The following is a 57,671-nucleotide window of genomic DNA, read 5'->3' on the forward strand; positions in this document are numbered from 1 at the left end:
AAGGCAAATTTAACAGCCTCCGTCGAGGAAATGACAAAAGGAGAGGAAAAAATTCAGGTTAACTATCAAGAGTATCTATGAAAGTATAATTCGCGCAGAGACGCGGAGACGCAGAGGTTTTCTTTTGATTGCCCCAAATGGGCACTTGCCCAAGGATTATTGACGCACACCTCCAAGACTAACCAACTACAACCCTGTTGCCGCAAATGCTAAGCTCATTTGCCGAAGATATTGAGTTGGGTTCAACATCGCGTCGTCCTGGCTCGTCGCATATTCCATTACCGAAAATACCTTTTTTATATTCAATGCTTCATGAGCGCTTGGGGGTAATACGTTCATACCCACAAAAAGGTAAAGCGGCTTTTGATGAGCTGCACATAATTTGGCGACACCATCGATGACCTTTCCTTGCAGCGATTGTTCGTCTAGTTTGCCCTCTCCGCTAATGACGATGTCTGCGGCGGCTATCTTTTCCGGCAGTTTGGTCAGGGTACTTAATGCCGCGAAGCCGCCTTTAATTTCGCCGCCCAATAGACCAACAATTCCAGCGGCTGTTGCTCCTGCGGCTCCCCCACCCTGCAAGCTATCCAATACTATTCCGAATTGATCGCTAATTAGTGCGCATAAATGTTTAGCACCAGCATCTAAATCCTCAATTTGTTGTGCTGTTCCTCCCTTTTGCCGGGCATAAACATAAGCAGCACCATTTTCTCCGTAAGGGGGATTGTTAACGTCGCAAAGGACATGAAACTTCGTCTTCTGATATGTTGCTGAAGGAGGAATAATCTTGGCTATTTTGATCAAATTTTCACCGATAGGTGCTAAAGCCTCTCCTTCTTCATCCTCTAATATTCCGCCAAGGGCAGTAATGACACCAAGACCAAAATCATTGGTAGCACTACCTCCCAGCAGTAAATAAATGTCTGTTACCCCTTGATTTATAGCGTGCTTCACCATCAAGCCTGTACCAAAGGTTGAAGTAAGCATTGGGTCGCGTTCTTCTTCCTTTAGTAACACCAAGCCACTTGCACTGGCCAATTCTATAAACGCCTGCTTTTGATTGTGGAGATAGCTCGCTTTAATGGGCCTCCCTAATGGATCGACCGTAGCTACCTCCATTTCATTAAGCCCTAGTGCTTTGACAAGTACCTCTAAAGAACCATCTCCCCCATCCGCCATAGGGTGAACCTCAATTTCTAACCCAGGAGCTATGGAAGACAAGCTGGCAGCTATGGTCTCACAAACAGCGCGAGCGGTTAGTGACCCTTTGAATTTATCAGGCGCAAGGAGTATTTTCATGACACGATTTTCATGGTTTGATGGTTTGATGGTTTGATGGTTTGTTTAGCTGAAGAAGCTTGGGAATTTGATGCTAAAGACAATAATTGCAACAAAGAACAAGAGTAATATGCCGATTTTACGCCAAGGTAGTTCTTCCATACTCCAATCAGTTGTAGCTGTTTCTTCTCCTTTCCCTGGCAATAAATAGCTGAATAACAATGCACTTCCTAAGGTAACGACTGCCCCTACTGCATTCCACCAGAACCAAAAGATAGAGGGCACAAACAGCCATAGATAAACATTGACAGCAACGCCTAGCAAAAGACCAATGTTAGCTGCTTTACCGTGGATTTTCTTGATGCCTACTGCTGCAACAAACGTGGCAAGAATAGGGCCGTAGAAAAGAGAGCCTACTTTGTTAATCGCTTCAATTACCGTCTCTGCAATATCCCCTGTGAAAAAGGCGAAGCCGATACAAAGAACACCCCAGAAGAGCACGGTATACTTTGAGTAACGCATATATTCCTTGTCACTGAGCTCTTTCTTCGAAGCAAAAAAGTCTTCCACGGAAGCCGCACTTAATGAGTTGACCGCAGAGCTTAAAGAAGACATCGCCGCTGAGAAGATAGCAACCATCAAGATTCCGATCACCCCATGCGGAAGGAAATCTCTGATGAAGACAGGAATCATTAAATCAGGCTTATTACTCGGTATTTCCTGGGCAAATTCAGGATTGAGCACCACCAATGTTCCTATTACTAAACCCATAATACAATAGACAAGCGTGATAGGGAATCGCAAAAGGCCATTCCATAACAGAGTCTTCTTGAGCGTGGGAAGGTTTGGCGCAGAGAACAATCGCTGCACCTGGCTTTGGTCTGTTCCGTAATAAGAAGCATACAAGAAAAAACCGCCAAGAAGCATTGGCCAGAAGCCAAATTCTTCTCCTTTCTGGAAACCTAACTTGTCAAAGTTCACAACTTCCAGGCGAGCTGGGTCTACTTGCTGTAAAAAGGCATCCCATCCACCTACGGCCTGTAAACCAAAAAACAGACAAATCACCATTCCCGCAAATAAAATCACCATCTGAATGACATCGCCATAAACAACGGCCTTCATCCCTCCTTGTAGTGAATAGATCAAGGTGACAATACCAATAAGCAGAATTGTCATCCACATGGGAATAGCCATCACACTGGTAAGAATAAGCGCAATGGCATAAATCATGACACTGGTACCAAAAGCTCGACTGATCTGAAACACCCCGCTCAATAACAGCCGAGTAGACCTGCCGAACCGTTTTTCCAAATAGGCATAAACACTAACTACACCAGAGGTATACAAAGTCGGAATGAGAAACACCATAAGAAATATCATCGCCAGGGGAACCGCAAATTCATACGTAAGCCAGGTCATCCCGCCGCCTTCTTTCAAGCCCACAAAAGCCGGTGCCGAAACAAAACTAATGGCTGACAACTGGGTTGCAAGCGTACTGATCGATAGGGACAACCAGCCAAATTGCTTTCCTCCAAGGAAGTAATCTTTACTATTCTGGTTGTTGCGAAACATCCGCCCAAGCAACAGTAAACCTACAAGGTAAATGGCAATGATTACTAAGTCTAATGTATTCATGGTATTTCTAATTAGGTGAAAATAAGTTTAAACCTGCCTGAGCAAGAGAAGGTTATCCGTCTTCGTGTAGTAAATCCAGCACACAAGCGGAAGTCCAGGAAAACTGACCACCGCCATATCCTTTATCAAGTTGAACAGCTACAGATTTCTGTGCTTCGAAGTATTCGTAAAAACCCAGCTTGTCAACCAATTCTAGGAAATCTCCCCGTACGATCTTGGCAGTATCCATAAAACCATAGGCTTTAAGTCCACCGTAAATCAACCAATTCATCTGTGGCCAAATTGGCCCACGCCAGTAGCGCTTAGAGTCAAACAAAGGGTCATCCACATCGAAACTAGGACACAGGTAGTAGCCTCTGTTATGCAAGTCATTCAAGTAGTCATTAAGCTTATTGGCTTGATCCTTTGTCGCGATTTCCGCAGATAGTGCTGTCAGGCCGCCAATTTCCTTGTATTCAATTTGAGCCTCTTTACGAAGATCATAGCAAGTAAAAGTGGCCAGCTTTTCATTCCATAGCTTCTCTCTAAAGCTTTTAACAGACTGTGCTTGCCATTCCTTCAACTCTCCTGTGTCTAGACCCAATCGCTCCCCTATTCGAATGAGGCTTTGATTGGATTGAATGAGAATAGCATTGGTAAGCGTATCCTGAAGAAGCACTGGGCTTTCTTCAAAAATACCTTCGCCATCATATTGGTGTTTTTTTCCCAATTCGAGCATGTATACGAAACGGTCGTACTGGTCGCTGGTGGGTCTTTCTTTTTTGTCTGCAAGCTTTGTATCCTGGCGGGTATAAGCAGGCAAGGTCGATTTGTCGATCTGAATACGAGCATTTGACTCATCCCAAAGCGGGCTGTTGTCGCGGCCTGTTTCCCAGGGGTGATACAAGAAAGCGAGGCCTTCTCTTTCCGGATCGCGATAAGTATAGAAGAACCGATGAGAATGAACCACTTTTGGGAAAATAGCTTTCACGAAAGCTAGTAATGCTGCGTCATCAGGAAATTTAGACAATAGGTTTTCCAAAATGAAGCCATGCACCGGAGGTTGGGTAATCCCTGATGTTTTAGGCTTTTGTGGTGCTCCAGCGTTAACGGTGGTATTCCAAAAATCATGATTGGGAAAATAGCTGGTCTCTGTTTCGCTATGAAAGATGATATGAGGAATCATCCCATTCTCCCATTGCCCCGATAATAGCGAATTCAACTCACGAATCGCCCATTTTGGCTCGAAATACGCATGCCCTAAACAGGTGAAACCTGAATCCCAGTTCCACTGAAAAGGATAGAGCTTGTTGGTAGGAACTGTAAAACCGTCGCGCCAGTTCAACCTCAGTATTTGTTCCGCTTCTTGAGCTAGAGCTTGATAAGACATCCTAATAATAGTTTACAAAAAACGTGATCAAACAAACCATTTTTCAAAATAAAATTTTTACCAATACAACTTCAGTACACTTGAGTACTGAAATAAAACAATATGCAAAATTATATTAGCCAACCAGCTTCTGTAAACAGTCAACTATCTTCTTTTGACACTATTCTATACTTTTTGCGCAAATATTCCTACCAAGTCGGTATTATTGTATCTATGAAACCAGGGTATGAAAAAATCATTGAACCAGCAGAGCAGTCCTTTACCGCAAGGATGGTGAATAGAAATAGCCGCCCCTTGCTAAGCCAAGCTTGGCACTTTCACCCTGAAATAGAAATTTGCTATACCCTAAAAAGTAATGGAAGAAGATTTGTTGGTAATCAGATCGACGACTACCAGAAGGGAGACCTTGTACTACTGGGTTCTAACCTGCCACATGGATTCACTACCGACCATCAATGCAGTCAGATTGTCTTGCAGATGATGCCTAACTTCATGGGCGATGCCTTTTTTCTAAAACCAGAGTTAAGACATATTCATGCTCTCTTCGAACGAGCCAAGCAAGGGATTGCTTTTTCTGACAAAGTAAAACCTAAAGCCTTACGCCTAATGCGGAAAATTTTAGCGAAGAAAGGCTTATCCAAATTCTTGCACCTCTTAGAACTGCTACAATTATTGGCAGCATGTCAGCAATATGAAGCAATCTGCTCTGAAACCTATGCTTTGGAGTTCAATGAAACTCAGCTGGGGAGAATAAAAATTGTTTACGACCATATTATGCAAAACTACACGAAGGTGGTAAATATCAAGGAAGTAGCTGATAAATTAAACATCTCGGAAGCGGCATTCTATAAGTTAATCAAGAAACAAACACAAAAAACTTATACTCAGATGATTAATGAGTTTAGGATAAACTATGCCGGCAGGCTATTAATGGATACAGATAAGTCGGTTGGGGAAATATGTCACGAATGTGGTTTCAACAACGTGTCCTATTTCAATCGAAAGTTCAAACAGTTGATGCAACGGACACCAGAGAATTTTCGACAGCAATACACCAGTACACTCCGCTAATCATCTTGTTCCGCCTTCAAATCTCTGTTGACGGCAATGGCTGCATTCAATTCAAACCCGATCAATAGAATCAAAGAATTGAGCTGTATCCACAGCATAATAATGATAAATGTTCCAATCGATCCATAGAACTTGTGGTAGGAATCGTAGCGGTTGAATTCATCAATATAGAAGGAAAAGGCCAGCGAAGACAAAATGCACAGCACCGTAGCCAAAGTTGTTCCCGGAGAAAAAACAGCCATTCGACGATGGGTTGCAGAACCATAACGATACAAAACAGCAATCCCGAAATAGAAAACCATCAAGATCGAAAGCCAACGCAGTAAACCAATGGCAAACTCACCAACCTGCGTAAGATGTACAACTTCACTGATCCAGGTAATAAAAAGACTACCCAAAATAATGAAAATAACAGAAAATATCACCAAAAAGCTAACCAATCCGGTCAACATGATAGCAACAGCCCGCTTGCGAAGGCCTCCACGCTGTTTGAAGGTATCGCGGTAGGATTTCTCAAAACTCCGCATCATGGCCAGCATCCCATTGGAAGAAAAATAGATGGCTAAGACGAAACCAAAAGACAATAACCCAATTCGAGGCGTATCGGTGATTTCATGAATAAAATCAAACACGAGGCTTCCTGCTTGCCCCGGCATAACCCGGGTAATCTCTTGTTCAAGCACATGGTTAAAGTTGGCCAACTCTGGAACAACCCCAGATAGGAAATCCAACAAAAAAGGTACCAACGTAAAAAGAGTTAATAGAGAAGGGAAAAGCGAGAGAAAAAAACTGTAGGCAATACTGTTTGCTCGGGTAAACAGATCAAATCGGCGGATTTCATTGAATACAAAAACCACTACATCATAAATCGGCACACGAAAAAAACCTGGTAACGAAGTCCTTTTCGACCAATCCAAAACTTGTTTGACGATTGGCAAATTGTAAACCCAATCTTGTATCTCCTTAGGAGTAGGCCACTTAAACTTCTTCAAAGTAAGGCTTCAGTTTTTCCAACAAATAGGATGGTGTTTCAATCGACTTATTGGTCTTGGCATCAATAAAGCAGAGCTTTACCGAACCACCATTCACCAATTTACCCTTTTCATTAAACAACTCCATGTAAAAGGTGATGGTTTTCTGCGGAAGATGCCGCAAAGTCGACCGAATGGTGATTAATTCATCATAAAGCGCCGGCCGGACGTAGCGACACTGCAAGGTCATTACAGGCATCAACACATTGTGCTCCTCCTCCATGGCTCGGTAACTCAAACCCAAAGACCGGATCATCTCCGCTCTGCCTATTTCGTAATATTGGGCATAATTCCCGTAGTAGAGGTACCCCATCTGATCGGTTTCACCGTAGCGTACGCGCTTAGTACATTCGTGTGTTAGCATTTGACAAAACTAGCACTTTGTCTACACTTTTTTGTATTTCAGACGTATTGAATTGCCAATAACGACCACATCAGAGAAGGCCATAAACAAAGCGCCCCACATCGGATTGAGGAACCCCATTGCCGCAATAGGAATGGCTACAATGTTGTAAGCAAAGGCCCAGAAGAGGTTTTGCCGGATCGTTTCTACCGTTTTCTCAGCGATCCCAAATGCCTCTGGTAGTACATCAATACGCCCTTTCAGCAAGACAACCTTGGCCGACTGAATAGCCACCTGAGAAGCGCTGCTCAAGGATATTCCCAGGTCAGCTTGTGCAAGCGCAGGCGCATCATTGATCCCATCGCCTACCATTGCAGTGGGGTGCTTTTCACTGATCTTTTTAATGATTGATAATTTTTCAGCAGGAAGCTTTTCAGCGTGATACTCTTTTACGCCAATTTTCTCAGCCAGCATTTGGGTTTTATCCGCTCTATCTCCGCTGAGAATAAAAGAATTCCGCCCTTGCCCTTCAAGAGCCTGAATGGCTTCGCTTACTCCTTTTTTCAAATCATCACCTAGCTTAAATACCGCGAGAACGTCTTTTTCCCTAAGCAAAAAAATATCCCCGTCACAGTCTGCATCGTTCTCCAAGAGGCGCTTCGAGCCGAGCCGATAACGGATGCCCGTTTCATCGACGGCGGTCATGCCGATACCTCTTTCTTCTTCTACCCTTAGTTCCGACAAGGCTTCCGCTCGGGGCATCCCCTCTAGTGCCTCCCGCAAGGAAACGGCAATGGGGTGGCTTGAATATTGCTCCATTGCCCAAACCAGGCTGTTGGCTTTTTTCATTTCTCCGGTTGGATATTCAGCTTTTTCTACCCGAAACTTCCCGGTCGTCAAAGTGCCTGTTTTGTCAAAGACAATATTCTTGATGGTCGCCAATTGCTCTACGGTACGGCCACCCTTAATCAACACCCCTAGTTTTGCTAATCGCCCTACACCTACCATCACAGCGGTAGGCGTTGCGAGGCCCATTGCGCATGGACAGGAAATAACGAGTACCGCAATGGCATTGAGCAAGGCCTGGGTTGCGGTAAGCCCAAAGGCAAAATGCCCAAGTAGAAAAGTGAGCAGAGAAATACCAACGACTGCAGGAACAAATATTGCACTGATTTTATCCGCTAATTGCTGAATAGGGGGCTTATCCTGCTGAGCAGTTTTCACCAACTCTACCATTTGCTCCAGCACCGTATTTTTTCCGCTGGCAGTTACCTTCATTTGTAGGTTTCCCTTGAGGAGAAGACTGCCGCCAATCAATTCAGCAGACAATTCCTTTGCCGCAGGCATACTTTCACCTGTGAGCATACTCTCGTCTACAAGGCCTTCTCCTTGAACGAGCGTTCCATCTGCGGGAATACGATCCCCCTCGTTGATCTGAAGGAGCATTCCGATCTTTAATTCTTTCTGAGGTATTTCTACCAGCTGACCAGAAGGGAGAATTTTTCGCGCCGAGGTGGCTTGCAACTGTGTGAGTTCACCGATAGCAGTTGTTGTTTGGGCCACTGCTCGTTTCTCCAACCAATTGCCCAACAGTACCAAGGTTATGATCGTAGCAACCGTTTCAAAAAAGTAATAATCAGGGTTTTGCAAAACAAGCCCAAACACACTATAGACAAAAGCTGCGGTACTGCCCAAAAAGATCAATACATCCATATTGGGCACTCCGCCGCGTAAGCTACTCAATGCACTACCACCAAAGTGTACCACGCCAATAATGAAAGGAGGAAGCGTAAGGCCAAGCTGTACCCAAGGGTTCATCAACCAGGCGGGTGCCCATCCCACCATCATTAACAAATGCCCCAATAATAACGGTAGCGTAAACAAAGCGCTAACGAGTAACTTCTTGTCAAAGGTCCAAAAAACAGGCTCTGGCTCTTCTTCTAAAACAGTGTAGCCTAGTTTTTCAATCCCCGACTTGATTTTATCAAGACCTAAGTCTCCACCCCCAGAAGCAAAACGGACTTCTTTGGTTTGGAAGTTTACAAAAACGTCTTCCAGGCCTTTGCGTTCAAGGTAACGGGAGATGCTCATGGCGCAATTATTGCAGTCCATGCCATCTACTTTAAGTTCTATTAATTCTTTTCCCATGGTATATTGGTGAACATCTTTAAATTAGCGGTAGTTTTATAAGGAAGTGCCCTTTGCTGCAAAGATGTGGCGAAAAAGCATGCAACTCAATTTCATAAATCAATTATAATATGAGAACATTCATTCTTTTAGCCTTTTTAGCCATTTTTTCCGTAGCCTGTGGTGGTGGAACGGAAACAACAGATTCTACGACCGAAGAAATGGAAGCACCTGCTGTCGTTGAAACGAAAGTTACAATCAGCCCTATGCCGGCTTCTCCAGATTTTCCGGATGCTGCAATCAAAACAATGGATTATAATAATGGCAATCAATTTGTCTTTACTATAGATGGTGGTAAAGATGGTTATGAACTAGGCGCACAAACCAATGATGCCGAGCAAAAAATGTGCGCGAACTCCGCAAAAGGGCAACACATTCATTTAATTCTTGACAATGAGCCCTATGTTGCTAAGTACGAAGCTCAGTTTGACTACACTATTTCGGAAGGAGAGCATTATGTCTTAGCCTTCCTCAGTCGTTCTTATCACGAAAGCATAAAACATGCTGAAGCTTCCAGAGTAACAAAAACAACCATCGACAAAACGGGCAAAACAACGTCCTGGGAGCCCGTTACCGAGCCTATGCTGTTTTACAGCCGCCCTAAAGGCACATACACCGGAAAGGATACCGAAAACTTGATGCTCGACTTTTACCTGGCCAACGTTACCCTTGGTGACGACTATAAGGTTAAAGCAGAAGTTGCTGGAGAAACGTTCATGATCGACACCTGGCAGCCTTACTTCCTCAAAGGAATGCCTATGGGCGAGCATACCGTAACATTGACCTTGGTAGATGCGGAAGGTAAAACCGTTGATACACCACTAAATCCTGTGAGTCGTACTATTACGCTGGCAGAAGATAAAGCGGAAGAATAGATTGACTGCGTTTCTGGCTTTTAGTTTTTTAAGAAAAAAACTAAAAGCCAGAAACCGCTTACTTGATGACTTCCCGATGCGTGCCTGCGATTTCCATCACCAAGTCGTCACCATACGCACCAGCAGGCGTTTGGAACCCAGGATAAGCTTCGTCATTAAGCACCTTTCTGGTAATAATTAAGCTACTGTGCGCGGTGAGCGTATAGCCTTCAGGGCCAATAAATCGTGCAGAAAGCGTATCGCCATTCTCGGCAGTAATCTGCCCCCAAACCAGGCTTCTTCCTTCTTCTCTTTCTTTGTCATTAGGACCGGCAGGCCCTGCTTTTACTCTTCGGCGAGCTATATTTCGCACCCAGGACAATCGCAGAAACCAAGCAATATAGGGCAGCCATTTAGTAGAGCGATGGGTTGCCGGAGAAACCTTTGTGTAGGTAATGATATTCGGTATTCCAGTCGTATAATAAGCAGTACTTACATCACCCCATGGAATAGACATCGCCAAGCGGGTGTAGTCCTCCCAAAAAGGGATTTTTTTGGCAACATGACCTACTGGAACTTCTATAATTCGGCCTTGTTGTCTCATTTTCCCGCTACTACCCAGGCCTTCAATCATGGTGTTGGCCGTTCCTCTGGATACACTCCCCCCCTGCATCGTGAAGGCCAGTTCCAGTTGTTCTGCTTCTGGCATTTTTTCTGCCAAAAATTTCGCCATACAATCCGTTGGCACCACATCAAAACCGACGCCGGGCATCAACATTATTTCATTTTGCTCCGCAGCAGGGCCATAACGGTGGGCCAACTCGAAAACATCAATTTCACCCGTAATGTCCAGATAGTGTGTTTTTGTCTCAAGGCAAGCTTCAATCATCGGCACTGCCGTATGGATAAATGGCCCAGCAACATGCAACACAACCGATACTTTCTGAAGCGCATGAATTAACGAATGAGTGTCTTCCAGATCAAAGGCCAGGTAATCATAGCCTGTGTTATTGGCCATCTCTTGAAGCTTGCCTTCGTTACGGCCCGCAAGAATGGGGCGCAACTTATATTGTTCTGCGTACTTCACTATTAATTGCCCGGTATACCCATAGGCGCCATAAAGTAAAAACGTATTGTCATCCATATGTGAAAGTCCTGTTATTGTACTAAGGGGTCGGCGAATAATAAGTTCCCTATTTCAGGCTAGCGATTTTGGTGCAGAGCACCGTTCTATCTATAGCAAATAATATTGTCTCATAAAAAAGGTGCAGCGCACCGTGCTATATTTCCTAACCTTTAATAAAACCATTGAAGCTAGATAATCCTGCTGAATATAATACGGTGCGCTGCACCTCCTCACAAAAACCTAAAAGACTATAGAGATAAGGGGTACGCTGTACCTTTCATGCTTAGGGCAGTATCAAATGAGGAAGTTATTCTTCGCCAGACCCTAAGTTACATAAAATGATTAGCTAGAGACCTTAATTAAATAACCATCAGGTTACACCCTCGAACATCACTGGCGTCCAACCGCCCCAGTATTTCAAAACTGCCGTCGGGATATACCTTGCCCAAGTCTTCGGTAGCGATAAAACTGATGGTATCTAAATTAGCGAGATCAATGATATTTAGCACTCCCGTTCGTTGCTCGGATTGCAATTGAAGAGGGTCGGTAATTTCACGCGTAAGTACACGCATTGTCGGGGTGGGCAAAAACAAACCTGCTCCTTTGGAATACGCCTGAGAAAAAAGCTCTGTCATGCCATATTCCGAATGAATGCTCTCTTGATGAAAGGCTAGTTTCAACCGTTGGTGTAGTTCTGTTCTGGTAATTTCTTCCCGGCGGCCCTTCATGCCTCCTGTTTCCATGATGATCACATTGCCCAAATCAATTGCATTGGCTTCCGCTAAATCCAAAAGCGCGAAACTCACACCGAGTAAAAGTACTTTTGTAGCAGGCTGTTCTTGTTGAATGTTTTGTAAATGCTGGACCAACTCCTCCTGATTATAAAGATAAAAACCTCCGAGTGATGATTGGGATTGTTCGATAAAATCTTGCGCCATGAGAATCAGACTAGAACCTTGCCTTTCCAAATAGGAAGGTAAAAGTGCCAGTATCGCAAATTCTTTTAAATCACCATAAAAATATTCAAACCCTCGGCGTGCATTTTCAAGATACCATGCAGTGTCTCGTACTAAATGCTTACTGGTAGCACTACCTGTTGTACCACTGCTGGTAAACGTTTGTTGAACCGACCACTGGCCAGACTGTAGCTCATATTTTTTAAAAAGCTCGATAGGCAAGAAGGGAATGTCTTCTATCCGTTGAATTTCAGCTTGTTTTATTCCTAATAATTTCAGAAATTCCCAATAAACTGGGTTATTTTCGGCTTGATAGCGGAAAATATCCAATGTTAAAGCTGTAAAATGCTGATCTTTAACTGTCTTAATGCGTTCTAATAGCGAAGACCTCTGCATATCCTAATTTAGATTAGAAGCGCAAAGATACGCGCCACAATTATCAAAAACGAACAAATGAAAGCTCTGCCAATTAGTCTCTTTTGCCTCCTTTGTGGAATGTTAATTATTGCATGTGTCAATCCACCTGATTATCCGGACACGCCAGTTATTGAATATTTAAGCATCAACAAACCGCAAGTGCGCCAGGGCATTGCTTCACTGCCTAATGATACGTTGAGTATTGTTTTTTCTTTCACCGATGGGGATGGTGACTTAAGTATCCAAGACTCCACCGATGTTTTTCTTTATGACAGTCGCTTTCCTAGCATTGCTACTCAATACAAACTCCCTACCATTCCTGAAGATGGCACCGGCAATGGTATTCGTGGAGAAATCACCATTAATATCCAAAGTGCGAATACCGGTATTTGTTGTATAGAGAACGGATTCCCCTGCCCCAGTAATCCGCAAAATGCCATTGATACTTTCTCTTATGAGATTCAAATCCGGGACCGTGCTGGCAACCTGAGTAACCGAATTCGTACGGAAACGATTGATATTATTTGCCGATTATAGAAAACGACAAGCTATGAGCTATTGCAAAATTACCGGTTGGGCATTAGTATGCTGGGGTTTAATGTTCTCCTGTGCACAAGCTCCTAGCTATCCAATTACTCCCGTAATTGAGTATTTAGGCGTCAATAAACTGGCGGTACTGCAAGAGCCTTTAGGAAATGACACCTTGGAGATCTATTTTTCTTTTACGGATGGAGACGGAGATATTAGTCTGGAAGATTCTACCGATGTTTTTCTGTTCGATAGCCGGATACCGACCATCACTAACCAATACAAAATCCCAACAATCTCAGAAGAAGGCACCAGTAACGGTATCCGTGGTGAAATCACCATTCGTATTAAGAATGTAAACGGTGGTATTTGCTGTGTCGAGAATCAATTTCCTTGTTTTGGCACTCCCCTAAACCCTGTAGAGAACTTCTCCTATGAAATTCAAATCCGGGATCGCGCAGGAAATCTGAGTAATCGAATTAGTACAGAGACTATTCAGGTGATTTGTCAGTAAGTCTCATCAGCCCAATCAATCCCTTTACGCAAATATTCCTGCGTAAAAGCTTCTTTACTTCCGGGTTCCACTTGGTAATTGTATTCCCAACCTGCCAGGGGAGGCAAGCTCATGAGGATGCTTTCTGTGCGTCCGTCAGTTTCTAAACCAAACTTGGTGCCACGGTCCCAAACGAGGTTGAACTCTACGTAGCGGCCACGACGAATACGCTGCCAGTGGCTTTCGTTCTCGGTAAAGGTTTCCGCTTGATGACGTTTCATCAACTCGATATAAGTTGGTGCAAAAGTATCGCCGACATTTTGTACAAACTGCCACAGCTCCTCTTTTGACAATTCGGCATCAGATCCCAAGCGGTCAAAGAAGATGCCCCCTACCCCACGCGTTTCCTTTCGGTGCTTGAGATAAAAGTAATCGTCAGCCCAAGTTTTGAAACGAGGGTAATAACCTGGATGAGCATCATCACAAACGGCCTTTAGTTGCTGATGAAACCAGGTAGCGTCTTCCGGAACAACATAATGAGGCGTGAGGTCGATCCCACCACCAAACCACCAGCGGTCGTTATCCATCTCAAAATATCGGACATTCATGTGGATAATGGGCACTCGCGGGCTGCGTGGATGTAAAACAATAGACACACCTGTAGCAAAAAATGGGCCTCCTTCGCCCAGGTGCAAGGATTTAGCCGCAGCTGTAGACAACTCTCCATGCACAGCAGAGAAGTTAACGCCGCCTTTCTCAAGGTGTTTGCCATGAATCACGCGACTGCGTCCACCACCACCGCCAGGGCGTTCCCATTGATCTTCCAGAAACCTTCCTTCTCCGTCAGCTGCTTCCAAATCACTACAAATACAATCTTGTAAAGACTGAAACCAGTGGGCTATCTGTTCTTTGGTCATAAAACCTTACGCTTTTTATGCTTTCAATGCGGCCAATGCTCCTTCTACACTTTTCTTGCTACTTCCGGTAAAGACCTGATCACCAATAACGACTACGGGCCGCTTCAGGAAGGTATATTCATCAAGAATAAGCTGGCGGTAATCTGCTTCAGAGAGCTCCTTATCGCCCAAGCCCATCGAACGATACTTCATCGCTCGGCGACTAAAGAGGCCTTCGTAGCTGCCTACAACTTCTTTCAAGGCATCCAGCTGTTCGGCGGTTACATTGTTGGTTTTAATGTCTTGTAGTTCAAAGCCTTCTCCGTTGTTGAGTGCAGCAATCACTTTTTTACAAGTCGTACACGTTGAAAGATGATATATCTTTGGCATAATTATTTGTTCGTTAGCTTATTTGCAAAAGTAGTTTTTTTGCTACCGCTGTTTGTAAACTACAGGTCAGATTTAACAATAGTTCTTTTTTTACTACATTGGCCCAAGCCACCAAATAATACCAAATGAAAGATTTCCTCCCTCCCTCCGAATTGATCGTCAACCCTGATGGTAGTATTTATCACCTAAACCTGCGTCCTGAAGATGTCGGAGATTATATCATTACTGTCGGTGATCAAAACCGTGTTGCCAGGGTAAGTCAGCATTTTGATGAGGTTACGGTACGCAAGGAAAAGCGCGAGTTCGTTACCCACACCGGGCGCCTGGGCAATAAGCGAATCACTGTCATCTCTACTGGTATCGGCCCCGATAATATTGACATTGTTCTTAATGAATTGGACGCCTTGGTCAATATAGATTTTGAGGCACGAAAGGAGAAAGCGGTCAAAAAGAAGCTCGCTATCATTCGTATTGGCACCACCGGCGGGCTACAGCCTGAAAATGATGTTGATGACATCATCTGTTCCAGCGCTGCCATGGGTTTTGATAACCTCATGAGTTTCTATGAATGGCAACCATCTTCCGTAGAGCAGCAATTAGAGAAGGATTGGCACCAATTCCTGGAAAAACAACATTACAACTCCCCTATCCTACCCTATTTTGTAGAAGGGTCGCAAAAACTACTTGATCATATTGGAGCTGACTATGCGCAGGGCATCACCATTACAGCACCAGGTTTTTACGGGCCACAGGGAAGAACTTTACGGGCCACCACCAAGCTTTCACCAGCGATCTTTGACCACCTTCATGATTTCAGGTTTGGTAGTCAAAAAATCACTAACCTTGAAATGGAAACGTCGGCCCTTTATGGTTTAAGCCGAATTCTTGGTCATGACGCACTTTCGTGCAGTGTCATTTTAGCCAATCGCTCAAAAAATACGTTTAGTGCCAACCCTAAGGCTGCTGTTGACAACCTTATTACAGAGGTATTGAAGCGCATTGCAGAGCTTGAATAAAAATGTACCTTTGCGCGATGGAAAAATATGTGAAGCTTAAGCCAAAGAAAGCCGTTTTTGTTCGTCGCCAGCATCCGTGGGTTTTCTCCGGTGCTATTGGTGAACAGGCTGATGGCCTAGAAGATGGAGATCGAGTAAGTGTACTTGATCCTCAGGGCAATTGCCTGGCCACGGGCCACTACCAAGAAGGTAGTATTCGCGTACGCTTGCTTCACCGTGGAGCAGAGGCTCCTCCTGCCGACTTTTGGGAAACATCTTTGGCAAGAGCCTACGCGAGTAGACAAGTGATTCTTGGTGCACAAGCTGATCTTACCGACGCCTACCGCCTTGTTCACGGAGCCGGTGACCTGTTGCCTGGGCTTGTTATCGACATCTACAAAGACCTCGCTGTCGTACAATGTCATAGCATGGGTATGTATAGAGAGCGCCAGGATATTTCTGATGCTTTGCAAAAGGTGTTAGGTGATCAAATTTCTTCCATTTACCTGAGGGCCCGAAAAACATTGCCTCAACGTTTTCAAGAAGAGGCCATTGATGGTTTCCTTATGGGTAATTCAGCGGAAGCTACGGTTAAAGAGCTTGGGCATTCTTTCAAAATTAATGCTGCTACTGGTCAGAAAACAGGGTTCTTTCTCGATCAACGGGACAATCGCCAGCTTTTGGCTTATTATGCCAAAGACAAAACCGTGTTGAACACTTTCTGCTATACGGGAGGTTTCAGTATTTACGCGCTCAAGGCCGGGGCTACCCAGGTCGACAGTATAGATGTGTCTGCCAAAGCCATGTTGCTTACCGAAGAAAATGTCACGCTAAACGAACTCGCAGAAGACCGGCATAACGCGATTACAAGTGATGTTTTGCAGTTTTTGCGCAAGCAGGAAACACCTTATGATATTGTCGTGGTCGACCCACCTGCTTATGCCAAGAGTTTCAATAAACGACACCGTGCAGTGCAGGGCTATAAGCGCTTGAACACCGAAGCAATGCGCTTGGTAAAACCTGGTGGACTGTTGTTCACATTCTCTTGCTCGCAGGTAGTTGACCGCCAATTGTTTCAGGATACCATCGTTGCTGCTGGCCTAGAAGCAGGGCGTTCTGCCAGAGTACTGCATCAATTGACGCAAGCAGCAGATCACCCGGTAAATCTTTTCCATCCAGAAGGATCTTACCTCAAAGGCCTGGTCGTACAATTGGACTAGAGGACTGATTCAGAAGTGCTTTCGGCATGAAGTAAACGTACTTGGTTCGGGCAAAATTCCTTCCGGACTGCTGGCTGAATCTGTTGCGCACTATCGATATTAGCTAACCGTAGCTTGGGCTTCAGCCCGAGCGTGGATTTTACGCTCGGGCTGAAGCCCAAGTTACGGTTAGTACGAACATTTAGTGCCGAAGACACTAGTTACTTAATTGCTGATCTACTTTCTCGTACCGAGCTAGTAATCGCTGAAATTGTAACTGATCTTTTAGGTAATCATACGGTGCCATCGTATAATCGATATTCACAGGATTGAAGCCCAATGCGAGTCCTTTATCTAAATAATAGTAACAGCTATCGGGTTGTCCTTTGAAAAAGTAAGTTTCGGCTAAGGTGGTATAAGGATACCCCACCATGGTGTCTATCGCAATAACTTTGTTGATGAGCGCCATAGCAGAATCATGCTCCTCTTGGTAATTAAAAATCATGGCCACTCTATTTAATGAGCTCATTCTTTGGTAGCGTTTTATCTTTTTCCAATTTGCCTTGCGGTAAATACTGATGACATGATCATCATTATTGAGCATTTCTGCAAAGCCAATATTGGAGTTAATCGCTGCTTCATTACCAGGGTCTAAGTCGAAAGCATCCTTAAAAAAGTTAAGAGCTTTAGTCGTATCCTGCTCTGCAAATGCAGTAACACCTTTAATAAGATAAGAAAAAACATTTTCACCTGGTGTCGAATAATAGTCGTCCAGAATTTTGGTTGCTGTTTCAAAATCTCCTTCCTGAAATACCATTTCTGCCCAAGTAATCGCAGCCATACTCTGTGCTTCTGGATTATCACGTTCATGCTCCATAAGTGCAGTATAGAGGCTATCTACCTTTGTCAAGCCATGATAGGTATACAACATCCAAGCCAGATTATTTTGCCTTGTAATATTTCTCGGATCTAACTCAACTGACCTTCGAAGGGCTGATATAGCCAACTCTACACTATCTTGCTCCTGATAAATATAGGCCAAATTGATGTGTGGCAAGGTGAAATCAGGTTTAAGCTCAATTGCTTTCTTGTATTTTTCAATAGCACCATCAAGGTCATCTAATTCTCTAAGCATTGCTCCCCATCCCAAATACGCCCAGTGTGCTTCCGCGGGATTGGTTTGAAGAAGACGGCGTATTGTTTGGATTGCTTCGTCATAGCGGTCCTCCTGCCTAAGTACCAGCGCCAACCGATAAGGATCGGTGTGATAAAGAATACCTTCTGCTAAGTCTTTGAACAATAAGTCTAAGGCTTCCACCTCCTTACCAGGATCGGCAAAGCGCACACTCGTAATTTTGGGGTACCCCGTCATTCTGATTTGCGCTTCGTAGCGATTGTCAATCTTGGTTATTTCACCATGTAGTGTTTTGTTTTCTCGCCCTAGAGCCTCACGAATTTGGAAGGCCAAAGTGCGTAATGACAAACCTACACCTAATACGGAAAGGTCAATATCTTGTTGATTACTTTTTAGTTGAAGAGAATCCTCCTTAACGGAGCCAGCCTGTTCTTTTAATTCCTCTAGTTTTTCCTGAACTCTGACAGCCATTACCTGGCCGTTATACCCCTGATCTTCCAACTGTGTAGGAACACTAAATGCCTGGATAAAATAACCCTGATCTTTGAATAAGCGCAGGAAGAAAACAAGGAACAAAATGACTAATAATAAGGTGCCTAGTTTTAGTACAATGGAAACCAAGCCCTCAAGAAGCTTGGGGAACCATGCAAAACTAAGGAGGTACCTCCATTTTAATTGCTTTACAGATTGCCAGGATTTTGCAGAGATCGTTTGAGTTTTAGCAGCTGTTCCTTTCAGACTTACGCTTGCCCACCAAGCACGCATTCTTTTTAACATCAGAAAAGATTAAGGATGATTGCATCGAATATCAATAATACAGCTTTTGCACCAAGCCAACAAATGACTATTGTAATTTCTTGATGGCTGCAAGGATAGTAAACTCTAAGGCTTCCGTCTCTTCTTTGAATTCAGGAAAAGCTTGCTGCAGCGCATAAAAAGCAGGTACTGCGGCAGTAAGATCCCCCTTCTGTAAAATCTCTTCTACCTCTTCTTTGTGTGCTAAAAAGGTAGTGCGATCTAACAAAGCCTCTATTTCTGCATCATCAGCAAAATCATCGGCAAATGCTTTGACAACAGGGTCTACTTTTATATCACCATGCCGTAGGCGAGTGGCCAACTTAAGCCCTTCCAACTGTGTACACCTGCTCAGTGCTACATAGGTTTGACCGGCGGCAAAGGCACCATTCAGGTTGGCAAAAACCTGTTCAAAGGTCAGGCCCTGGCTTTTATGTACCGTAATAGCCCAAGCAAGTTTTAATGGAAATTGCTCATAGCTACCGGTTTCAATTTCATCGATCTCTCGTTCTTCCGCATTCCACTCGTAGCGAACTTTGGTCCATCGAACTGTTTCTACTACAATAGGATCATTAGTTTCGCCCCCCTGCAAAGAGCAGTCAACCGTAATCCGATCTTCTTCTAATTTGATGACTTTGCCAATCTTCCCATTGAAAAACCGGCGAGCTTCCCCAATATCATTTTTGACAAACATCACTTGTGCACCTACTTTTAGTACTAATTCAGGAGGTGTAGGCATGTCTGACGGTTTAAAATCTCCCGTAACCAGGCCAATATATGTGTGGGCCGGAGTGTCAAGCGCTTTCAGTTCCCGCTTATTACGGCGATCAACATCCCGGTTGGTTACGCCCAAATAGATATAACCAGCTTGGGTGTAATTAAAATCGGCGGGGACCCAATGCTTGTTTAAAAGTGCTAAATCTGCTGAGCTTTGCTCTCCTGAACGTATCCTGTTTAGTACGCGTACAAAAGATAAATCTCGTTGGCGATACACTTTTTGAAGCTCTAGTAGTTTTGGCTGGGCGGCCTTCCATGCCAATGCGCTAAAAAAGTAAGAACTCTCATAATGATGCCTCAAAAGCTCCCATTGATCATCAGGAGTAACTGGTGGCAACTGAAAAGGATCACCTATAAAAAGCACTTGTTTGCCGCCAAATGGCAAATAGCGATCACCACCATAAGTACGAAGTAAACGGTCGATAACATCCAACAAATCGCAGCGCACCATGCTTACTTCATCAATGACCAATAGCTCCAATTCTTTAAAAAGCTTCCTCTTCTGTTGCGACATTTTAAAATGGGAACGAATGGAGACTCCCGGGCGATCAGGCTCAGCGCGTGATCGCAAACGGGGGTCATTCGCGGGATAGACGCTGGGAGGGATATGAAAAAGAGAATGAATGGTCATGCCGCCAGCATTGACGGCAGCTACACCGGTAGGAGCAACAATGGCCATCTTCTTTTTTACATACTTGCGGATATAACGGAGGAAGGTGGTCTTACCTGTTCCGGCTTTACCGGTAAGGAAGACATTGAAATTAGTCGCTTCTATCAGAAAGAGTGCCGCTTTAAAGGCTTTGTTTTTAGGGTCAATCAACATCCTACTTTTTGTTCATTGTTTCCTAAAATTAAAACTTTAATTCGGATATACCGCAAAAGTTAGTAGAAAGATGTGGGGCGCTTCGTGTTTTTGTAAAGGGTAGAGACGCTAATTGGATTGCAAAAAAGCGTCAGCATCCTTTCGCCAAGCCTCAACCAGTAGGATTACTTTACTGTAATTTTCCATTCCTTCGGCTATGCCTTGCGCCTTGAGGTAAGAATCATAAGCGGCATCTCTAAACTTGGGCATAATATCAGGGTAAGCGGCGTTATTTTCATTAATCGCTTCGAGATCGGCGACCAGTCCTTTGTCTAGCGTAGCTCGGAATTGCGAATAGCTTTCGGGATCAACCCTACGCCACCCTGATGCTAAACGTCGCCAATACCCAAGACGGATCGCGTATTTCAAGGCAGGATCCGTTATCCGAAAGGCTGTCAGGTAAGCCCAAAAACTGCAACTGCCTTCATCACCGAAACCATAGCCATGTGCCATTTCGTGTGCCATCGTATAAGGCTGCTGTAACGCCAATAATCCTCCATCAATATGTCCTTCTCCTGTCCAGGGAAGGTAGAGGCCAGCTGAACTAAAACGCAGAAAAAGCCCCTTGGGGTAAACAAGGCGCCCCCGAACACTGCCAATGACGGGGTAATTATAATAAGTAAGCACCTGCTCTAGACTTTCCCTTAGTAAATCTTCCCTGTTCTCGGGAAAATGACCTGTGCTTAATGCCATCGTATCCGCACCAGGTATTTGCCTGCGAAGTTCGACGAGTGCCGCTGCTTCCACGGTTACTTGTGCTTGCATATCAGACCGAGAAGGCGTGCTTAATTCAAAACCTAATTTGTTTTCGACGGAAACCCTTCCATAGTTGAAGCCCCACAAAAGCAGAAAAGTAAACACAAGCCAACCGCTAAAGCCCAACAGACCGAGAAGAGCCGACCATAGCCGCTGTATGCCTTTGAGTTTTCGCCACCGGATAATCGCTCTGATAAACCTTAGCAAGAGAACAAAGAACAAAAGGTAGAGCACCGCAAAAGGAAACCAGGAAGTAATCATGGTATCCCAGAACATCCGGAAGAGTGAGAAAAAGCCTCGCGAATAATATTGCTCTACCCACTCGGGGCTGGCTACGGCCCGAATAACCAAAGCCAAGGCTGCTAAAACTATCCCCCAGCGGACAAAACCCTTACGATGCATGATAAAAAATTGAATTAGTAGAAATAGAAATGCTTAGTATTGCGCAGAAAATAAATTGCGATTTTTCTAAGTTTCTCAAATAGTTAAAACGCTTTAAATGAATCGCTTATTCAACTATTATAAAAAACAAAATCGCTTTTTATTTTCGTGCTGTTCCTTATCTTTGAACCTCTGGAACTAATAAAGCGTTTCCAAAGTAGATTTTATTTCTGAAGATGTCTGCGCTTAGTGGCTTAATTGCCAAAATTCTAATGACTTCCTCAGCGAACATAATATTTTCACGTAAAAATAAAGCATCCAAAATGGCTTTTGAATTCACTGATAACAATTTCCAAGATACGGCACTTGCCGAAGGTAAAGTTTCTGTCGTTGACTTTTGGGCAGAATGGTGTGGCCCTTGCCGCATGATTGGCCCAATCATTGAAGACCTTGCAAACGACTACGGCGAGAAGGTACTCGTTGGCAAAGTAGATGTTGACTCCAACCCTAATATTTCTATGGAATATGGCGTGCGTAGTATTCCTACCATCCTGATTATCAAAGACGGAGAAGTAGTAGACAAGCACGTTGGTGTGACCACTAAGCAAGCATTGGCGGATAAAATCAATAAGTATCTTTAATTTAATCTAAATTTTAGATACTTTAAAGCCCTCGTTTGCAACCCAGACGAGGGCTTTCTACGTTAAGTAGCAAATAACCCAATGTATGTTCGAATTAGACAATAAGGCAGTACGGGAGATGAGCAACCTTGAGTTGCTGGCTCGGCAAGTAGTTGAAGGATTTATTATTGGGCTCCACAAAAGTCCTTTTCATGGTTTTTCCGTAGAGTTTGCCGAACACCGTATTTATAATCCTGGTGAGTCCACCCGTAGCATTGACTGGAAAGTTTACGGCAGAACCGAGAAGCTGTTCACCAAGCGCTACGAAGAAGAGACCAACTTGCGCTGCCAGATCATTATTGATGCGTCTAGCTCTATGTATTTTCCAGAGGTTAGTGCTACGAGCGAGGCGGGGATCAACAAGTTGCGCTTTTCAGCCCTGGCCGCCGCCGCTTTGATGAACCTCTTAATGCGTCAAAGAGATGCCTTTGGGTTGAGCTTGTTTAGTGATGAAGTAAACACACACACCCACGTAAAGTCAAGTACTACCCACTATAGGCTAATGCTCACTCATCTGCATCAGCTCATCAATGAGCCCAAGGTTCATCAAACGACCAATGCAGCCGATGCTTTACATCAAATTGCAGACAGTATTCACCGCAGGTCGCTGGTGATCATCTTCAGTGATATGTTTGAATCTGGCGAGGATGCAGAGCACCTCTTTTCCGCCCTTCAACACTTGAAGTACAATAAGCACGAGGTGGTCTTGTTCCATACCGTTGATAAAAAACAAGAAATTGATTTTGAATTCGAAAACCGCCCCTACGAATTTGAAGACCTGGAAACTGGCGAGAAAATAAAACTCCAACCCAACCAGGTCAAGGACTTTTACACCAAACAGGTAGGCGATTTTGTGGAAGCGCTCAAGCAAAAATGTCTCCAGTACCGTATTGATTTTGTGGAAGCGGATATTAACAAGGGCTTCAAACCTATCCTGCAGCAGTACTTGGTCAAGCGTTCCAAAATGAGGATTTAGCGCTTAGCTGGACTTTCGGCATTTTGTCGAAAGTCGTAAAGGGATGCGCGGCGATAGCATCGCCACTTTGAGTAGAGCGTAGAGGGACTTTACCTTCGGTGATCGTCCCTGCAGTCCTCGGAGTTGATAACGCTGGTAGAAACGGCTTGTAAATTTTCCAACATCGGCTTTTTTTAATCGAAGTTGAGAATTAATTCCTGATCGTTCACTATCCCTCTACCTTTTACCTTGAGGGCGCGAAGCAGCCCGCATCTTTCTACGGGCTTTTGCCGAAAGGCCAGCTTACTTATAGTTATTGATAAAAAAACACAGTTATGGGAAAAATAAAGATTGCCGATCTACCGACCAGAGCGCCTAAGGAGCTGGATAAAAGCGAAGCACGAAAAATCGTCAAGCAGCGCCGCAAGCGTATTGCCGAACTCCATCAACTACTCATTGCCGAGGGCAAACACAGTGTGTTGATTATCCTGCAAGGTATGGATGGTAGTGGCAAGGATGGAGGTACCCGAAATGTCTTTGGCGAATGCGCACCCTACGGTTTACGTACCCACAGTTTCAAGAAGCCTACCGAAGAAGAATTTGCCCACGACTTTTTATGGCGCGTACACAAGCAAGCTCCCAGAAAAGGGGAATTGGTGATTTTTAATCGCTCGCATTACGAAGATGTACTTATCCAACGGGTACACAAGTGGATTACGGAAGAACAGGTTGAAAAGCGGATGGCAGCTATCAATATGTTTGAAGATTTACTTCAATTTGATAACAATACCGTAATCCTCAAGTTTTTCCTCAACATCTCTCAAGAACAGCAGGTGATTGAACTGCAGGAGCGTATTGATGACCCGGAGAAACACTGGAAACACAATGCCGGCGACTGGCAAGAACGCAAACACTGGGACGAGTACATGCGCTGCTATGAAGACGTACTCAACAATAGCACTACCCCCTGGCACATTGTGCCTGTGGACCAACGCTGGTACAGGGATTATGTGATGACCGAAATTGTCCAGGAAGCGCTAGAAGGCTTGAATATGCAATATCCCCCATTGAAGGAGGTTTAATTACACCTTTCCCTGATTATTGACCAAAAAACAGCATAACTCAACGATGCTCAAGAAAGTAAGAATAGACAAGTGGTTGTGGAGTATCCGTATTTTCAAAACCAGAACACTCGCTACGGCAGCTGTCCGTAACGGGCGGGTAAAGATTGGTGAAAAAACCGTCAAAGCTAGCTATTTGGTGCAACGTGATGAGATCGTTAATGTGAATAGAAATGGCTTTAACCTGGTTTTTAAAGTCGTTGATCTTATTCAGAAACGGGTGGGTGCGCCCATAGCTCAAGAATGCTATATCGACTTGACCCCTCCCGAAGAGCTCACAAAGTACGATGCCTGGTTCGTTGGCAAGCGAGGAGTAGAATCTCGCGAAAAAGGCACTGGTCGCCCTACCAAGAAAGAACGCAGAGAAATTGATGGCTTCAAAGGAATGCGGTTATATGACTTTGATATGGACGATGACGACGATAACGACGACGAAGATTAATCTCATACTATGACCATTCGAGAACAAGCCGTAATCATTGAGCAAATAAATAAGTGGGAATACTGGGTAAAAACAGATGATGGAAGCATTAAAAAACTCAGAATCTCAGGAAAGCAGGCTATCTATCACCGAAATCTGCCTGTAGGGCTAAAACTGACTATTGTTAACAATCCTTACAGTACCGAAGAAGTGAGGATGGCAGATTCTAATCGTTTTTAGTTCTTTCTTTATCATGGGCCTCCCTGCGGGCGCTACGTTCCACAGCTCGCTCATCGCTCGGTCCTCCGGTCTGTCCGCTGCCGCGGCCACTGTTCCACATCGCTAGGCCGGTCTAGTAAATCCTCTTCTCAAAATATTCCGATCACTTAGGGGGTATAAATCAAAGAGCCAAGTGAGTCCTCTTTTTTATCGATTCCTCCAGCAAGACGTATTTGTTGTTGCTATTGCTAAAGTTGATTAAATTTGCGGCGCGATTTACAAAAAAACCAATCACCATGAAGTATTTCTTACCGCTTGCAATAGTAACTATGCTGTTTTTCACCCAGTGCAATAGCGACGCTCCTGCTACCGAAGCCACTACAACAACAGCGCAAACAGATACCACTGCTGTCACTGAGCCCGCAAAGCAGGTAACACAAATTGATGAAAGCGCCATCAGCCCTTCAGAAATTCTAAAAAACAACGAGGCTGCATACTTGGCCCTCCGCAAGAGAGTCACTTCTAACCTTGATACCATCAATAATAGAATTGACAGAACTTTCGCCAATCGCACAATGAGAGAAGGACTTAAAAAAGGTTTCCAGGAAATCGTGACGTATGACAACATCTACGATATCGCAAAGACCTCTGAGACCATTGATGCTGAAACCGTAGAGCAATTCATGAAAGGGCTCGATTCTCAGCTTGTTAAGTTGGGAGTACAGTAAGGAGAAAGAGTAACTTAATAGAAAAAGCCGTGAAAATCACGGCTTTTTCTATTCTACTATGCGTGGGTTGCCCGTGGCGGGTAGTTTAGATTAATTCCCAAACTTATCTTGTAGTCGTTCTGGGTTTTGTTTAGTATGAACAATGTCAACAACTAAGACTTCTATTTCATCTTCATCTATCGTAAAGATGATTCGATATGACCATTTTAAGATACGTCGATAAAGGATTTGATCATTTTGGATTTCTCGAGCAATACCATGTTTTTGAGGTATTTTCACAAGACTTTCGATTTCATCTAAAATGCCATCTCTTACACTATCAGCAATCGCAGTAGATTCGTTTTCTTTTAACCAGCTATGTATTTCCTGTAAAGCTTCCTTTGCTTCATCACTGACACTAACTTTGTAGCTTACCATTGAGTAGCTTCTTTCCGTAAGTCTTCAATACTTGTTTTTTGACCAGCTTTCATTGACTCAACTCGTTTAGCATATTCTTCTATTGCAAAGTCAGCCATAACAGGGCTTCCATCAAGCCTATACCCTACAATATTATCTTGCTTTGTACGGTAAGCAGTAAATATCTGGTATATTCCTTGGAGGAAATTTTCATCAGCCTCCTCTATAAATCCATGTAGTTCTGTGCGAAGTTTTACAGCACTCATAAGCATTTGTTTTACGATTATAAATATAACGCTTTAGATTAAAAAATAGGTTCACTTCAAAGGATGATATTTCACAATAGCCGACTTTAGTTCATCCAGCCTTTGCTTTGATACTGCTCTGTGCTACCTGCCAGGCGGTGGCCGGCGAACACCTGCACCACCGCAGATCATGCCCCGCCTTGAGTAAATTGGCGATTACACTTTGCTGGATACCTTGCGGTTGGAAGTGCTGACCTACGGTGTTTTGCCGGAGCATTCGATTGATATAGCCACATAGGGGTCAACTGCCGCCGACTAAAAGTCGGGATCGCCTCACTTTTGATCGTCAACAGTTTGAGGCCGTGCCATCACTGTGTTTCGGCAGGCAGGCAACAAAAAAGCCCGTCAGATAAACTGACAGGCTTTTTTATTGCAATAAATTAAGAACCTTCCTCCGATCACGCAATGCCGGTAAAACCGCCACTGCACCCACTGGGCACTATACGTCCATGCTGTACACGGCGTCTAGCTAGCCAGTGGGCGACACGGACTATCAACACTAATGCAAACTGAGTTTTGCTTACGCTGAGACGCAGTCGTTCAGCCTATGCCGAACGAAGGTTACAAACTCTTTGCAACTGGTAAAATCGGGACTTCTAGGGTATCTCGACTCTCAAATATAATCTTGAGATAAAAACTACTGAAAAACCCTTCTATATTCTCTTGCTTGACTAAATCGCAAACGGGCTTAAAGCTGAACATGTAATCAGCATACCTAGGCCAATTTTTCAAGTTCAAATCAGCCTTAATACTATCAAGACTTACGCCACTGTTGTGATAATCTACCTCTAGCCGATCAGCAGCATAACCTAATTTGACTAGGGTATCAGGCAATGGATTTAGAAACGAACCATCACAATCAAGAACAGAGTATTGATAAACGTTATGTACGGGTTCAAAACAATTGGTAATATTTATTTCATCTTCTCCGAAGACCCTCCAAAAACTGATGTCATTTATAACATTAGCACATCCATCAATACCTAGCTCTGGTACACTTAAAAGAATAGAATTATTATCAAGGAGTTCATAACCTCTTTCAAATCTGATTCTGACAATTGGTAAATTGAGTGACTCATATAAGCAATATCTCAGCAACAAGGGATTTGTATCCTTGTCTAGCGTTGTAAATGTAGTTGTCAAAGCTCTTTTGATGTAATACCTATTTGAGTCTAGATCACAATTGCACATTGTAAAGGAAATCAGTAGTAGACTTATTGTCAAACCCTGAGCATTGCTAAGTCTTATCATTGTCTTGCTATCTTATATGTTGCGAAAATTGACTTGGCTATTTGCTGAGCCGATAATGTTACTTGTTCTGGCCGTCCCCAAGTCCAATAATCGATTGTATATGTACCGTTCGTATTTTGTTGGGCACCTCTAAATGCAACATAGTGGTTGGGGGCAGTTATGCCTGTTTGCTTTCCGTAATACCACACTCCAACATCAATGAGTAAGCCAACATCCCCTTGCGTAGACAGATGGGTATTCCACTCGCTGACAGATCTAGTAACTTGCGATTCAATGCTTCTACTTGAAACAAATGGGCTATAATTACTTCTAACATTTAATCCAAACTCAGTTAAGCGATTCGTAACTTCTGTTGGATAAGTGAAACCATCTAGCCCATTAAAAATAAATTGATCCCTATTGCCTAAGTTATCGTAGCGTCCTGGAATATACTGATTGACTAAGTTACCTTTGATAGTGGAGGTTAAATCAGCTTGTTTACTCAATCTATCAGCTTGTCCTTTGGAGCCATTCATCGATTTTCTCAACTCTCCTTGAACTTGCTCTAACTCTTCGAGATGTTTTGTATTAGTGATTCCCTTGAGAGTACCCTCTACGGCTTCTCCAAGTACACCAGCACCAACACCTATACCCGTATCAATCATGACTTGAGAAGCAGATTTTTTACTTCCCTCTGTAGCCTATAACATCTATATCTCCATCCAATTGTACATCAACACTTGCTTTTACCACTTCTGTAGCAGCTCCTACAAATAGTCTTCGATACACACTAGCTCCTGCCGTGGCAGCCCCTTCCCCAGCAGCAAGTAATATAGATAGTTTATATGTAGGCTATCCAATCTGTCAGGCCACAGCCGTGACGGGTTTTTAAAAAAACGGAAGGCTCCTTGTAGTCCTCAGACCAGCAGGATGTTGCATGTTAGTCTGGGGACTAACAGGAGCGGTGGGCCCCTTCAGGAAGAACAATTGAAAGCCCCGTCACGCCTATTCACCAGCAGTTGCAATTTAAAATCCTAACAATCAAATTAGAATTGTAATTTACCTTGTAGAGGTAGATTTCAAATGACAAAAAGACAACAAAGACCAACAACAAAAAAATAATATAGATTCTTCATTTTCTTCTGTTCGGCGTCGGTTGCACCTACGCCACTGCCTCCGTTTTGCAAATCACAGCTGGTATTGTTGATGTAACACTCCCCCCTACTTAAAGCTATCCGCAACAATCAACTCTTTGGTACCATGGCCGTAGGTATAGAAACCTTCGCCGGATTTAATGCCTTTCTTGCCTGCCATCACCATATTGACCAGCAAGGGACAAGGAGCATACTTTGGGTTACCAAAACCATCATGGAGTACCCGTAAGATGGATAGGCAAACATCAAGTCCGATGAAATCGGCCAGGTGAAGCGGGCCCATAGGGTGTGCCATTCCCAGCTTCATAACGGTATCGATCTCCTCCACGCCGGCAACGCCTTCGAAGAGGGTGTAGATGGCCTCGTTAATCATCGGCATCAGAATACGGTTAGCCACGAAGCCGGGATAATCATTCACCTCTACGGGCGCTTTGCCCAGCTGCTTTGACAAGGCCATGATCTTTGTCGTCACTTCATCAGAAGTGGCGTATCCACGAATCACTTCCACCAATTTCATAATCGGCACCGGATTCATGAAGTGCATCCCGATAACCTGGGTGGGGCGCTCCGTCACGGCAGCAATCTTGGTAATGGAAATCGACGAGGTATTCGTAGCCAGAATGGCTGAGGCAGGCGCCGCGGCATCCAGTTGCTGGAATATCTTCAGTTTCAGATCAACGTTTTCAGTCGCAGCTTCCACGACGAGGTCAGCATTACTAACACCTGCACTCATATCTGTCGCGGTGGTTAGGCGCTCCAGCGTGGCAGCTTTGTCAGCTTCCGTAATTCGCTCTTTGGTTACCAGTCGATCCAGGTTACGGTTGATCGTCGCCAGGGCTTTCTCCAAAGCGGCAGCGGAGATATCAATCAATGTAACAGTGAAGCCACTTTGCGCAAAAACGTGGGCGATGCCATTGCCCATAGTGCCGGCACCGATTACTGCAATGTTTTTCATTTAGTATATAATTTGGTCAGAATTGACGCGAAAATAGTAAATAAAGCAGGCCTTTCCTACCTTTGTATTGCGCAGAAAATAAACTGCGATTTTTTCTCAGTTTTTCAAATAGTAGAAACGCTTGAAATGAAGCGCTTATTCAACTATTATGAAAAACAAAATCGCTTTTTATTTTCGTGCTGTTCTTTTGTATACAAAGACTGGTATCATTATACAAAACAAGGTTTTCACCGTTTTCAAATCCCTGCCTGTTGCAAGCTAATTACAATTTAAAATCCCTCAATACCTTTGGCATAGCAGCTATTGCTGCTCAATATGTAGCGATTCATCACCCGGATGAGCTATCGCAGTTGCTCCCACAGCTCCAATCCAACTCCCCTTGTCTAATTCTGGGAGGTGGTAGTAACCTTTTACTTCCTGATTATTACCCAGGACTAGTGCTCCACAATTGCATCAAATTTATCAAAGTTGTTGAAGAAAGAGAGAATGAAGTTATTGTCCGTGCAGGCGGTGGCGTCAATTGGCATGAATTTGTATTGTGGACTTTGCAACAAGGTTTTGGTGGCCTGGAAAACATGGCACTGATTCCAGGTACGGTGGGCGCTGCTCCGGTACAAAACATCGGAGCTTATGGCCGTGAGCTAAAAGATGTTTTTCTAAGGCTTGAAGCACTGGAACTGAGTACAGGAAAAACGCGTACCTTTTCAAACGAGGACTGCCAGTTTGGCTATCGCGATAGCTTCTTCAAACAGCCTGAAAACCGTAACGGCTTCCTCATTACCAGCGTCAGTTTTTTATTAACCAAGCAAAAACACCAGCTCTATACTCATTATGGTGCTATTCAGGAACAACTTGAGCACAAACAAATTAAACAGCCCTCTCCCCAAGATGTAGCCGCCGCTGTCATTGAAATCCGTCGCTCGAAATTACCCGATTGGCGTATCTACGGCAATGCCGGGAGCTTTTTCAAGAATCCTGTGATTAGCGAAGCTCATTTCAAGCAGCTACAAACCCAATTTCCAAGTATCCCCTCCTACCCTGCTGGTACATCTCAGGTCAAAGTCCCTGCTGGCTGGTTGATTGACCAATGCGGCTGGAAAGGCCAACGCCAGGGAGCCGTAGGCTGCTACAAGCATCAGGCACTGGTAATTGTCAATCATGGTGGTGCAACTGCTGCGGAAATCCTAGCATTTAGTACCTTAATCATGAAAGATGTCCAAGAAAAATACGGGATTGAACTGGAGCGAGAAGTGAATGCGATTTCAACAACGCTTACCCCTTAACTTGACCTTTTCGCAGGCAAAAGTCAGTAGAAGGACACAGAGCGCTTCGCGCATATAATTAAAAAAGATGTGACCATTTCACTAAATTTAGTCTCTTTAATGTCTACCTCAGCAAATACGCTAGATTTCTAATTCTTATGGAGCAGTCACAGGAACCAACGACAATGAAAAAGTTCGGCACCTTTGGAGGTGTCTTCACCCCTACTTTGCTCACCATTTTGGGCGTAATCATGTATTTGCGTTTGGGCTGGGTTGTAGGAAACGCCGGTTTATTAGGTGCTTGGTTAATCATCCTGATTTCCTTCGGAATTACACTATGTACAGCATTGTCTATGTCTTCTATCGTAACCAATATAAAGATTGGAGCGGGAGGAGCTTATGCAATCATTTCTCAATCACTAGGCTTAGAAGTAGGTGGTAGTTTAGGAATACCGAGGTATATTTCTCAAGGTTTGGCAGTGACCATGTATATTTTTGGCTTCAGAGAAGGATGGCTGTCTATTTTTCCCGATCACAATGCCTTCGTGATAGACTTATTGGTTTTTGTTGTGCTCTATGCCATAGCTTACAAAAGTGCAGACTTGGCGATCAAAACCCAATACCTTATCATGGGTATTATTTTCGCTTCTTTAATATCCATTGTTTTCGCTTCTTATTATGGCTCTATGCAAATTAGCAGTGAAGAAGCCATCCGTTGGGGGACGTTCAGAGGTTCTCCTGAAAACAATTTTGGAGGAGCAGACTTTTGGACGGTTTTTGCCGTTTTCTTTCCCGCTGCGACAGGTATTATGGCGGGCGCAAATATGTCTGGTGAACTAAAAGACCCCCGAAATAGCATTCCATCAGGAACGCTTTGGGCTATTGGAGTGACCTTCGTAATTTATATGTTTCTAGCTTTTTGGATTGGCCGCTCGGCTACCGAATCCGAGTTGATTTCCAATTACAATATCATTATTGAGCGGGCGTTTTGGTCGCCTATTGTTGTTGCGGGCATTTTAGGAGCAACGTTCTCCTCTGCATTAGCTTCCATAATTGGTTCGTCCAGAATTTTATTTGCGATGGGACAGCATCGGGTATTACCGAAAGGAGAATGGTTGGCTTTTCAAGATTCTATCGGTCAGCCAAGAAACGCAATGATTGTAACAGGAGTGATGATCTTTCTTACGATGTTGCTTCGAGATTTGAATGCCATTGCACCATTGGTAACCATGTTTTTCCTGATCACCTACGCGATGCTTAACGTGGTGGTTATTATTGAGCAAAAATTAGGACTAATTAGCTTCCGTCCTCAGTTTAAAGTTAACTGGATCATCCCTTGGGTTGGCCTAATTAGCAGTGTGTTGGCAATGTTTATCATCAACCCTGTTATCAGTTTAGTTTCGTGGTCCTTGGTTTTTGTGGTCTACAGTATACTTAGCCGAAATGATCTGGAAACACCTTTTGAGGATGTTCGAAGTGGTTTGTTTTCCTCATTTGCTGAATGGGCTGCCAAGCATACCGCTGGGCAAAATCAAAAACAAGAGCGGTCTTGGAAGCCCAACCTACTTGTGCCGGTAACAAACGCTTCCACTGTTTATGGCTCCTTTACCCTGATCAAGGATATTGCTTACCCTAAAGGATCGGCAGCCTTAATGGGCGTTGTTTCAGAAGCAGAAAGCGAAGGATTGAAAAAAGACCTCTTCCCCATTACCGAAGCATTCCAAAAGGACAATGTCTTTTCTTCATGGGCCATCATGCGAACCGATAATTTTTCAGAAGGTGTCAATTTTGGAAACCAGGCATTAAACGGAGCCTTTTTCAAACCCAATATCATTTTCCTGAATGCCTTGGAAAAAAAAGAATCTTTAGCACAGTATCCACAGATTGTAGAAGAAGCCAAACGACTAGAATTGGGTGTTTTACTCTACGTCCCACATCCATTGGCAATTTTAGGGCAGCAACAAAAAATTCATATTTGGATCAGGTCTAAAGCACCACATTGGAGCATCAACGATGACATTGGCAACCTCGACCTATCTATGCTTATAGCCTATAAACTGAAGCAAAACTGGAACGCTACAGTGAAATTGATTACCGTTATTGATAAGGAAGAAGATAGGCCAGCCGCTTTGGCATTCCTACAGGAATTGATTGAATTATCACGCTTGCCGATGTATCAACCAATGGTAAAATGCGGCGTATTTGAAAAGGAAGTTGCCAAGGCCGACCATGCTGATCTCAATATCTTTGGCATCTTAGAAGAATTTGATTTGGAAGAGCATAAAAAACTGATGCGCAAAGCTAAAAGTAGCTGCTTATTTGTGCTGGATTCTGGTAGTGAAAATGTATTGGCTTAAAATTGAAAGTGTGTACCCTAATTTAGCTTGGCTAAAGCCAAGCAGAGGAATGTAAATTTATTACTGAACCATTCCTACATACACTAAAAGCTAAAAAAATGGACTCAGACGCTAAAAAAGAAGGTTTCTTCAAAAGACATACTTGGTTTAAATGGTTCCTAATTCTCTCCGCTACAGCAGTCACAGCGTACTACTCTGTGTATTTCTTCCCTGAAAATTTCGAAAAATCTTCGGCTTTCACCCAGTATAAGGAGTTAAAAGACACGCTGGTGCTTACTATGCCCGATACTATAATTGATCAGAGCGATTCCGTTATCACTACTATAGACACGCTTGTCGCAACAGACTCAATAGCTTCAGCAACAGCCATCGACTCTGTTGACAATGAATACCCCATCCTTGACAGTACTACAACAGTATCCGTTATTGATGAAAGCTATAAATTTGGATCGGAGGATGCTACTGCGGAAGAGCAATCAGCAGCAAATGGTTTATTTGACAAACAGGGTAATTCTGCTAAATCAGAACCTGCTACCAATATGTTTAGCGAGTTGTTGTTTGCCGCCAATACTTCAGACACTTCTTATACTGCTCATCAACGTTTCCTTGCCAATAAAATGGTCTCTTTAGAAACCACCTTGAAAATATTGGCCACCATAGGAAAAGACATCCTACTAAACGGAAACTCAGACGGGGCCAAAGAAATTTTTGCTAGCATTGTAAAAGAAGAGGGAATCATAGGGATTCTTGTCGCGGATAGAAAAGGACTAGTGGTATATAGTTCTAATAACAAGTTCATTGATGGAAATATCAAAAATATATTCCCGAATATGACTTCAACCACTCCTGTGCTTGGACAGCGTATTACTAACGATCAGCTGGTGTCCAGCTTGGCTATTTACCATACCTATGGCCAAATTGGTAATATTATTCTAATCACGAAGTAACCTCAAGATTTCCTTACCTAATAACCACTTCTTTTAAATACTCCTCCCCTAGCTCCTCATTTAATAAGCGGCAAATCTTCTCCGTACCCATACTTAATTCCTGCTTGAGCGCGGCGGAGCGAATCGTTACGTAAAGAATTTGGCGGCTGATCCGCAAATCGGTAGTGTATTGAGTAATCGAAGGGCCCATCAATTCAGGCCAAAGCTGCTTGATACGGGTTTGCTGGTAGCGGCCTTTAAGCTTGTAGTAATCTAGCATTGCTTTGATAGCCGCTTTCAGATCTGTTTGGTTATGGTCACTCATAAATTAAAGGTAGGCTATTTCATTGGCCTCTCCGTCCTTTATTTCGAAGAGTTTTGGTGCTGTTCTTTGGTGCTGTTCCAGCACGGCTCGTATCCGATGTTCATCCGTATCGGAGAGGAAGATTTGCCCAAAGTCCTCTGCGAGAATATAAGCCAGGAGTTGTTCTACGCGCTGTGGGTCGAGTTTATCAAAAATATCATCCAGGAGCAAGATCGGCGAAAGCTGGCGTTCGGCCTGCAAAAAGCGGTACTGCGCCAGTTTTAAGGCTAACACAAAAGACTTTAGCTGCCCCTGGCTTCCCAATCTTTTCAGGGGATGGCCACCTAGTTTAAAAACCAATTCGTCTCGATGAATACCTTGGGTGGTTCGCTCCAGGATGCGATCTTTTTCGCGGCATTCCAGTAAGATTTCCTTGAGTGATCTTTCCTCTAAATGAGAACGATATCTCAGGCTAACCGCCTCTTGTCCGCCGCAAATAGCTCCGTGAGCATGTTGAAATGGAGGAATAAACGCCTCCACAAAAGCCATCCTTCGTTCATAAATATACTGTGCTGGTGTGGAAAGTTGCTCATCATAAACAGCAAGCAAGTCTTCAGGAAGGGAGTGACCAGATCGTTGTTTTAAAAGCGCATTCCTTTGTTTCAACACCTTATTGTATTGAATAAGATGCCCTAGATAAACAGTATCCAACTGCGACAAGGTATTATCAAGAAACCTGCGGCGTTCTTCACTTCCTTCATGGANAAGTTGCGTATCATCAGGCACAACAATGACTACAGGAAAACGCCCAACGTGATCTATCAACCGATCATAACGCTTACCATTTAGCTCTAATTCCTTGCGTTTGCGGGGCGCTACTTTTACAACGATCTGATCCTTTTTTTCTTCTTGCAAAAAGATTCCGACAAGGCGAAAAAAATCCTGCTCGTGCTGTACAATGTACTGATCGCGGGTAGCAAAATAGCTTTTACCCATACAGAGGTAATAAATGGCATCCAACAGATTGGTTTTACCCATCCCGTTCTGGCCAACAAAACCATTTAGCCGAGGGCTAAATTCCAATAGTTGATCGGAATAATTCTTAAACTGTACCAGGTGGATGCGACTCAGCTGCAAAGATTATTGATTGCGTGAGTGCCAAAGATAAGCGCTTGTTGGGATAATTCATTTGCCAGAAAACAAAACATGAGTCATCCCGAATTTTGATTGTCATCAAAATCCGTGCTGACCAACCGCAAAACCTATAGTTAAAGAAGAAACCCCACGATTTCTATTAGTGAAATCATGGGGTTTTCTACAAAAAGTCAGATAAATCACTCTTTTCAGCTATTATAATGACTCATGTATCTCTTTGAGATGGAACTTACTAAAATAAAACGGTGTGAATATCACTACTTCCTTGCTGCCAATCCATAATCAGCAGCAGCACCGCCATCAGGAATGGCTAGAGGGTGCTCCTGCCGTAAGTGCGAGTACACATCCTTATAACCACCAGATTCAATCATCTCAATCTGATCGTAAAAAGTGAGTAGGTATTCTTTTAGTTCAAAGCGTTTCGACGAAGGCAGTGGCCTAAAATCCTGAATAATCTTCAATAGTTGCTCCTTCTTACGGAGGAATACTTCTAAGATTTCCTGCATCTCCTCATCATCGGCCAAGGTCCCCAGGTATATTCGCTGGCGAATAGTGATTTGCCCGAGGTGATTGGCTGGAATAGCATAAGGAGCATCAACAAAGCCCGCAAAATCAAAATCATAGCCTACAGGCACTAATTTCCCATCCACAGAACGACGAATTAGTTTAATATTCCGCATTACCGGCACACTGTAGTCAGAATTACCGATAAGGTACTGGAACATCGCATGCATACCACTGGCTTTTGTATCAAATGCCGTGACGGGCTGGTAGGTACAATCCTCGCATTCTTCCCCATTAAGGCGTGCTTCCAATTCGCTGGTAGACTCAATCAAAAAGCCAAGGCGACGGAAACCATTCAGGCGACCAGAATCATCAATGTACTGGATACTTACCAACTGAACGCGATAGCTGTAAGGATTCAGCTCCTGGTATAATTTATAAGCAAGGTACTCTTGCATTACTTTCTCATTACCAACATTTTTGTCATCGGTACAATGCGTGACCAATTTAAGTTTATCATGATCTGCGAGACCTCGATTAAACAGAGCTGTTTTTGAAAAATTGAGCTTCAATGGAGGAAAATCACACACTTGGCGGCGGAATTTACCTCTAGCCTTTACTTTAAGATCCCAGGTTTGTGCTCCTCCTTGCCCTGAGGTAAAAGAAAATGTAGCAGGCTGGTAACTTGCCTCTTGATCGGTACTGCTGAGCAAGTTTACCAGATCGGTACGAAGTGTAACCTCCTTGATTTCTTCACCAGTTAACAAATCAAAAATAGACGTACCAGGAGATAATTGTGCTTGAACAGTTTGAACTGACAGTAATAAAGCAATAGCAATTAGCTTTCTCAAATGGAATGATTTAATTAATAAATCATGTATTGCCGTACATGTTTGCGTTTTCATACTAGTAGGGATTAGTAATAGTAAAAAGACGAAACCAGTAGGTCTCGTCTTTTATATTAACGCAAAGCTAGGCATTAAGTGCCCATCTTTGTGTTAAATCTACACTAACTTTTGAAATCAAAGGATATTATGCCTTAGAAGGTGTATTGGTTAACAAAATTTCTCTCTTGGGCCGTAAGCAGGGAAAATAATTTGGCTCCTTCGATAGGAGAATTAACGTCGAACGCCATAGTCTTCGGGTTTTGCGCCCGCAGGCACAACCAAAGGAGCCGTTTGCCGCATCTGAGAGTAGGTTCTCACCTTCCCAAGTTCACGTAAATCAGCAAGATGCGCATAGAATCCATCTAAATAGGTACGCATTTCCAAACGAGCAGTAGAAGACAATGCACGCTGAGATTTAATTATTTGCTCTAGCTCCTCTCGTGTTTTCTCAAAATGAGCAAGTGTTTCTTCCATCAATTGATCCGTTACCTGAAAACCTAGAAAAACACGATCCTGTATGGACGTTTGTCCCAGTTCACGGGCAGGAATAGCATAAGGTACACTTACCATCGCTGAAAAATCAAAATCGTAAGCAACGGGTATGGCCTTCCCTTCGCTATTTGAAAACAGTTTCAAATTACGCACCATAGAGAGGTTAAAATCTGTGTTTCCAATCATATATTGGAATACGGCCAACATATTCTCTGCAGGCAATTCAACTTGATCAGGTGTATAACCCCGACAGTCTTCACATTCTTTAGCTGCTAACCTGGCAGCCAATTCCTGCGTACTTTCTAATATAAAGGCATAACGACGCAAGTTATTGACTTCCCCTTTATTATCAACATAGTTAATTTGCAAAAGGTAAGCTTCATAGCTGGCAGGAGTAAGTGCATTGTACAACTGATAAGTAGTATACTCACGTAGTACAGCCTCCTTTGCCTCTCGGCGGTTTTCCTGGCAATGTGTTACGACCTTATACTTATCAAATTCTGCAAAACCACGGTTTTTTAAATCTCCTTTGGCAAAATCAAGCTTGAGCGGAGGGAATTCACAAACACGTCGACGAAATTTGCCCCGTGCGCTAATCTTTATATCCCATTCCTCTGTTACATCATCACTATTAACAAAACTTAATACTGCTTTTTGGTCTTCTTCTCCTTGAAGCTCAAGTAAGTTTGTTAAATCGGTAGTGATTGTTACTTCTGAAACATCCTGCACTGCCAAATAATCAAAAACAGACATTGGCTGTGCCGTCATAAGCACAGGAATCAACAATGTCGCTAAGGAAACAATTATAGGCCTGATTGAACAGGAATATTTTTTCATATTAAGTTATTTTAGGGCTTGGTTTAGTTTTTTGTTAATTTTACCAGCTTTCAAAGATTAAACCTTTGATCCTTCTAATAAGTTGCGACAAAGGTAGGGTTTTTAAAAAATTTAATTCTGAATTGAAAGATTAATTATTCCAATAAAGAATTAAATTTTAAACAAAGTTCCTTATCCTTATTTTAATCGGCAGTGTTGCTTTGCACACTATCTGAATTTGGCTTAAGACAACTACTAAAAAATCCTGTGTGGCGGAGTCCATTTAATGGTATGAAGGGAGTGTTAACTTAATAGTTTAGAAATTGATCAGCAGGAAAAAACAGCGCACTTATTGGGTAAGACAGGACCAGTTGTTGGGTTTCCTGCTTTTGCTATTTGGCAGCATTTTTTTTAGTGACTGTCATACACCAGCACCAGTACCAATTCGCTGGGAGATGGCCGTTACCTCAAGCGCTCCGCCTGCTATTATCTTGATGATCGGCGACGGAATGGGGCTAAGTCAAATGTCCGCTGCGATGTATACTAGCCCTAGCCCTTTAGCTATTGAAGAGTTTCCTGTTATTGGTTTTCACAAATCTCATTCCAGTTCAGACCTTATTACAGACTCTGCAGCAGGAGCTACGGCCTTTGCTTGTGGGGAAAAAACCTACAATGGTGCTATTGGCCTGAATGCAGATACCATTCCCTGCTTAAGTATTATGGAAGAGGCGATGGTCCGAGGTATGGCTACTGGCATTGTAGCTACTTCTACGATTGTACACGCAACACCTGCTTCTTTTCTCGCTCATCAAAAAATGCGTATCTTCTATGAGCAAATCGCTGAAGATATTTGTCAATCCGGTGTAGACATCATGATCGGCGGAGGTAAGAGATATTTTGACCGGCGAAAAATGGATGACCGCGACCTGCTGGCAGAGCTGCAAAGTAGAGGCTATCGAATAGGCGATTATTTTAATGGAGAATTAACCCAGGTAAAACCTGATCCAAAGCTAAAATTTGCCTTTCTAACTGCCGACAACCAGCCTTTGCCTGTTAACCAGGGTCGATCCTACCTTACTTATGCTAGCCGACTTAGTGCAGATTTCCTCAATATCAGAGGAGCCGAAGAAGGCTTTATCCTAATGATCGAAGGGAGTCAAATTGATTGGGCCAATCATGCTAACGAAGGAAAGTTAGCGATACAGGAAACCCTTGATTTTGACCGAGCCGTAGGAGAAATTCTTAAATTTGCACGCCAACGTGGAAATACCCTCGTTATAGTCACCGCTGACCATGAATCAGGAGGTATGGCGCTTCAGAGTGGATCAAAACGAGGCAAAATAAAAACGGAGTTTACCACCAATGGGCACACAGGATCTATGGTTCCTGTTTATGCTTTTGGCCCAGGTGCTGAAGCTTTTTCCGGTATATATGAAAACACTGCTATTTACCAGAAAATGCGAGACTTTCTCCACTGGGGACCAGAAAAAATTGGTCTGGAAAACCTAAAACCTCTGGAAAATCAATTTTTACCAAAGAAGTGATAAGAATACTCAAATCGTTAATTAAGGAACAGCACGAAAATAAAATGTGACTTTGTTTCCAAGGTAGTTAACTAAACGATTTACTTCAAAGTGTGTTAACTATTTGGGAAATCCCGAAAAAATCGCATTTCATTTTCTGCGCAATACTAAACTATTACATGTCTGCCCTAACCAACCCCACCATTTCTCCTGAAAATCTACTATTGATAGAGGAGAGCGCCCGCGATTTTGCGGAAACCAATATTCGTCCCCATGTTATGGAATGGGACGAGACACAACACTTCCCCATCGATCTGTTTCACAAGATGGGTGAATATGGCTTTTTAGGAGTTCTTGTACCCGAAGCTTACGGAGGTGCCGGGCTCAACTACGAAGCCTACATCAGCATTATCGTGGAAATCGCCAAGGTCTGCGGCTCTATTGGCCTTTCTGTAGCTGCCCACAATTCTCTATGTACCAATCATATTCTTATGTTTGGCGACGAAGAACAAAAGCAAAAATACCTTCCAAAGCTAGCCACTGGAGAATGGATCGGTGCCTGGGGGCTTACCGAGCCTAATACAGGAAGTGATGCTGGCAGAATGCGTTGTGTTGCCGAACAAGATGGCGATTACTTCGTGCTCAACGGAAGCAAAAATTTCATTACCCACGGCAAATCAGGTCACGTAGCAGTTGTCATTGCACGCACCGGAGAGTTACTTGATAGTCACGGAATGACTGCCTTCGTGATAGAGCGCGGCACACCCGGCTTTACGGCAGGAAAAAAAGAGAATAAACTAGGCATGCGTGCCAGTGAAACGGCTGAAATGATTTTCGACAATTGTCGAATTCATAAGAGTCAGGTTCTTGGAGAAGTAGGTGCTGGCTTCATTCAGTCAATGAAAATCCTGGACGGCGGCCGTATCTCCATTGCAGCCTTGTCTTTAGGTATTGCAAAAGGTGCTTACCTCGCTTCCGTACAATATGCCAAGGAACGAGAACAGTTTGGTAAAGCCATTGCCAAGTTTCAGGCCATCAGCTTTAAGCTGGCTGATATGGCTACGGAGATAGAAGCGTCAGAATTGCTCACCCGTAAAGCAGGAGCACTGAAGGACGCTAACCAACCCGTAACCAAGGTGTCCGCTATGGCGAAATACTATGCTTCCGAAGCCGCCGTGAGGGTCGCTACCGAAGCGGTGCAGATTTTCGGCGGGTATGGCTTCACCAAAGACTTCCCTGTTGAGAAATACTACCGCGATGTTAAACTCTGTACCATTGGTGAAGGAACATCAGAAATTCAGAAATTGGTGATCAGTCGGCATGTGCTAAAGGACTAATCCCCTCGCAGCCAGGCCTTGAAAGCTTGTACCTTTTCTCGGCTAACGACGACCTCCTCCCCTGTTTCCAGGTGAGGGAGATGTAACTTAAGGCGACTGTTGCTATAAACAGTCGCCTTATTTATTGAAGGTAAGCCGACGTAATATTTTCGGTTGACCCGAAAATAAGCTTTAGGGTCAAGCAAAGATTCTAATTGCTCCAAATTGTACTCCACAACATGCTTTCGGCCATCGCGCAGGCGAATCCAGGTCATTTTATTTTCTGACCAAAAGTAATGGATTTCCTCTACCGGTATCGCCTGGATGGTCGCACCCGATTTAATAACAAAGCGCTCCTTGTATTGCTTGCCCTGAATCATTGCCAATGCTTGCTGCAAAATATCTAAACTTGGTGGCCCTGTAGTTTTTTCTGGAAGCCGCTCCTGAAATTTCCCTAAGGCGCGATCCAGCTTCTCTCCTGCAATCGGTTTCAACAGATAATCAATACTGTTGACTTCAAAAGCTTGTAAAGCATACTGATCAAAAGCAGTGGTAAAGATAACCGGACAAGGTAGTTTGACTTGCTCAAAAATAGAAAAACTCAGTCCGTCAGCCAGCTGAATATCAAAGAAAGCCAAATCTGGTATCAAGCCTTTATTAAGCTCCTCCACCGTTTCTTCGATACTGTCAAATGTTCCTACGAGATCAAAATCTGGCAGCCGCTGGTGCAGCATAGTTGCGAGACGATCAGCAGCTAATGGTTCGTCTTCAACGATTAGAATGCGCATATTCGGTAATTTTTAGAATAGGGAGACTAACTTGGTAGTAATCGGAGGCCTCATCAATTTCAATCAACTGATCACTCAACAAAGCATAGCGTTGGCGAATATTATCCAACCCGACGCCTAACGAAGTCTGTTCTTGCTGCTTCGGCTGAAAATTATTGCGAACAATGATCCTGTCTTTCACTTTTTTTATCACAAGGTTTAAAGGCTTACGCCGAGAGACAATATTATGCTTGATTGCATTTTCAGCTAGCATTTGCAAGGACAAGGGAGGTAAAGCATCAGATGCTTCGGTTTCCACATCAAGCGCTACCTGAAGTTGATCTCCAAATCGAATTTTCAATAAAAAAAGATAGGATTCCAGCATTTCCTTTTCACTAGCTAGCGAGACAACTTCTTTGTCCTGTGCTTCCAGGACATAGCGGTAAACTTGGGCCAGTTGTTCAATAAACTTAGCAGACAGTTCAGCGTCTTTGTAGACTAAATTGCTGAGTACATTAAGGCTATTAAACAAGAAATGTGGATTTACCTGATTCTGGAGAGACTCGTATTTACTGGCCAAGCTGGCACGCTTTAGTTCCTCCTGCTCCACAATAGCCTGCCGATAAGATAGCAGGAAGCTACGACCGTGCAGAAACATACTAATCACAAAAGTAATCAGTAATATACTCCAATAATACCCAGCCTGTAGCGCAAATACTCGGCTAGGTAAACGCCCATACCGCAACAGTGTAAAAACCACGTCTACAAAAACAGCAATAAACAAAGTGACAATGATTGTCAACAACAAAGAGATCAATAAGCGTTTCAGCGGATAATCTGTCCAGGAAATCTTCACCTCATTAGAAAGCACACCATTGCCTACCCAAATTAGCGCCGTCAAAAAGCCGGACCTAAGGGTTTCCCAAAAAAAGGATGCACTTAGGCTCCACCCAGTAAGCAAACCGATAATGCCGAATACTACACAGCCTCCAATAAAAGGTTTTATGGTAGCTTTTGAATAGCTGAGGACTTTTTGCATTTTTACTGGAACTAAATTTTTTCAAAAGGTACAAAATCCAGGAACTATATGGAATCGTTTGATAAAGAATGTTTAAGATGTGGCTTAGACTATCCCAACCAAACGATTTCACATAGTATCAAACGCAGTTACTCCTTACTTTCCAAGTCAGCTGTCGCTTTTTGTAGCATCCAAGTATTAGTTGGTGCACCCCAATGTGGAGCTATTCCCTTCTCAGCTTGTGCTTCATTGGCAAAAAGTACTTCAGCATTATTTAGAAAAGGAAGGGCCTTTTCCGCACCTCCACCGAAGAATTCCGGCGTAAACAAGACCAGCATTCCACGCAACATCGCAGGACGAGGGTTTGTCTCATCCATTGCAGCTGCTGTAGCATAAGCCTGATGCGCTAAAGGGCTATATTCCCCACCATTTGCCATAGGATCAATCCAGATATACCCTTGGTAAACGTAACCTTCCAGGCACTTCAATTCACTATTATCCGTTGTGAGGGTACGCGCTTGGGCAAGGTAAGCTTCTCCGCGTTTCACCAATTCTGTTACTTTGCCACTATTTCCTTCCTGCATGGCCCCTAAAGCCAATTGCAAAGAGGTGTAACCCAAGTAGTACTGGGGCAACCACTGGTCTGGTTCCGCAGAGGCTATCCGTTCAAGTTGGTTGCTGATTTCCTCCCAAGCCACCGGTCCTTCAGTAGCTTCCATTTTCACAAGAACGCCTTGCATGGCCGCCTCAAAGCGGTCGCCCTGGGCCTGAATCGAAAGGATAGAACAAAAAAGAATGCAGAAGAATAAGCTTAAGTTTTTCATGGTATTGGTATTTAAAATTTTGAAATCTTATTAAAATTGACTGCCCCCCTCTTTCCCGATAGAAAGAAAAACACCAAGGAATAGAAATCTTTTTGCGGGTGGCCGAATAGTAACCGAGGCATAACTTCCATCGGCTTCCGGCTGCTGGCTAAATTGCTGACCATAGTTGTTTTCGAAGCCAGGGAGGTTATTCACCGAACAGTGAACAATCAATAGGTGCCCTTTTAACTGGGTCAAATAACTCCAATTCATGCTGACGTCACGATAAGCCGTCGTTTTCCCCTGAAGCATTCCCGTTTCTGTTTGATGATAATAATTCCGGGGAGTCGCATACACAGCAGTCATCCCGACCAAAGACTGCCAACGCGGAATCCAATATTTGTAAACTAGGTTAACGGTATGCTTGGCCGCAAAAGGTGGTTGAATACGTTCCGTAAATCGTTCATAACGACGTTCTGTGTCCAGATAAGAATAAGAGACCCAAAAATCACTGTTGGCAATGGATACTTTGTCACGAAAAAACACATCAATTCCCTGGGCATAACCATCGCCATTATTTTCCCAGCCAGTGGTTGCCAAGGTTGCTAAATCATCATAGGTTTTGCGGTAAGCTTCCACACGCAAGGTTCGTCCATCTTTTTGCCATTGCCAGTTGGTGATAAAGTGCCAAGCTTCTTCCATTTCAAGCATTGGCGCTGAAAGGATTTGAACCTTCTGAGGGCGTTGCGTAAAGCGACCGGTAGCAAAACTAACCTGACTCTTGGTGCCTGTCTTATAAGCTACCGACAATCTGGGGCTAATGACCAATTCATCGGATACGTGGCGCATTTCGGTTCGGAGTCCGGTACGTGCCACCAGCTTTTTGCTAAACGTCCAGTCTGCTTCCGTAAAAAATGCCGTATAAGGCTCTTGCTGTTCCTGTAGAAAAGTAGCTTCGGGAACCTCTAACTGTTCTTCAAAAGACTCTCGCCAATGGCTAATCCCAAAGCGAAGTAAATGCCCCTGCCCTAGTGACCTGCTCAAACGAGCCTTGGCCAATAATGCCGTCTCGCGAGACCGAATGTCTGCAATGGTCGCTGTTTTATCAAGGTGATCGGTATAGGCCGCACTTACTTGCAAATGCCATTCAGCTCCTAATGTCTTTTGAAAAGAAGTGCCCAGGTAAGTGTAAGTATTCTCCAAGCTCACCTCCAGGCTATCGGAAAGCTGCTGAGGATTGAGCGTTTTTAGTGACATTCCGCTTTGATGGTGCTGCGCTTGAAGCTTCCACAAGCTGCCATTATCGGATTTATGCCGGAATATTAGTTGACCACCAGCAGTGCGTGGTGCTTTTTGCCATTGTAGGTTTTGGGGAACCAGGTTCATATAAGGCCCCAGATTCGTATAATCTGCTGATACAGCTACAGATGTTTGTTCCCAGCGTTGGGTGTGACTCAGGTTGCCTCCCACGCTCATCAATGATATCGCCGTTAAAGTCGCAGGTGCCAAATCCTGGGTTTCTAATACCAGGGCACTAGATAAAGCCTGGCCATATTCGGCAGAATAGCCACCTGTACTAAAGGTTGTTCCTTTAAATAAAACGGGCGAAAACCGACCGCGACTCGGAACATTGGGTGTTGTACTGGTGTAAGGTTGTGCGACATAAAGACCATCTATAAAGGTGCGCGTCTCGTAAGCAGCTCCACCTCGGACAAACAAGCGGCCATCCTCCCCTACTCGCTGCGCACCGGGCAATGTCTGCAAGGCACCCAATACATCACCATTCGCACCAGCTGTTGTAACAATATCTAAAGGCCGAAGCGTCACTGATTTTTTACTATCACTCGCTTCAAAAGCTCCCGCCGTAATAACGACAGCATCTAGTTCACTGGTCGCCGGAGTTAATTGGATATCAAAATCAAAAGATTCGTTTGCAAGATCAATATCCTGGCTCCAATCTTCGTACCCCAGGTAGCTGACACTTAATGTAAAAGCGCCTTTCTCTGTTGTTGTAAAAGAAAATAATCCTTCCAAGTCGGTAGAAGCACCATCGTAAGTGCCTGTTAGAAATACATTTGCGCCTATTACGGGTTGATTGTTTTCGTCCCAAATTTCACCAGACAAGGTTAAATGCTGGGATTGACCATAGGAACTACACAAGAGAAAAACAACAAAGAAGTAAAAGTATCGCATCGCTTTAGGTATTCTTGATTTGATACCTCAAAGGTGCAGGCTAAATAGCAGCGCTTAAACTAAAGCTTACCCAACTGTCGAAAGGAGCTACTGAACTGTCGATCCATAAAACAGCAATCCCGAGTCCGGCACAAAGCCAGACCCGGGATTACCTTTTATTGCGCAAAAAAACAAGTTGAGCCTTCTCTTAAGTTTTCCAAATAGCTGACACGCTTTAAATGAATCGCTTAGCCAGTTATTTGAAAAACGAAGCCCCAACTTCTTTTTGTGCTGTCTCTATCAATCTCAGAAAAAGAGATTACTTATCCTCTACTTCTTCGTATTCTACATCAGTTACATCTTCAGCAGCTCCGGCACCAGCGCCAGCTCCGTTGCCTGCTCCTGCATCAGCAGTAGGTTCGCCATCGGCACCAGCTTCTTGCGTAGCTTGGTACATTTCTTGGCTGGCAGCCTGCCAAGCAGCATTCAATGTTTCCATGTGTGTATCGATACCTGCGATGTCTTCTGCATCTTTAGCAGCTTTCAGATCAGCAGCAGCCTTTTCAATAGCTTCTTTCTTTTCTGCGGGTAGCTTATCGCCGTATTCTTTGAGTTGCTTTTCTGTTTGGAAAACTAAGTTTTCGGCACCATTTAGCTTCTCAATACGCTCCTTAGCTTCGCGGTCAGAATCAGCATTGGCCTCAGCTTCTGCTTTCATGCGAGCAATTTCTTCTTTGCTCAATCCAGTAGAAGCTTCGATGCGAATACTTTGCTCTTTGCCTGTACCTTTATCCTTAGCAGAAACGCTCAGGATACCGTTGGCATCCATATCGAAAGATACTTCAACCTGAGGTACACCACGAGGTGCAGGTGGGATATCATTAAGGATAAAGCGACCAACAGTGCGGTTATCTCTAGCCATTGAACGTTCTCCCTGGAGAATGTGAATCTCTACAGAAGGCTGGTTATCAGATGCGGTAGAGTAAATTTTAGACTTCTTGGTTGGAATCGTACTATTGGCTTCGATGACTACATCGTAAACACCGCCCATTGTTTCGATACCCATAGAAAGTGGCGTTACATCAAGCAGTAGTACATCTTGTACATCACCACTCAGTACACCACCCTGGATCGCAGCACCTACAGCTACAACTTCGTCAGGATTTACTCCTTTATTAGGCTTCTTGCCGAAGAATTTCTCTACAGCTTCCTGGATACGTGGGATACGAGTAGAACCACCAACCAAGATGATTTCATCAATATCGCTGGTAGAAAGACCTGCATCTTTCAAGGCATCCTGACAAGGCTTAAGCGTACGCTCTACCAAGCTGTCTGCCAATTGCTCGAATTTAGCACGAGACAGCTTCACCACCAAGTGCTTAGGCACACCATCAACAGCAGTGATATAAGGTAGGTTGATTTCCGTTTCAGAACCACTGGAAAGCTCAATTTTAGCTTTCTCCGCAGCGTCCTTCAAACGCTGAAGGGCCATTGGATCTTTACGCAAATCCATGTTCTCTTGCTTCTGAAATTCTTCCGCAAGGAAATCAATGATTACACGGTCAAAGTCATCTCCACCCAGGTGCGTATCACCATTGGTAGACTTTACTTCGAAAACGCCATCCCCTAAATCAAGGATAGAAATATCAAAGGTACCACCACCTAAATCATAAACAGCAATGGTCATATCCTGCGAACGCTTATCCAATCCATAAGAAAGGGCAGCAGCCGTAGGCTCATTGATAATTCTGCTAATTTTGAGGCCAGCGATCTCGCCAGCTTCCTTAGTCGCCTGACGCTGAGAGTCATTAAAGTAGGCAGGTACTGTTACAACAGCTTCTGTAACATCCTGGCCCAAAAAGTCTTCTGCTACCTTTTTCATCTTCTGCAATACCATCGCAGAAATTTCCTGGGCAGAATACATGCGACCGTCAATGTCAACCCGAATGGTGTCATTGTCGCCTTTTACAACTTTGTAAGGAACACGATCTACTTCATTTTTCAATTCCGTGAAGCGTGCCCCCATAAAACGCTTGATCGAAGAGACCGTCCGCGTAGGGTTAGTGATAGCTTGACGCTTGGCAGGATCACCAATCTTACGCTCACCATTATCCATGAAAGCGACAACTGAAGGCGTAGTACGACGGCCTTCGTCATTGGGGATAACTACCGGCTCGTTGCCTTCCATCACTGCTACGCAGGAGTTGGTTGTTCCAAGGTCAATACCGATAATCTTGCTCATATTTATGTGTATTTTACGTTTGTTCTTGTTATTTAATACAGTCATCACAACGCAAGGAATGTGCCAATTGCAAGCATATCTTTACTTTCTGACAAAACGATAGGCCGTATAAGCCTTCTACGCCATTATTACAGCTGACGCTGTCAGTTTTTTATGCCATTTCGGCAGTTACTCCAACAAACAAGCCCCAAGCAGAACATGAAGAAACCTGATTTCAGTAAAATAGATGGAAGTGATCAGGCACCGGAGGGATATGCTTTTGTACCAGTTAACCTATATGGTGTTTCTTTCGCCTTAGTGATCCCTGATGATGGAAGCATCGCTTCCTTCTTCCCTGATGTTCAACTGACGAGAATGAATAGTTGCACTGGATCAAACGGTTGCGGTTGTGAATATGAAAAACGATGTATATTAGGAAATTGCTTTTACACCTGTGGAGGGTGTTCTACATGTACGCTAACCATTAATTAGCAAACTTTAAGAGCATTTGAAATTAACAAAGCCGTGTCTACAAAGTTGTAAACACGGCTTTCCTGTGCCTATAAATAACGAAGTCTATTTAAGGGACAAACCTAAGGTCTGCAGTAATGGCACCATTATATAAACTGTCTCGTGCTTGTGAATCCATAGTTAATCCATCAGAAGTGACTTGGTAACGAGAGGTCACAATACCTACACCGTTTTCTACATTAGAATAAACAGGAACTGATTGAGCTGACGTAATACCAATATTTGCATTCGCAATCCGCAGGTAGTCTTCAATTTCCACACCAGCACCGGTGACCTGAATGAAGATGCCATCAAACTTACGACTACCTGTTTCCAAGGGCTCTATTTCAGAGGCCAGGAACTGATAAAAGGCTTCATTATCAAAAGTAATAGACTGCGCAGACACGCTTTCATCTCTGATGATGTTTTTAGCTACGTCCCATTCAACTTGTTTTTCCAGAAAGTCATTAGGGTTATCTGGATCTGTTTCACGGTATTTAAAAATCATTTGAATATCAAAGACTCTGCCTTCTTCTCCACTCGGGCGGAAGCCTAAACGGGTTGTTTTAGCAAAATCACCAAATCTAAAAAAACCCGAAGTCGGCAAACTGGCAACTTCTACTTCACTAACCATCACAGAGGTTGCAGTAGCAGCCTCCTCTCCTTCTCTTTCTACGATTACCCGAAAATCGCTGCCGTCATTAAGAATCAGCTGGCTCCTTTTAAGCTTATAAAGGTAATTCGGTTCATTAACAAAATCGCCTTCATCTCTTGGGTAGCCTTCATCGCGGCCATCGACTCTCTCTAATTCAGCTGTTTCGCCATTGCTTAGGCGCTCAATCTTTACGGTTACACTATTCACATCATAATAAATAGAATCAGGAATTTGAGCAATCTCAGGAGCATTACCACCGGGCTCAAGAAAAGCACGTTCTACTCTTATATAATAGGCCGTATCCTGTACCGACAAGAAAGCATAAACAACCGGGATATCTTTCCAATCGCCTTCCAGTTGAAAATCAGTTTCGCAAGAAGACCATAGCATGGCGGTTCCCAAAAGAAGGAAAAAGAGGGAATTTTTAATCGTCATAAGTATTTTAATCAATGGCACCCAAAAGTCGTGATGATGCCTTATGTTTAACAGTCGATCGCAAAAGTAGGCTTTTGTTTTAAAACCAGAAGCACCTTTTCACGCTTGACGTCAGCTAAAAGCCAAAAAGGATAAAAATAAATTGTTCCCTATCTTGCAGCTTCGTATTGTACAAACCTAACAATCAATTTATGTCCGTTCATAGAGATGTCAAAAAAGTAACGACACATATCCTCCAGGCAATGAAGTCCCGCGGTGAAAAAATCGCCATGTTGACGGCCTACGACTATAGCATGGCTCGTATTTTGGATGCCGCCGGAGTTGATGTCCTTCTTGTTGGAGATTCAGCCTCCAATGTTATGGCGGGGCACGAAACAACCTTGCCCATTACCTTGGATCAGATGATTTACCATGCAAGTTCCGTAGTAAGAGCTGTTGATCGCGCTTTGGTCGTCGTTGATTTACCCTTTGGCACTTATCAAGGGAATAGCAAACTCGCTCTGGAATCGACAATCAGAATCATGAAAGAATCTGGTGCTCATGCGGTAAAGCTCGAAGGCGGCGGTGAAATTGATGAAAGTATCAAGCGTATTCTCAAGGCAGGAGTACCTGTTATGGGGCACTTGGGACTAACCCCACAGTCCATTTATAAATTTGGCACCTACACGGTACGCGCCAAGGAAGAAGAAGAAGCAGCACAGTTGATCAAAGACGCCAAAATTTTACAGAAACTAGGTTGTTTTGCCATTGTTTTAGAGAAAATCCCTGCTCACCTAACAAAGATTGTCAGCGAAGAACTTGTCATTCCAACGATAGGCATTGGAGGCGGTGGTCATGCTGATGGGCAAGTTTTGGTAACGCATGACATGGTGGGCATCACCAAGGATTTTCACCCTCGGTTTCTACGTAGATACCTCGAATTATTTGATGTCATGAAAGAAGCTACGGAGCAATATATCAAGGATGTAAAGAGTGGTGACTTTCCCAACGACAACGAGCAGTACTAGCGTGATGCCTCTTGTAGCTCAAAATAGAACGTTTCAATAAAAGGGTATGTACCGAAAACTTCTACGTTTCCTTCTGGCCTTTAGCATTATTGCACTGATAAGTGCCTATTTCATTTACCGAAGTGTTGCCGGACCTGAGATACTAGCGGAGGGCGCAGAAACGGTCTATGTAGAAATCCCTCACGGTACTTCTTTTGAAGCATTGACCCGCATTTTATTGGCCAAAAAGCTAATTCCAAACGAAGCTGTTTTTCGGTCACTGGCTAAAAAACTTAACTACGAAGCTGACCCGGTACGCTCCGGCAGGTTTGCCGTAGAACCCGGTATGAAATTACCTGATTTCATCTATCGCTTACGTAATGGAAAACAAGCTCCGGTAATGGTTGTGCTCACTACCGAAAGAGAACTTACAGATGTAGCAGCAAAAGTTGCACGATTTATAGAACCTGACGCACAAGCCTTTATTCAACTTTTCCAAAAGGAGGATTTTCTTGATTCTTTAGGCTACACCAAGGAAAACCTTATGAGTTTATTTATCCCTAATAGTTATGAGCTTTACTGGGACACCTCCCCTCGTGATTTTATCAGAAGGATGATCGAAGAGCATGATATCTTTTGGAAAAGGAAAGACCGCTACATCAGGGCTAACCAGCTGGAGCTTTCGCAAGCAGATGTCTATACCCTTGCCTCCATTGTTGAAAAAGAAACGCTCCAGAATGACGAAAAAAAGCGAATGGCCGGTGTCTATTACAATCGATTAAAAATAGGTATGAAGCTGCAAGCAGATCCTACTGCCGTATTTGCCAGCAGAGATTTCAATACCAACCGGGTTACAAATTATCACTTGCAGGTAGACTCTCCTTATAATACTTATAAATACAAGGGGCTACCTCCTGGTCCAATTGCAATGGCGAGTATTGCTTCTATTGATGCTGTCTTAAATCATGAACAACATGATTATCTTTACTTTTGTGCCAAAGGAGATGGCAGTGGTTACCACACTTTTGCCAAAAATCTCGAAGCCCATAAACGGAATGCCGAAATTTATCGAGAAAATCGAAGAAAAAGAGGCAAATAGCAAAAAAGTGTAAAGGTGTAAGGGTTGGAAAAGTGTAAGCGTTACATCAAACAGCAAACAAAAAAAACATGGTTCACGTTATCGATTTAAACTTTCAGGGAATTAGCCAAAATATTGCTGCTTTTTTAGTAGAAACTGATGTTGGGCCAATTCTAGTCGAAACAGGTCCGCATTCTACTTTGCCCAGCTTGCAAAAAGGAGTAGAAATGGCAGGCTACCGATTGGAAGATATCCAGCATGTGTTCCTTACCCATATTCACCTAGATCATGCGGGTGCTGCCTGGTGGTTTGCTCGTAATGGCGCTAATATCTACGTTCACCCCCGAGGCAGTAAACACCTTGCCGCACCAGAACGACTGATGGAATCCGCCCGCAGAATCTACCAAGACAAGATGGATGAGTTATGGGGAGAAATGCATCAGATTAACCCAGCACTAATCGTTGAAGCAGAACATGAAGCGGCCTACGAAATAGGGCAAAAAACGATCAAAGCCTGGCACACTCCCGGGCATGCAGTACACCATATCGCATGGCAGATTGGTCCAAACCTCTTCACTGGTGATGTAGCCGGCGTAAGTATTAATCAAGGCGTAGTGATCCCTCCCTGTCCTCCACCTGATATCAACATTGAAGATTGGGAAGCTAGTCTTGATCTTCTGAAAAAAATAAAACCAGAACGGTTTTGCTTAACCCATTTTGGGCCGGTTGCCTATAGTGAGGAGCATATCGAAAGCTTACGAAGCCGCTTACATAAATGGGCCAACTGGATAAAGCCTTACTATCAAGAAGGTAAATCGGTAGAGGAGATTACACCTCTTTTCCAAACTATGGTTAAAAACGATTTGGAGACCAGTGGCGTAAACAGCTCTGATATGGCTAAGTACGAGGCAGCAAACCCCAGCTGGATGAGTGTGGCTGGTTTGTTGCGTTATTGGAAGAAAAAAGAGGCGTAAATAATACCCTAAAATAAATAGCGCCTCTACTTGTTTGTCAAGTAGAGGCGCTATTTATTTTAGGGCTGTTTCTAAGAAGCTGGCAAAAGGTTTGTAAACGCCTTGATAATGCCTTTCAAGAAACGTACATCTGGGGAAGGCATCGGCTCTGCCACAGAGCGGATTTGATCAGAAATACCATCAACGGTTTCCGAAGCCTCTACCACCATTTGCGCATTAAAAAGAAACGCATAAGCTGCAAAGCTGACGAGTACTAAACAAGAAATAAAGAGTAAATTTTTCGCTTTCATAAATTCTTCCTTGAAACATTATTGTAAAAGTCACTCGTATTTGGCTAATATCCTAGCTTTTATCGACAAAGTATGGTTATTTTCCGATGAATGGTCCCCCTGTAAGACGACTTACAGCGGACAATGGTTGCAGAAGTAGGTGAAAAAAATTAACAGATTTACGGTTAAAACGGCTAAATGCGTCGTAACTTGGTCTTGTTAATGGTTCTGTTTACTTAAATAATTAAATTAATTATGAGATTAACGCTTACTTTTTTAATGTTATGTGCTGTGACAACAATGTCTTTTGCACAAATTAATTCAGCATCTCCTTTTCCTGTGGACTTCGAAATCCTAGCACCAGCCGATGATGCTGGTATCTATGATTATGGAACACAAGCCGGTGAAAATACTGATTTCCCATGGGGGCCTACGCTCAGTGAAACCTTGGTTAGGGATATTGCCTGGGGCTACACTGCTGCAGGAGACAGCCTTGGCTGTGAGGCCATTGTTACGGACTTGACTGGTAAAATTGCGGTCATCCGCCGTGGTGCTTGTGATTTCACAGTCAAAGTACTAAACGCACAGAATGCAGGTGCAGATGGTGTTATTATTATCAACCACTATGATAATGTAGATGACACTGATGCTTTCGTTATTGGAATGTCTTGTGGAGCAGCTGAAAATTGTGCGGATATTACGATCCCTGCGATTTTCGTTAGCCGGACTACGGGTGAAATTATCGTAAGCTCACTGGCCGCTGGAGAGACCATGAATGTTTCTTTTACAGTTAAGTCGTTTTACGATCCTGCTTCTAGCTTTTCTATCCAAACTCCTTTGACGGATGCAATTCCGTTTGACTCTTATTTTATTCATTACGTGAATCCAAATTCGGTTGATGCAGTTGATGTAACTGTTACCGCAACAATTGCAGCTCCTTCTGGCATAGAAACCGTACTTACCGGAGCTTCTAATGTTGGTCCTTTGGGTGATTCTATCATTGTTTTAGATGGCGAATATGAGCCAACAGAGCTTGGTACATATACCGTTACCTGGACGCATGATCAAGGTTCTGAAGTACTAGAGAGTCAATTCATAACAACAGATTATACTTATGGCACAGCAAGTCCTGAGCTAGGACAAGCTCCTAGAGTAAGTGATGCCGATTTTGCTACAGGGAACCTCGTATACCAGGCAGGAGCATTGTCTATTATGGATGAAGATGGAGCTGTAGCTACACATGCTTCTTTTGGTTTATCTAACGGTGCTGACCTTTTTACAGGAGACCCTGATGCTGACCAGATTGTTGTTATCCTCTATGATGCTGATAGCGATGACGACAACCTTATTGATTTCAGCCCGACATCAGCCGCTACTACTTTCGACGATCTTACTCCTATAGCTTTGGCTAGTTACACAATTACCGGCAACGAAACAGGTGACGATCAGTTATTCGTAGAATGGGAAAACCTTATCGATGGTGGCAATTTAGTTACCCTTAAGCCTAATGGTGCTTACTATACGGTAATTACTTATGACGGTTCAAATGCAGGTCTTGGTATTTGCCCAGGTTTTGTGGCTAGTGCAGGGGTTAACTACCTCAACTTCCCTACAACTCCTATCATTGTTACCGGTTCCTTCTTCTCAGGTGGATGGAATGGTCAAACGGTAGGTATCAACCTTCACTTGGCTGGCTTCGAGCCACCAGTAGGCACAGAAGACCTACCAGGATTGGATGCTGATAAAGTAACTTTAGCGCCAAACCCAGTTAGCAGTCGCTTGAACGTAATGTTCGACTTAGACCAAACTGCCGACAAGGTGCAAATGATCATGACGGACGTAAGTGGTAAGATTATCACTACAGAAGAATACGAGCAAGTTTTCAACCAGTCTATTGAAATAGACATGGAGCGCTTGCCACGCGGTTCTTACTTCCTGAGCATTGCTACGCCAGAAGGTTACCGTGTTGAGCGGATCATCAAGCAGTAAACATGTTAGGTTTGCCTTCTTGGGTTCCTGGAAAACGAGGAATCATAAGGCAAACCTAACTGTATTAAGTACTGAGTATAGGGTATAGGGATTTTATTTCCAAAAATGTGACGCTATACTCCTCGACTTAGAACGTGGAATGGCGAGCGGGAATCCCGCTCGCCATTCTCATTTATAGTCTAACCGACAAAGATTTGTGAAATTAGTCTAAAACCGCGTCCAGCAATTTCCTAGTATAGGTCTCCTTGGGTGCGCTAAAGAGTTCATCTGTGGTGCCTATTTCTACCATTTTCCCTTTTTGCATCACGAGAACTCGGTCTGCAATAAAGCGGATAACGGCCAGGTCATGGGAAATAAAAAGCAAGGAAAATTGATAGGTGTCCTGGAGGTCTTTGATTAAATTCAACACCTGTGCCTGCACAGAAACATCCAATGCTGACACGGATTCATCGCAAACTAAAACCTTGGGGCGTAGCAACAGTGCTCTGGCTAAGCCTATTCGCTGGCGCTGACCACCGGAGAAAGCCTTGGGATAGCGAGATAAAACTGTTTCGTCTAGCCCTACCTGCTCCAACACTTCTAAGATACGGTTGTTCCGGATAGCCGGCGTCTTATTTGGATCGTGAATCAACAATGGTTCCTCAAGCAATTGAAGGATTGTCAATTTGGGATTTAAAGAACTAAAAGGATCCTGAAATACCATTTGCAGGTCTGGCCTCAAAGGACGCAATTCTTGTTCACTAAGGCTAGTCAACTGGTGGCCTTCAAAAACTACTCCCCCACTACGTATAGGCAACAAGGACAATATTGCTTTGCCTAATGTTGTTTTTCCGCTTCCCGACTCCCCCACTATTCCCAGGCATTCTCCTCTCCGAAGCGAAAAAGATACTTGATCAACCGCTTNTACATATTCCGTTGTTTGTCCCAGCCAGTTGCGTTGAGCGGAGTACCAAACGCTCAAGTCTGTCACCTCCACAATGGCCTCTTGAGAAGAAAGGTGATCCCTCCGGTCTATCATTTCTTTCTCCGACAACTTTAAACCATCCATAAACAGGGATAATTCTTGCTTATTCTTAGAGAGGAAATCCTGGACGGTAGGCAAACGCCGAAGTTGCTCACTGGTCGTGGCTCTGCAATTAAGTAATCCTTTTGTGTAAGGATGCTGCGCATTAGAAAAGATTTGGGCGACCTTTGCTTCCTCGACCTTATGGCCATTTTGCATCACCATTACCCGGTCTGCAATTCCCCTGATAACACCGAGATCGTGGCTAATAAACAGAATAGCAATCCCCAATTCCACTTGTAGCCGCTTGATCAAATCAAGGATTGCTCGCTGAACAGTGACATCAAGGGCAGTGGTAGGTTCGTCTGCTATTAATAATTCAGGTTCAGCACACAGTGCCATAGCTATCATAACCCTTTGGCGCTGACCACCTGATAACTCATGAGGGTAGGCACGATAAATACGTTCAGGTTCCCTCAATTCGACTTTGCCTAGCCATTCAAGCGTTTTCTGCTTAGCACTCTTTTTATCAAGTGCAAGATGCTTTCTTAATACTTCGTCAATTTGTTCTCCACAAGGCATTACAGGGTTAAGGCTGCTCAGTGGCTCTTGAAAAATCATCCCTATCTCCTTCCCTCTGATACTATTTAGTGCAGGTTCAGAAAGTTGGTCTAAGCGGGTATTCCCCTTCCACCATATCTCTCCCTTTGCATTGGCACTACCTGGCAACAACTGCATCACTGATAGGGCGGTAAGTGTTTTTCCTGATCCTGACTCGCCCACAACTCCCAGGCTTTCGCCCTTACCAAGTTCAAATCCAAGTTGCTCAACGGCTATCTTTTCGTCTCCATTGGCCGAAGAAAAACCAATGGTCCACTGAGTGAACCGAAGCAAAGCATCGTTATGAGAGACAGTGGTTTCGATAACCATTTGTTTTACGCCCTTTCTATCGGGCAAGTCATACAATGTGAACCGCCTCTGGCACGAGATAGCTCAGTAGAAGGCAAGGTGATAATCGTCTGTTGAACTTCATCCGGACGAATAATACCATCAGCAAAAGCTTTGAGTAGATCGCGAGCATAAACAACCCGATAGCCAGCCTCCTCAAAGGCTTCTTCTGTTACCGGGTTCCGATCATAGGTCAAGGCAACACCTGGCTTTAAAGCCACCAGGTTACAACCATCCGTCCATTGTTCACGATCCTGATAAGGTGATTCGCCTTTTCCGGCAAAAATAATCCGAGTTTTAGGATCAATTTCTTTTATCAAAAATTCCTGAAGGGAATGGTAGTGCCGCTCCTTTCCTTTTGCTGTAAACACCTGCACATTAGAGCCTAACCCATCGGAAATGATTGGCTTAAAGGCAACATAATCATGGGTATTGATTTGAGTAAAGATCGTATCAATATGCATATACGAGCGATCATTGGGAATGTTGACCTGTACCACATTTTTAATAACACCTTTTTCAAAAAGACTTTCTGCCAATGCACGTATCCCATAAGGAGTAGTTCTTTCGCTACAGCCAATCAAAAGGTAATCTTTATTCAAAATCATCATATCCCCTCCTTCGATCGAAACGGATTCTCCTTTTTTGGAAGGTGGGAATTCA

53 protein-coding genes (1 of these 53 cut by a window edge) are annotated in these 57,671 nt (G+C 43.7%); 22 read left to right on the plus strand and 31 right to left on the minus strand.

What is annotated here, in order from left to right; all coding sequences use genetic code 11:
- Positions 1-186: 186 nt before the first annotated feature.
- The 3 genes from A3EU_RS0108695 to A3EU_RS0108705 are packed head-to-tail and all read right to left on the minus strand — an operon-like array spanning position 187 to position 4,282.
- Entirely contained in the window at positions 187-1,299 is a 1,113-nt protein-coding gene (locus tag A3EU_RS0108695) for a glycerate kinase (protein WP_020535757.1), read from the minus strand.
- Positions 1,300-1,344: 45 nt separating this feature from the next.
- Positions 1,345-2,913 carry a sodium:solute symporter family protein gene (locus tag A3EU_RS0108700; protein WP_020535758.1) on the minus strand — a complete coding sequence of 523 codons (1,569 nt, stop codon included), beginning with the start codon at positions 2,911-2,913 and terminating at the stop codon, positions 1,345-1,347.
- A 52-nt stretch (positions 2,914-2,965) separates the two neighbouring features.
- A complete protein-coding gene (locus tag A3EU_RS0108705; RefSeq protein ID WP_020535759.1) occupies positions 2,966-4,282 on the minus strand; it encodes an MGH1-like glycoside hydrolase domain-containing protein in 1,317 nt (438 codons plus the stop codon).
- 102 nt (positions 4,283-4,384) lie between these two features.
- On the opposite strand from A3EU_RS0108705, the gene A3EU_RS0108710 reads away from it, so the two are divergent.
- Complete coding sequence (locus A3EU_RS0108710; protein WP_020535760.1) at positions 4,385-5,353, plus strand: AraC family transcriptional regulator; 969 nt, start codon at positions 4,385-4,387, stop codon at positions 5,351-5,353.
- Here A3EU_RS0108710 and A3EU_RS0108715 read toward each other — a convergent pair.
- The 3 genes from A3EU_RS0108715 to A3EU_RS0108725 are packed head-to-tail and all read right to left on the minus strand — an operon-like array spanning position 5,350 to position 8,875.
- Positions 5,350-6,345 (minus strand): YihY/virulence factor BrkB family protein, encoded by a 996-nt coding sequence (locus A3EU_RS0108715; RefSeq protein ID WP_020535761.1) that lies wholly within the window; start codon positions 6,343-6,345, stop codon positions 5,350-5,352. The genes A3EU_RS0108710 and A3EU_RS0108715 overlap by 4 nt on opposite strands.
- Positions 6,332-6,748: an acyl-CoA thioesterase gene (locus tag A3EU_RS0108720; RefSeq protein ID WP_020535762.1), complete on the minus strand. Its 417-nt coding sequence runs from the start codon at positions 6,746-6,748 to the stop codon at positions 6,332-6,334. Before A3EU_RS0108720 ends, A3EU_RS0108715 begins: the two co-directional genes overlap by 14 nt.
- Positions 6,749-6,769: 21 nt before the next feature.
- On the minus strand, positions 6,770-8,875 hold the full coding sequence (locus A3EU_RS0108725; RefSeq protein WP_020535763.1) for a heavy metal translocating P-type ATPase: 2,106 nt from the start codon (positions 8,873-8,875) through the stop codon (positions 6,770-6,772).
- A 110-nt stretch (positions 8,876-8,985) separates the two neighbouring features.
- Between A3EU_RS0108725 and A3EU_RS0108730 the strand changes: the two genes are divergently transcribed.
- A complete protein-coding gene (locus A3EU_RS0108730; protein ID WP_020535764.1) occupies positions 8,986-9,789 on the plus strand; it encodes a hypothetical protein in 804 nt (267 codons plus the stop codon).
- Between the two features lie 58 nt (positions 9,790-9,847).
- Here A3EU_RS0108730 and A3EU_RS0108735 read toward each other — a convergent pair whose 3' ends face one another.
- A complete protein-coding gene (locus A3EU_RS0108735) occupies positions 9,848-10,912 on the minus strand; it encodes a saccharopine dehydrogenase family protein (RefSeq protein ID WP_020535765.1) in 1,065 nt (354 codons plus the stop codon).
- Between the two features lie 341 nt (positions 10,913-11,253).
- Positions 11,254-12,246, minus strand: coding sequence for a long-chain-fatty-acid--protein ligase (locus A3EU_RS0108740; protein ID WP_020535766.1), 993 nt, complete (start codon positions 12,244-12,246; stop codon positions 11,254-11,256).
- A 57-nt stretch (positions 12,247-12,303) separates the two neighbouring features.
- On the opposite strand from A3EU_RS0108740, the gene A3EU_RS29865 reads away from it, so the two are divergent.
- On the plus strand, positions 12,304-12,804 hold the full coding sequence (locus tag A3EU_RS29865) for a hypothetical protein (RefSeq protein WP_020535767.1): 501 nt from the start codon (positions 12,304-12,306) through the stop codon (positions 12,802-12,804).
- 13 nt (positions 12,805-12,817) lie between these two features.
- Positions 12,818-13,309 carry a hypothetical protein gene (locus A3EU_RS0108750; protein ID WP_026211300.1) on the plus strand — a complete coding sequence of 164 codons (492 nt, stop codon included), beginning with the start codon at positions 12,818-12,820 and terminating at the stop codon, positions 13,307-13,309.
- Here the strand turns inward: A3EU_RS0108750 and hemF are convergent.
- Both hemF and A3EU_RS0108760 read right to left on the minus strand, forming a co-directional pair.
- Positions 13,303-14,205 (minus strand): oxygen-dependent coproporphyrinogen oxidase, encoded by a 903-nt coding sequence (gene hemF / locus A3EU_RS0108755; protein ID WP_020535769.1) that lies wholly within the window; start codon positions 14,203-14,205, stop codon positions 13,303-13,305. The two genes, A3EU_RS0108750 and hemF, sit on opposite strands and share 7 nt — an antisense overlap.
- A 15-nt stretch (positions 14,206-14,220) precedes the next feature.
- Positions 14,221-14,574, minus strand: a complete 354-nt coding sequence (locus A3EU_RS0108760; RefSeq protein ID WP_026211301.1) for an arsenate reductase family protein — start codon at positions 14,572-14,574, stop codon at positions 14,221-14,223.
- A gap of 125 nt (positions 14,575-14,699) precedes the next feature.
- Between A3EU_RS0108760 and A3EU_RS0108765 the strand changes: the two genes are divergently transcribed.
- Complete coding sequence (locus A3EU_RS0108765) at positions 14,700-15,590, plus strand: nucleoside phosphorylase (protein WP_020535771.1); 891 nt, start codon at positions 14,700-14,702, stop codon at positions 15,588-15,590.
- Positions 15,591-15,607: 17 nt separating this feature from the next.
- Positions 15,608-16,789: a class I SAM-dependent rRNA methyltransferase gene (locus tag A3EU_RS0108770; protein WP_020535772.1), complete on the plus strand. Its 1,182-nt coding sequence runs from the start codon at positions 15,608-15,610 to the stop codon at positions 16,787-16,789.
- 196 nt (positions 16,790-16,985) lie between these two features.
- Here A3EU_RS0108770 and A3EU_RS0108775 read toward each other — a convergent pair whose 3' ends face one another.
- The 3 genes from A3EU_RS0108775 to A3EU_RS0108785 form a co-directional block, all read right to left on the minus strand.
- Complete coding sequence (locus A3EU_RS0108775; protein ID WP_020535773.1) at positions 16,986-18,668, minus strand: tetratricopeptide repeat protein; 1,683 nt, start codon at positions 18,666-18,668, stop codon at positions 16,986-16,988.
- 79 nt (positions 18,669-18,747) lie between these two features.
- Entirely contained in the window at positions 18,748-20,298 is a 1,551-nt protein-coding gene (locus A3EU_RS29870) for an ATP-dependent DNA helicase (protein WP_020535774.1), read from the minus strand.
- Positions 20,299-20,406: 108 nt separating this feature from the next.
- Positions 20,407-21,495, minus strand: coding sequence for a DUF3810 family protein (locus tag A3EU_RS0108785; RefSeq protein WP_020535775.1), 1,089 nt, complete (start codon positions 21,493-21,495; stop codon positions 20,407-20,409).
- A 302-nt stretch (positions 21,496-21,797) separates the two neighbouring features.
- Between A3EU_RS0108785 and trxA the strand changes: the two genes are divergently transcribed.
- The 6 genes from trxA to A3EU_RS0108815 all read left to right on the plus strand — a co-directional run bounded on the left by trxA (position 21,798) and on the right by A3EU_RS0108815 (position 25,598).
- Positions 21,798-22,115, plus strand: a complete 318-nt coding sequence (gene trxA / locus A3EU_RS0108790; RefSeq protein ID WP_020535776.1) for a thioredoxin — start codon at positions 21,798-21,800, stop codon at positions 22,113-22,115.
- A gap of 85 nt (positions 22,116-22,200) precedes the next feature.
- Positions 22,201-23,130, plus strand: a complete 930-nt coding sequence (locus tag A3EU_RS0108795; protein WP_020535777.1) for a DUF58 domain-containing protein — start codon at positions 22,201-22,203, stop codon at positions 23,128-23,130.
- A 314-nt stretch (positions 23,131-23,444) separates the two neighbouring features.
- Positions 23,445-24,191, plus strand: coding sequence for a PPK2 family polyphosphate kinase (locus A3EU_RS0108800; RefSeq protein WP_020535778.1), 747 nt, complete (start codon positions 23,445-23,447; stop codon positions 24,189-24,191).
- Positions 24,192-24,237: 46 nt separating this feature from the next.
- The gene (locus A3EU_RS0108805; protein ID WP_020535779.1) at positions 24,238-24,672 is read left to right on the plus strand and encodes an RNA-binding S4 domain-containing protein; all 435 of its coding nucleotides are present in this window, start codon (positions 24,238-24,240) and stop codon (positions 24,670-24,672) included.
- Positions 24,673-24,681: 9 nt separating this feature from the next.
- Positions 24,682-24,891, plus strand: coding sequence for a hypothetical protein (locus tag A3EU_RS0108810; RefSeq protein WP_020535780.1), 210 nt, complete (start codon positions 24,682-24,684; stop codon positions 24,889-24,891).
- A 275-nt stretch (positions 24,892-25,166) separates the two neighbouring features.
- Positions 25,167-25,598: a hypothetical protein gene (locus tag A3EU_RS0108815; RefSeq protein ID WP_020535781.1), complete on the plus strand. Its 432-nt coding sequence runs from the start codon at positions 25,167-25,169 to the stop codon at positions 25,596-25,598.
- A 90-nt stretch (positions 25,599-25,688) separates the two neighbouring features.
- On the opposite strand, the gene A3EU_RS0108820 is transcribed toward A3EU_RS0108815, so the two are convergent.
- From A3EU_RS0108820 to A3EU_RS0108840, 5 genes are all read right to left on the minus strand, one after another.
- On the minus strand, positions 25,689-26,015 hold the full coding sequence (locus A3EU_RS0108820; protein ID WP_020535782.1) for a type II toxin-antitoxin system RelE/ParE family toxin: 327 nt from the start codon (positions 26,013-26,015) through the stop codon (positions 25,689-25,691).
- On the minus strand, positions 26,009-26,260 hold the full coding sequence (locus A3EU_RS0108825) for a hypothetical protein (RefSeq protein WP_020535783.1): 252 nt from the start codon (positions 26,258-26,260) through the stop codon (positions 26,009-26,011). Before A3EU_RS0108825 ends, A3EU_RS0108820 begins: the two co-directional genes overlap by 7 nt.
- Before the next feature lie 600 nt (positions 26,261-26,860).
- Positions 26,861-27,442 (minus strand): hypothetical protein, encoded by a 582-nt coding sequence (locus A3EU_RS0108830; RefSeq protein ID WP_156825708.1) that lies wholly within the window; start codon positions 27,440-27,442, stop codon positions 26,861-26,863.
- A 104-nt stretch (positions 27,443-27,546) separates the two neighbouring features.
- On the minus strand, positions 27,547-28,194 hold the full coding sequence (locus A3EU_RS0108835) for a hypothetical protein (RefSeq protein ID WP_020535785.1): 648 nt from the start codon (positions 28,192-28,194) through the stop codon (positions 27,547-27,549).
- Between the two features lie 556 nt (positions 28,195-28,750).
- Entirely contained in the window at positions 28,751-29,638 is an 888-nt protein-coding gene (locus tag A3EU_RS0108840) for a 3-hydroxybutyryl-CoA dehydrogenase (RefSeq protein WP_020535786.1), read from the minus strand.
- Positions 29,639-29,889: 251 nt separating this feature from the next.
- On the opposite strand from A3EU_RS0108840, the gene murB reads away from it, so the two are divergent.
- The 3 genes from murB (at position 29,890) to A3EU_RS0108855 (ending at position 34,204) form a co-directional block, all read left to right on the plus strand.
- Positions 29,890-30,921: a UDP-N-acetylmuramate dehydrogenase gene (gene murB, locus A3EU_RS0108845; RefSeq protein ID WP_020535788.1), complete on the plus strand. Its 1,032-nt coding sequence runs from the start codon at positions 29,890-29,892 to the stop codon at positions 30,919-30,921.
- 164 nt (positions 30,922-31,085) lie between these two features.
- A complete protein-coding gene (locus tag A3EU_RS0108850) occupies positions 31,086-33,257 on the plus strand; it encodes an amino acid permease (RefSeq protein WP_156825709.1) in 2,172 nt (723 codons plus the stop codon).
- Between the two features lie 98 nt (positions 33,258-33,355).
- Entirely contained in the window at positions 33,356-34,204 is an 849-nt protein-coding gene (locus A3EU_RS0108855) for a hypothetical protein (protein WP_020535790.1), read from the plus strand.
- 13 nt (positions 34,205-34,217) lie between these two features.
- On the opposite strand, the gene A3EU_RS0108860 is transcribed toward A3EU_RS0108855, so the two are convergent.
- The 4 genes from A3EU_RS0108860 to A3EU_RS0108875 all read right to left on the minus strand — a co-directional run bounded on the left by A3EU_RS0108860 (position 34,218) and on the right by A3EU_RS0108875 (position 38,362).
- On the minus strand, positions 34,218-34,508 hold the full coding sequence (locus A3EU_RS0108860; RefSeq protein WP_020535791.1) for a DciA family protein: 291 nt from the start codon (positions 34,506-34,508) through the stop codon (positions 34,218-34,220).
- A gap of 3 nt (positions 34,509-34,511) precedes the next feature.
- On the minus strand, positions 34,512-35,624 hold the full coding sequence (gene recF, locus A3EU_RS0108865) for a DNA replication/repair protein RecF (protein WP_020535792.1): 1,113 nt from the start codon (positions 35,622-35,624) through the stop codon (positions 34,512-34,514).
- 275 nt (positions 35,625-35,899) lie between these two features.
- Positions 35,900-36,997: a hypothetical protein gene (locus tag A3EU_RS29875; RefSeq protein WP_020535793.1), complete on the minus strand. Its 1,098-nt coding sequence runs from the start codon at positions 36,995-36,997 to the stop codon at positions 35,900-35,902.
- 267 nt (positions 36,998-37,264) lie between these two features.
- A complete protein-coding gene (locus A3EU_RS0108875; RefSeq protein WP_020535794.1) occupies positions 37,265-38,362 on the minus strand; it encodes a hypothetical protein in 1,098 nt (365 codons plus the stop codon).
- A gap of 434 nt (positions 38,363-38,796) precedes the next feature.
- Between A3EU_RS0108875 and A3EU_RS0108880 the strand changes: the two genes are divergently transcribed.
- Together A3EU_RS0108880 and A3EU_RS0108885 are read left to right on the plus strand one after the other, a co-directional pair.
- On the plus strand, positions 38,797-39,885 hold the full coding sequence (locus tag A3EU_RS0108880; protein WP_245569346.1) for an alkaline phosphatase: 1,089 nt from the start codon (positions 38,797-38,799) through the stop codon (positions 39,883-39,885).
- A 158-nt stretch (positions 39,886-40,043) separates the two neighbouring features.
- Positions 40,044-41,201, plus strand: a complete 1,158-nt coding sequence (locus tag A3EU_RS0108885) for an acyl-CoA dehydrogenase family protein (RefSeq protein ID WP_020535796.1) — start codon at positions 40,044-40,046, stop codon at positions 41,199-41,201.
- Here A3EU_RS0108885 and A3EU_RS0108890 read toward each other — a convergent pair.
- From A3EU_RS0108890 to dnaK, 5 genes are all read right to left on the minus strand, one after another.
- Entirely contained in the window at positions 41,198-41,968 is a 771-nt protein-coding gene (locus tag A3EU_RS0108890; protein ID WP_020535797.1) for a LytR/AlgR family response regulator transcription factor, read from the minus strand. The genes A3EU_RS0108885 and A3EU_RS0108890 overlap by 4 nt on opposite strands.
- Positions 41,949-42,986 carry a sensor histidine kinase gene (locus A3EU_RS29880; RefSeq protein ID WP_020535798.1) on the minus strand — a complete coding sequence of 346 codons (1,038 nt, stop codon included), beginning with the start codon at positions 42,984-42,986 and terminating at the stop codon, positions 41,949-41,951. Before A3EU_RS29880 ends, A3EU_RS0108890 begins: the two co-directional genes overlap by 20 nt.
- A 128-nt stretch (positions 42,987-43,114) precedes the next feature.
- Complete coding sequence (locus A3EU_RS32640; protein WP_020535799.1) at positions 43,115-43,789, minus strand: hypothetical protein; 675 nt, start codon at positions 43,787-43,789, stop codon at positions 43,115-43,117.
- A gap of 30 nt (positions 43,790-43,819) precedes the next feature.
- Complete coding sequence (locus A3EU_RS0108905; RefSeq protein WP_020535800.1) at positions 43,820-45,961, minus strand: TonB-dependent receptor; 2,142 nt, start codon at positions 45,959-45,961, stop codon at positions 43,820-43,822.
- Between the two features lie 298 nt (positions 45,962-46,259).
- Positions 46,260-48,182 carry a molecular chaperone DnaK gene (gene dnaK / locus A3EU_RS0108910; RefSeq protein WP_020535801.1) on the minus strand — a complete coding sequence of 641 codons (1,923 nt, stop codon included), beginning with the start codon at positions 48,180-48,182 and terminating at the stop codon, positions 46,260-46,262.
- 198 nt (positions 48,183-48,380) lie between these two features.
- Here dnaK and A3EU_RS34200 point away from each other — a divergent pair, with 198 nt between their 5' ends.
- Positions 48,381-48,653 carry a hypothetical protein gene (locus A3EU_RS34200; protein ID WP_156825710.1) on the plus strand — a complete coding sequence of 91 codons (273 nt, stop codon included), beginning with the start codon at positions 48,381-48,383 and terminating at the stop codon, positions 48,651-48,653.
- Between the two features lie 88 nt (positions 48,654-48,741).
- Here the strand turns inward: A3EU_RS34200 and A3EU_RS0108915 are convergent, their stop codons facing one another.
- Complete coding sequence (locus tag A3EU_RS0108915; protein WP_020535802.1) at positions 48,742-49,761, minus strand: DUF4249 domain-containing protein; 1,020 nt, start codon at positions 49,759-49,761, stop codon at positions 48,742-48,744.
- A gap of 191 nt (positions 49,762-49,952) precedes the next feature.
- Between A3EU_RS0108915 and panB the strand changes: the two genes are divergently transcribed.
- The 3 genes from panB (at position 49,953) to A3EU_RS0108930 (ending at position 52,799) form a co-directional block, all read left to right on the plus strand.
- Positions 49,953-50,768: a 3-methyl-2-oxobutanoate hydroxymethyltransferase gene (panB, locus tag A3EU_RS0108920; RefSeq protein ID WP_026211303.1), complete on the plus strand. Its 816-nt coding sequence runs from the start codon at positions 49,953-49,955 to the stop codon at positions 50,766-50,768.
- A gap of 46 nt (positions 50,769-50,814) precedes the next feature.
- On the plus strand, positions 50,815-51,846 hold the full coding sequence (gene mltG, locus A3EU_RS0108925; protein ID WP_020535804.1) for an endolytic transglycosylase MltG: 1,032 nt from the start codon (positions 50,815-50,817) through the stop codon (positions 51,844-51,846).
- 68 nt (positions 51,847-51,914) lie between these two features.
- Positions 51,915-52,799 carry an MBL fold metallo-hydrolase gene (locus A3EU_RS0108930; RefSeq protein WP_020535805.1) on the plus strand — a complete coding sequence of 295 codons (885 nt, stop codon included), beginning with the start codon at positions 51,915-51,917 and terminating at the stop codon, positions 52,797-52,799.
- Positions 52,800-52,870: 71 nt separating this feature from the next.
- Here the strand turns inward: A3EU_RS0108930 and A3EU_RS0108935 are convergent, their stop codons facing one another.
- The gene (locus tag A3EU_RS0108935; protein ID WP_020535806.1) at positions 52,871-53,089 is read right to left on the minus strand and encodes a hypothetical protein; all 219 of its coding nucleotides are present in this window, start codon (positions 53,087-53,089) and stop codon (positions 52,871-52,873) included.
- A 279-nt stretch (positions 53,090-53,368) separates the two neighbouring features.
- Between A3EU_RS0108935 and A3EU_RS0108940 the strand changes: the two genes are divergently transcribed.
- Positions 53,369-55,057 (plus strand): PA domain-containing protein, encoded by a 1,689-nt coding sequence (locus tag A3EU_RS0108940; protein WP_020535807.1) that lies wholly within the window; start codon positions 53,369-53,371, stop codon positions 55,055-55,057.
- 202 nt (positions 55,058-55,259) lie between these two features.
- Here the strand turns inward: A3EU_RS0108940 and A3EU_RS0108945 are convergent, their stop codons facing one another.
- Together A3EU_RS0108945 and A3EU_RS0108950 are read right to left on the minus strand one after the other, a co-directional pair.
- The gene (locus A3EU_RS0108945) at positions 55,260-56,990 is read right to left on the minus strand and encodes an ABC transporter ATP-binding protein (protein WP_020535808.1); all 1,731 of its coding nucleotides are present in this window, start codon (positions 56,988-56,990) and stop codon (positions 55,260-55,262) included.
- A gap of 5 nt (positions 56,991-56,995) precedes the next feature.
- Positions 56,996-57,671: the 3' portion of an arginine deiminase gene (locus A3EU_RS0108950; RefSeq protein WP_020535809.1), read on the minus strand. 581 nt of this gene lie beyond the right edge of the window; only the last 676 of its 1,257 coding nucleotides appear in the window; the start codon falls outside the window, past its right edge; the stop codon is at positions 56,996-56,998.

It is taken from the genome of Lewinella cohaerens DSM 23179, from assembly GCF_000379805.1.
In the GTDB taxonomy this organism is placed as follows: domain Bacteria; phylum Bacteroidota; class Bacteroidia; order Chitinophagales; family Saprospiraceae; genus Lewinella; species Lewinella cohaerens.

Bases quoted from the DNA above. Each gene is read 5' to 3' on its own strand.
- A3EU_RS0108935 (WP_020535806.1), bottom strand. From the start codon at position 53,089: ATGAAAGCGAAAAATTTACTCTTTATTTCTTGTTTAGTACTCGTCAGC.
- A3EU_RS0108810 (WP_020535780.1), top strand. From the start codon at position 24,682: ATGACCATTCGAGAACAAGCCGTAATCATTGAGCAAATAAATAAGTGG.
- A3EU_RS0108800 (WP_020535778.1), top strand. From the start codon at position 23,445: ATGGGAAAAATAAAGATTGCCGATCTACCGACCAGAGCGCCTAAGGAG.
- A3EU_RS0108760 (WP_026211301.1), bottom strand. From the start codon at position 14,574: ATGCCAAAGATATATCATCTTTCAACGTGTACGACTTGTAAAAAAGTG.
- A3EU_RS0108770 (WP_020535772.1), top strand. From the start codon at position 15,608: ATGGAAAAATATGTGAAGCTTAAGCCAAAGAAAGCCGTTTTTGTTCGT.
- A3EU_RS34200 (WP_156825710.1), top strand. From the start codon at position 48,381: ATGAAGAAACCTGATTTCAGTAAAATAGATGGAAGTGATCAGGCACCG.
- A3EU_RS0108825 (WP_020535783.1), bottom strand. From the start codon at position 26,260: ATGAGTGCTGTAAAACTTCGCACAGAACTACATGGATTTATAGAGGAG.
- mltG (WP_020535804.1), top strand. From the start codon at position 50,815: ATGTACCGAAAACTTCTACGTTTCCTTCTGGCCTTTAGCATTATTGCA.
- A3EU_RS29880 (WP_020535798.1), bottom strand. From the start codon at position 42,986: ATGCAAAAAGTCCTCAGCTATTCAAAAGCTACCATAAAACCTTTTATT.
- A3EU_RS0108880 (WP_245569346.1), top strand. From the start codon at position 38,797: ATGGCCGTTACCTCAAGCGCTCCGCCTGCTATTATCTTGATGATCGGC.
- A3EU_RS0108750 (WP_026211300.1), top strand. From the start codon at position 12,818: ATGAGCTATTGCAAAATTACCGGTTGGGCATTAGTATGCTGGGGTTTA.
- hemF (WP_020535769.1), bottom strand. From the start codon at position 14,205: ATGACCAAAGAACAGATAGCCCACTGGTTTCAGTCTTTACAAGATTGT.
- A3EU_RS0108725 (WP_020535763.1), bottom strand. From the start codon at position 8,875: ATGGGAAAAGAATTAATAGAACTTAAAGTAGATGGCATGGACTGCAAT.
- A3EU_RS0108815 (WP_020535781.1), top strand. From the start codon at position 25,167: ATGAAGTATTTCTTACCGCTTGCAATAGTAACTATGCTGTTTTTCACC.
- A3EU_RS0108705 (WP_020535759.1), bottom strand. From the start codon at position 4,282: ATGTCTTATCAAGCTCTAGCTCAAGAAGCGGAACAAATACTGAGGTTG.
- A3EU_RS0108695 (WP_020535757.1), bottom strand. From the start codon at position 1,299: ATGAAAATACTCCTTGCGCCTGATAAATTCAAAGGGTCACTAACCGCT.
- A3EU_RS0108940 (WP_020535807.1), top strand. From the start codon at position 53,369: ATGTCTTTTGCACAAATTAATTCAGCATCTCCTTTTCCTGTGGACTTC.
- A3EU_RS0108850 (WP_156825709.1), top strand. From the start codon at position 31,086: ATGAAAAAGTTCGGCACCTTTGGAGGTGTCTTCACCCCTACTTTGCTC.
- A3EU_RS0108805 (WP_020535779.1), top strand. From the start codon at position 24,238: ATGCTCAAGAAAGTAAGAATAGACAAGTGGTTGTGGAGTATCCGTATT.
- A3EU_RS29865 (WP_020535767.1), top strand. From the start codon at position 12,304: ATGAAAGCTCTGCCAATTAGTCTCTTTTGCCTCCTTTGTGGAATGTTA.
- A3EU_RS0108855 (WP_020535790.1), top strand. From the start codon at position 33,356: ATGGACTCAGACGCTAAAAAAGAAGGTTTCTTCAAAAGACATACTTGG.
- A3EU_RS0108700 (WP_020535758.1), bottom strand. From the start codon at position 2,913: ATGAATACATTAGACTTAGTAATCATTGCCATTTACCTTGTAGGTTTA.
- A3EU_RS0108905 (WP_020535800.1), bottom strand. From the start codon at position 45,961: ATGCGATACTTTTACTTCTTTGTTGTTTTTCTCTTGTGTAGTTCCTAT.
- A3EU_RS0108860 (WP_020535791.1), bottom strand. From the start codon at position 34,508: ATGAGTGACCATAACCAAACAGATCTGAAAGCGGCTATCAAAGCAATG.
- A3EU_RS0108765 (WP_020535771.1), top strand. From the start codon at position 14,700: ATGAAAGATTTCCTCCCTCCCTCCGAATTGATCGTCAACCCTGATGGT.
- dnaK (WP_020535801.1), bottom strand. From the start codon at position 48,182: ATGAGCAAGATTATCGGTATTGACCTTGGAACAACCAACTCCTGCGTA.
- A3EU_RS0108820 (WP_020535782.1), bottom strand. From the start codon at position 26,015: ATGGTAAGCTACAAAGTTAGTGTCAGTGATGAAGCAAAGGAAGCTTTA.
- A3EU_RS0108915 (WP_020535802.1), bottom strand. From the start codon at position 49,761: ATGACGATTAAAAATTCCCTCTTTTTCCTTCTTTTGGGAACCGCCATG.
- A3EU_RS0108930 (WP_020535805.1), top strand. From the start codon at position 51,915: ATGGTTCACGTTATCGATTTAAACTTTCAGGGAATTAGCCAAAATATT.
- A3EU_RS0108720 (WP_020535762.1), bottom strand. From the start codon at position 6,748: ATGCTAACACACGAATGTACTAAGCGCGTACGCTACGGTGAAACCGAT.
- A3EU_RS29870 (WP_020535774.1), bottom strand. From the start codon at position 20,298: ATGTTGATTGACCCTAAAAACAAAGCCTTTAAAGCGGCACTCTTTCTG.
- A3EU_RS0108730 (WP_020535764.1), top strand. From the start codon at position 8,986: ATGAGAACATTCATTCTTTTAGCCTTTTTAGCCATTTTTTCCGTAGCC.
- A3EU_RS0108775 (WP_020535773.1), bottom strand. From the start codon at position 18,668: ATGCGTGCTTGGTGGGCAAGCGTAAGTCTGAAAGGAACAGCTGCTAAA.
- A3EU_RS0108890 (WP_020535797.1), bottom strand. From the start codon at position 41,968: ATGCGCATTCTAATCGTTGAAGACGAACCATTAGCTGCTGATCGTCTC.
- A3EU_RS0108795 (WP_020535777.1), top strand. From the start codon at position 22,201: ATGTTCGAATTAGACAATAAGGCAGTACGGGAGATGAGCAACCTTGAG.
- A3EU_RS0108885 (WP_020535796.1), top strand. From the start codon at position 40,044: ATGTCTGCCCTAACCAACCCCACCATTTCTCCTGAAAATCTACTATTG.
- trxA (WP_020535776.1), top strand. From the start codon at position 21,798: ATGGCTTTTGAATTCACTGATAACAATTTCCAAGATACGGCACTTGCC.
- panB (WP_026211303.1), top strand. From the start codon at position 49,953: ATGTCCGTTCATAGAGATGTCAAAAAAGTAACGACACATATCCTCCAG.
- A3EU_RS0108740 (WP_020535766.1), bottom strand. From the start codon at position 12,246: ATGCAGAGGTCTTCGCTATTAGAACGCATTAAGACAGTTAAAGATCAG.
- A3EU_RS0108710 (WP_020535760.1), top strand. From the start codon at position 4,385: ATGCAAAATTATATTAGCCAACCAGCTTCTGTAAACAGTCAACTATCT.
- A3EU_RS0108735 (WP_020535765.1), bottom strand. From the start codon at position 10,912: ATGGATGACAATACGTTTTTACTTTATGGCGCCTATGGGTATACCGGG.
- A3EU_RS0108840 (WP_020535786.1), bottom strand. From the start codon at position 29,638: ATGAAAAACATTGCAGTAATCGGTGCCGGCACTATGGGCAATGGCATC.
- A3EU_RS32640 (WP_020535799.1), bottom strand. From the start codon at position 43,789: ATGAAAAACTTAAGCTTATTCTTCTGCATTCTTTTTTGTTCTATCCTT.
- A3EU_RS0108785 (WP_020535775.1), bottom strand. From the start codon at position 21,495: ATGCATCGTAAGGGTTTTGTCCGCTGGGGGATAGTTTTAGCAGCCTTG.
- A3EU_RS0108835 (WP_020535785.1), bottom strand. From the start codon at position 28,194: ATGATTGATACGGGTATAGGTGTTGGTGCTGGTGTACTTGGAGAAGCC.
- A3EU_RS0108875 (WP_020535794.1), bottom strand. From the start codon at position 38,362: ATGAAAAAATATTCCTGTTCAATCAGGCCTATAATTGTTTCCTTAGCG.